At 63.2% G+C, this 54,212-nt stretch carries 61 protein-coding genes, 1 tRNA gene and 1 pseudogene (2 of these 63 only partly in view); 42 read left to right on the forward strand and 21 right to left on the reverse strand.

Features of this window, described 5'->3' with window-relative positions; translation table 11 throughout:
- A protein-coding gene (gene fabI / locus NKJ80_RS24065) for an enoyl-ACP reductase FabI (protein WP_023727494.1) crosses the window boundary here: on the forward strand, window positions 1-492 show its 3' portion. 330 nt of this gene lie to the left of the window's left edge; the window shows 492 of its 822 coding nt (coding positions 331-822); its start codon lies beyond the left edge, outside the window; the stop codon is at window positions 490-492.
- Between the two features lie 46 nt (window positions 493-538).
- Entirely contained in the window at window positions 539-1,126 is a 588-nt protein-coding gene (locus NKJ80_RS24070) for a histidine phosphatase family protein (RefSeq protein ID WP_023685404.1), read from the forward strand.
- Window positions 1,127-1,210: 84 nt separating this feature from the next.
- On the opposite strand, the gene NKJ80_RS24075 is transcribed toward NKJ80_RS24070, so the two are convergent.
- Window positions 1,211-1,465, reverse strand: a complete 255-nt coding sequence (locus tag NKJ80_RS24075) for a DUF1344 domain-containing protein (RefSeq protein WP_023685405.1) — start codon at window positions 1,463-1,465, stop codon at window positions 1,211-1,213.
- 183 nt (window positions 1,466-1,648) lie between these two features.
- Between NKJ80_RS24075 and aroC the strand changes: the two genes are divergently transcribed.
- The 3 genes from aroC to NKJ80_RS24090 all read left to right on the forward strand — a co-directional run bounded on the left by aroC (window position 1,649) and on the right by NKJ80_RS24090 (window position 4,380).
- The gene (gene aroC, locus NKJ80_RS24080; protein ID WP_352498424.1) at window positions 1,649-2,764 is read left to right on the forward strand and encodes a chorismate synthase; all 1,116 of its coding nucleotides are present in this window, start codon (window positions 1,649-1,651) and stop codon (window positions 2,762-2,764) included.
- Window positions 2,765-2,838: 74 nt separating this feature from the next.
- Entirely contained in the window at window positions 2,839-3,939 is a 1,101-nt protein-coding gene (gene ribB / locus NKJ80_RS24085) for a 3,4-dihydroxy-2-butanone-4-phosphate synthase (RefSeq protein WP_023685407.1), read from the forward strand.
- 18 nt (window positions 3,940-3,957) lie between these two features.
- Window positions 3,958-4,380 (forward strand): hypothetical protein, encoded by a 423-nt coding sequence (locus NKJ80_RS24090; protein ID WP_023685408.1) that lies wholly within the window; start codon window positions 3,958-3,960, stop codon window positions 4,378-4,380.
- Window positions 4,381-4,442: 62 nt separating this feature from the next.
- On the opposite strand, the gene NKJ80_RS24095 is transcribed toward NKJ80_RS24090, so the two are convergent.
- Window positions 4,443-5,666, reverse strand: a complete 1,224-nt coding sequence (locus tag NKJ80_RS24095; protein WP_352498425.1) for an MFS transporter — start codon at window positions 5,664-5,666, stop codon at window positions 4,443-4,445.
- 118 nt (window positions 5,667-5,784) lie between these two features.
- Here NKJ80_RS24095 and NKJ80_RS24100 point away from each other — a divergent pair, with 118 nt between their 5' ends.
- From NKJ80_RS24100 to NKJ80_RS24135, 8 genes are all read left to right on the forward strand, one after another.
- Window positions 5,785-6,393 (forward strand): TetR/AcrR family transcriptional regulator, encoded by a 609-nt coding sequence (locus NKJ80_RS24100; RefSeq protein ID WP_023747550.1) that lies wholly within the window; start codon window positions 5,785-5,787, stop codon window positions 6,391-6,393.
- A 93-nt stretch (window positions 6,394-6,486) separates the two neighbouring features.
- Entirely contained in the window at window positions 6,487-7,470 is a 984-nt protein-coding gene (locus tag NKJ80_RS24105) for a hypothetical protein (RefSeq protein ID WP_352498426.1), read from the forward strand.
- 71 nt (window positions 7,471-7,541) lie between these two features.
- A complete protein-coding gene (locus tag NKJ80_RS24110) occupies window positions 7,542-8,468 on the forward strand; it encodes a histone deacetylase family protein (RefSeq protein WP_023747548.1) in 927 nt (308 codons plus the stop codon).
- 3 nt (window positions 8,469-8,471) lie between these two features.
- Window positions 8,472-8,723, forward strand: a complete 252-nt coding sequence (locus NKJ80_RS24115; protein WP_023668433.1) for an exodeoxyribonuclease VII small subunit — start codon at window positions 8,472-8,474, stop codon at window positions 8,721-8,723.
- 38 nt (window positions 8,724-8,761) lie between these two features.
- Window positions 8,762-9,028 (forward strand): DUF2277 domain-containing protein, encoded by a 267-nt coding sequence (locus NKJ80_RS24120; RefSeq protein ID WP_023668432.1) that lies wholly within the window; start codon window positions 8,762-8,764, stop codon window positions 9,026-9,028.
- Window positions 9,029-9,038: 10 nt separating this feature from the next.
- Window positions 9,039-9,959, forward strand: a complete 921-nt coding sequence (locus NKJ80_RS24125) for a pirin family protein (protein WP_023685413.1) — start codon at window positions 9,039-9,041, stop codon at window positions 9,957-9,959.
- 100 nt (window positions 9,960-10,059) lie between these two features.
- Window positions 10,060-11,973: a 1-deoxy-D-xylulose-5-phosphate synthase gene (gene dxs / locus NKJ80_RS24130; RefSeq protein ID WP_023685414.1), complete on the forward strand. Its 1,914-nt coding sequence runs from the start codon at window positions 10,060-10,062 to the stop codon at window positions 11,971-11,973.
- A gap of 145 nt (window positions 11,974-12,118) precedes the next feature.
- Window positions 12,119-12,343, forward strand: coding sequence for a hypothetical protein (locus NKJ80_RS24135; protein ID WP_352498427.1), 225 nt, complete (start codon window positions 12,119-12,121; stop codon window positions 12,341-12,343).
- Between the two features lie 54 nt (window positions 12,344-12,397).
- On the opposite strand, the gene NKJ80_RS24140 is transcribed toward NKJ80_RS24135, so the two are convergent.
- Window positions 12,398-12,799: a GFA family protein gene (locus NKJ80_RS24140; RefSeq protein ID WP_352498428.1), complete on the reverse strand. Its 402-nt coding sequence runs from the start codon at window positions 12,797-12,799 to the stop codon at window positions 12,398-12,400.
- A 146-nt stretch (window positions 12,800-12,945) separates the two neighbouring features.
- Here NKJ80_RS24140 and NKJ80_RS24145 point away from each other — a divergent pair, with 146 nt between their 5' ends.
- Together NKJ80_RS24145 and NKJ80_RS24150 are read left to right on the forward strand one after the other, a co-directional pair.
- Entirely contained in the window at window positions 12,946-13,740 is a 795-nt protein-coding gene (locus NKJ80_RS24145; protein WP_023668427.1) for a TlyA family RNA methyltransferase, read from the forward strand.
- Window positions 13,737-14,972: a class I SAM-dependent RNA methyltransferase gene (locus NKJ80_RS24150; protein ID WP_352498429.1), complete on the forward strand. Its 1,236-nt coding sequence runs from the start codon at window positions 13,737-13,739 to the stop codon at window positions 14,970-14,972. Before NKJ80_RS24145 ends, NKJ80_RS24150 begins: the two co-directional genes overlap by 4 nt.
- 64 nt (window positions 14,973-15,036) lie before the next feature.
- Here NKJ80_RS24150 and NKJ80_RS24155 read toward each other — a convergent pair whose 3' ends face one another.
- The 6 genes from NKJ80_RS24155 to NKJ80_RS24180 all read right to left on the reverse strand — a co-directional run bounded on the left by NKJ80_RS24155 (window position 15,037) and on the right by NKJ80_RS24180 (window position 18,315).
- The gene (locus NKJ80_RS24155) at window positions 15,037-15,426 is read right to left on the reverse strand and encodes a type II toxin-antitoxin system VapC family toxin (protein WP_023692077.1); all 390 of its coding nucleotides are present in this window, start codon (window positions 15,424-15,426) and stop codon (window positions 15,037-15,039) included.
- Window positions 15,413-15,688: an AbrB/MazE/SpoVT family DNA-binding domain-containing protein gene (locus NKJ80_RS24160; RefSeq protein WP_081725433.1), complete on the reverse strand. Its 276-nt coding sequence runs from the start codon at window positions 15,686-15,688 to the stop codon at window positions 15,413-15,415. The genes NKJ80_RS24155 and NKJ80_RS24160 overlap by 14 nt, the downstream gene beginning before the upstream one ends.
- Before the next feature lie 79 nt (window positions 15,689-15,767).
- Window positions 15,768-17,180, reverse strand: a complete 1,413-nt coding sequence (gene tldD, locus NKJ80_RS24165; RefSeq protein ID WP_352498430.1) for a metalloprotease TldD — start codon at window positions 17,178-17,180, stop codon at window positions 15,768-15,770.
- 158 nt (window positions 17,181-17,338) lie between these two features.
- A complete protein-coding gene (locus tag NKJ80_RS24170) occupies window positions 17,339-17,467 on the reverse strand; it encodes a hypothetical protein (protein WP_352498431.1) in 129 nt (42 codons plus the stop codon).
- Window positions 17,464-17,661 (reverse strand): hypothetical protein, encoded by a 198-nt coding sequence (locus NKJ80_RS24175; RefSeq protein ID WP_155923284.1) that lies wholly within the window; start codon window positions 17,659-17,661, stop codon window positions 17,464-17,466. Before NKJ80_RS24175 ends, NKJ80_RS24170 begins: the two co-directional genes overlap by 4 nt.
- A 69-nt stretch (window positions 17,662-17,730) precedes the next feature.
- Window positions 17,731-18,315 carry an invasion associated locus B family protein gene (locus tag NKJ80_RS24180; protein ID WP_352498432.1) on the reverse strand — a complete coding sequence of 195 codons (585 nt, stop codon included), beginning with the start codon at window positions 18,313-18,315 and terminating at the stop codon, window positions 17,731-17,733.
- A gap of 363 nt (window positions 18,316-18,678) precedes the next feature.
- Between NKJ80_RS24180 and coxB the strand changes: the two genes are divergently transcribed.
- From coxB to NKJ80_RS24245, 13 genes and pseudogenes are all read left to right on the forward strand, one after another.
- Window positions 18,679-19,575 carry a cytochrome c oxidase subunit II gene (coxB, locus tag NKJ80_RS24185; protein WP_050485823.1) on the forward strand — a complete coding sequence of 299 codons (897 nt, stop codon included), beginning with the start codon at window positions 18,679-18,681 and terminating at the stop codon, window positions 19,573-19,575.
- Between the two features lie 38 nt (window positions 19,576-19,613).
- Window positions 19,614-21,266, forward strand: coding sequence for a cytochrome c oxidase subunit I (gene ctaD / locus NKJ80_RS24190; protein WP_023668420.1), 1,653 nt, complete (start codon window positions 19,614-19,616; stop codon window positions 21,264-21,266).
- A gap of 70 nt (window positions 21,267-21,336) precedes the next feature.
- Window positions 21,337-22,281 (forward strand): heme o synthase, encoded by a 945-nt coding sequence (locus tag NKJ80_RS24195; RefSeq protein WP_023668419.1) that lies wholly within the window; start codon window positions 21,337-21,339, stop codon window positions 22,279-22,281.
- The gene (locus NKJ80_RS24200) at window positions 22,278-22,433 is read left to right on the forward strand and encodes a cytochrome c oxidase system small membrane protein (RefSeq protein ID WP_023668418.1); all 156 of its coding nucleotides are present in this window, start codon (window positions 22,278-22,280) and stop codon (window positions 22,431-22,433) included. The genes NKJ80_RS24195 and NKJ80_RS24200 overlap by 4 nt, the downstream gene beginning before the upstream one ends.
- 8 nt (window positions 22,434-22,441) lie before the next feature.
- Window positions 22,442-23,068, forward strand: coding sequence for a cytochrome c oxidase assembly protein (locus tag NKJ80_RS24205; RefSeq protein WP_023740706.1), 627 nt, complete (start codon window positions 22,442-22,444; stop codon window positions 23,066-23,068).
- 1 nt (window position 23,069) lies between these two features.
- Complete coding sequence (locus tag NKJ80_RS24210) at window positions 23,070-23,951, forward strand: cytochrome c oxidase subunit 3 (RefSeq protein ID WP_023668416.1); 882 nt, start codon at window positions 23,070-23,072, stop codon at window positions 23,949-23,951.
- A gap of 82 nt (window positions 23,952-24,033) precedes the next feature.
- Window positions 24,034-24,168: pseudogene (locus NKJ80_RS24215) on the forward strand (L,D-transpeptidase family protein); the annotation flags it as partial.
- 13 nt (window positions 24,169-24,181) lie between these two features.
- Complete coding sequence (locus tag NKJ80_RS24220) at window positions 24,182-24,568, forward strand: DUF983 domain-containing protein (RefSeq protein ID WP_023740707.1); 387 nt, start codon at window positions 24,182-24,184, stop codon at window positions 24,566-24,568.
- Complete coding sequence (locus NKJ80_RS24225; protein ID WP_023740708.1) at window positions 24,565-25,320, forward strand: SURF1 family protein; 756 nt, start codon at window positions 24,565-24,567, stop codon at window positions 25,318-25,320. The genes NKJ80_RS24220 and NKJ80_RS24225 overlap by 4 nt, the downstream gene beginning before the upstream one ends.
- 164 nt (window positions 25,321-25,484) lie before the next feature.
- Window positions 25,485-26,495: a 4-hydroxy-3-methylbut-2-enyl diphosphate reductase gene (gene ispH, locus NKJ80_RS24230; protein WP_023685425.1), complete on the forward strand. Its 1,011-nt coding sequence runs from the start codon at window positions 25,485-25,487 to the stop codon at window positions 26,493-26,495.
- Window positions 26,496-26,502: 7 nt separating this feature from the next.
- Complete coding sequence (locus tag NKJ80_RS24235; protein ID WP_023818962.1) at window positions 26,503-27,465, forward strand: homoserine kinase; 963 nt, start codon at window positions 26,503-26,505, stop codon at window positions 27,463-27,465.
- Complete coding sequence (rnhA, locus tag NKJ80_RS24240) at window positions 27,462-27,998, forward strand: ribonuclease HI (protein WP_023692070.1); 537 nt, start codon at window positions 27,462-27,464, stop codon at window positions 27,996-27,998. Before NKJ80_RS24235 ends, rnhA begins: the two co-directional genes overlap by 4 nt.
- Before the next feature lie 30 nt (window positions 27,999-28,028).
- Entirely contained in the window at window positions 28,029-28,613 is a 585-nt protein-coding gene (locus NKJ80_RS24245) for a histidine phosphatase family protein (protein ID WP_352498433.1), read from the forward strand.
- 72 nt (window positions 28,614-28,685) lie between these two features.
- On the opposite strand, the gene NKJ80_RS24250 is transcribed toward NKJ80_RS24245, so the two are convergent.
- From NKJ80_RS24250 to NKJ80_RS24260, 3 genes are all read right to left on the reverse strand, one after another.
- Window positions 28,686-29,165, reverse strand: coding sequence for a DUF2938 domain-containing protein (locus NKJ80_RS24250; protein WP_352498434.1), 480 nt, complete (start codon window positions 29,163-29,165; stop codon window positions 28,686-28,688).
- Window positions 29,166-29,252: 87 nt separating this feature from the next.
- On the reverse strand, window positions 29,253-29,735 hold the full coding sequence (locus tag NKJ80_RS24255; protein ID WP_023698522.1) for a peroxiredoxin: 483 nt from the start codon (window positions 29,733-29,735) through the stop codon (window positions 29,253-29,255).
- Between the two features lie 111 nt (window positions 29,736-29,846).
- On the reverse strand, window positions 29,847-30,653 hold the full coding sequence (locus tag NKJ80_RS24260; protein WP_023687156.1) for a protein-disulfide reductase DsbD domain-containing protein: 807 nt from the start codon (window positions 30,651-30,653) through the stop codon (window positions 29,847-29,849).
- A gap of 215 nt (window positions 30,654-30,868) precedes the next feature.
- On the opposite strand from NKJ80_RS24260, the gene NKJ80_RS24265 reads away from it, so the two are divergent.
- Window positions 30,869-31,477 carry a YqgE/AlgH family protein gene (locus tag NKJ80_RS24265; protein WP_023668405.1) on the forward strand — a complete coding sequence of 203 codons (609 nt, stop codon included), beginning with the start codon at window positions 30,869-30,871 and terminating at the stop codon, window positions 31,475-31,477.
- A 195-nt stretch (window positions 31,478-31,672) separates the two neighbouring features.
- Here the strand turns inward: NKJ80_RS24265 and NKJ80_RS24270 are convergent, their stop codons facing one another.
- Genes NKJ80_RS24270 through thrC form a run of 4 tightly spaced genes read right to left on the reverse strand, consistent with a single transcriptional unit; the run spans window position 31,673 to window position 37,880 of the window.
- Complete coding sequence (locus NKJ80_RS24270; protein WP_023706671.1) at window positions 31,673-34,561, reverse strand: EAL domain-containing protein; 2,889 nt, start codon at window positions 34,559-34,561, stop codon at window positions 31,673-31,675.
- Window positions 34,562-34,564: 3 nt separating this feature from the next.
- A complete protein-coding gene (locus tag NKJ80_RS24275) occupies window positions 34,565-35,161 on the reverse strand; it encodes a GNAT family N-acetyltransferase (RefSeq protein WP_023668403.1) in 597 nt (198 codons plus the stop codon).
- Window positions 35,162-35,175: 14 nt separating this feature from the next.
- Entirely contained in the window at window positions 35,176-36,468 is a 1,293-nt protein-coding gene (locus NKJ80_RS24280) for a M16 family metallopeptidase (protein WP_352498435.1), read from the reverse strand.
- A 14-nt stretch (window positions 36,469-36,482) separates the two neighbouring features.
- Window positions 36,483-37,880 (reverse strand): threonine synthase, encoded by a 1,398-nt coding sequence (gene thrC, locus NKJ80_RS24285; RefSeq protein ID WP_023709864.1) that lies wholly within the window; start codon window positions 37,878-37,880, stop codon window positions 36,483-36,485.
- A 128-nt stretch (window positions 37,881-38,008) separates the two neighbouring features.
- On the opposite strand from thrC, the gene NKJ80_RS24290 reads away from it, so the two are divergent.
- From NKJ80_RS24290 to NKJ80_RS24320, 7 genes are all read left to right on the forward strand, one after another.
- Entirely contained in the window at window positions 38,009-38,740 is a 732-nt protein-coding gene (locus NKJ80_RS24290; RefSeq protein WP_023692064.1) for a hypothetical protein, read from the forward strand.
- 199 nt (window positions 38,741-38,939) lie between these two features.
- The gene (locus NKJ80_RS24295) at window positions 38,940-39,263 is read left to right on the forward strand and encodes an ArsR/SmtB family transcription factor (RefSeq protein ID WP_023738492.1); all 324 of its coding nucleotides are present in this window, start codon (window positions 38,940-38,942) and stop codon (window positions 39,261-39,263) included.
- Window positions 39,260-39,685, forward strand: coding sequence for an SRPBCC family protein (locus NKJ80_RS24300; protein WP_352498436.1), 426 nt, complete (start codon window positions 39,260-39,262; stop codon window positions 39,683-39,685). The genes NKJ80_RS24295 and NKJ80_RS24300 overlap by 4 nt, the downstream gene beginning before the upstream one ends.
- Before the next feature lie 57 nt (window positions 39,686-39,742).
- Window positions 39,743-40,135, forward strand: coding sequence for a VOC family protein (locus NKJ80_RS24305; protein ID WP_023668397.1), 393 nt, complete (start codon window positions 39,743-39,745; stop codon window positions 40,133-40,135).
- 25 nt (window positions 40,136-40,160) lie between these two features.
- Window positions 40,161-40,382: a hypothetical protein gene (locus NKJ80_RS24310; RefSeq protein WP_352498437.1), complete on the forward strand. Its 222-nt coding sequence runs from the start codon at window positions 40,161-40,163 to the stop codon at window positions 40,380-40,382.
- A 3-nt stretch (window positions 40,383-40,385) separates the two neighbouring features.
- The gene (locus tag NKJ80_RS24315) at window positions 40,386-40,844 is read left to right on the forward strand and encodes a DUF1801 domain-containing protein (protein ID WP_352498438.1); all 459 of its coding nucleotides are present in this window, start codon (window positions 40,386-40,388) and stop codon (window positions 40,842-40,844) included.
- A gap of 13 nt (window positions 40,845-40,857) precedes the next feature.
- Window positions 40,858-41,289 carry a DUF1801 domain-containing protein gene (locus tag NKJ80_RS24320; RefSeq protein ID WP_352498439.1) on the forward strand — a complete coding sequence of 144 codons (432 nt, stop codon included), beginning with the start codon at window positions 40,858-40,860 and terminating at the stop codon, window positions 41,287-41,289.
- Window positions 41,290-41,294: 5 nt separating this feature from the next.
- Here the strand turns inward: NKJ80_RS24320 and NKJ80_RS24325 are convergent, their stop codons facing one another.
- Window positions 41,295-41,981: an HAD family hydrolase gene (locus NKJ80_RS24325; RefSeq protein WP_352498440.1), complete on the reverse strand. Its 687-nt coding sequence runs from the start codon at window positions 41,979-41,981 to the stop codon at window positions 41,295-41,297.
- A gap of 189 nt (window positions 41,982-42,170) precedes the next feature.
- Between NKJ80_RS24325 and NKJ80_RS24330 the strand changes: the two genes are divergently transcribed.
- Window positions 42,171-43,304: a site-specific DNA-methyltransferase gene (locus tag NKJ80_RS24330; RefSeq protein WP_023716124.1), complete on the forward strand. Its 1,134-nt coding sequence runs from the start codon at window positions 42,171-42,173 to the stop codon at window positions 43,302-43,304.
- A gap of 48 nt (window positions 43,305-43,352) precedes the next feature.
- Here NKJ80_RS24330 and NKJ80_RS24335 read toward each other — a convergent pair whose 3' ends face one another.
- Together NKJ80_RS24335 and mutY are read right to left on the reverse strand one after the other, a co-directional pair.
- A complete protein-coding gene (locus tag NKJ80_RS24335) occupies window positions 43,353-43,964 on the reverse strand; it encodes an HAD family hydrolase (protein WP_023806722.1) in 612 nt (203 codons plus the stop codon).
- 22 nt (window positions 43,965-43,986) lie between these two features.
- Window positions 43,987-45,108, reverse strand: a complete 1,122-nt coding sequence (gene mutY, locus NKJ80_RS24340) for an A/G-specific adenine glycosylase (RefSeq protein ID WP_352498441.1) — start codon at window positions 45,106-45,108, stop codon at window positions 43,987-43,989.
- Window positions 45,109-45,158: 50 nt separating this feature from the next.
- Between mutY and NKJ80_RS24345 the strand changes: the two genes are divergently transcribed.
- From NKJ80_RS24345 to NKJ80_RS24360, 4 genes are all read left to right on the forward strand, one after another.
- On the forward strand, window positions 45,159-45,665 hold the full coding sequence (locus NKJ80_RS24345) for a DUF721 domain-containing protein (protein WP_023687168.1): 507 nt from the start codon (window positions 45,159-45,161) through the stop codon (window positions 45,663-45,665).
- A 167-nt stretch (window positions 45,666-45,832) separates the two neighbouring features.
- Entirely contained in the window at window positions 45,833-46,561 is a 729-nt protein-coding gene (locus NKJ80_RS24350) for a DsbA family protein (RefSeq protein ID WP_023692056.1), read from the forward strand.
- A 69-nt stretch (window positions 46,562-46,630) separates the two neighbouring features.
- Window positions 46,631-50,089 carry a chromosome segregation protein SMC gene (gene smc / locus NKJ80_RS24355; RefSeq protein ID WP_352498442.1) on the forward strand — a complete coding sequence of 1,153 codons (3,459 nt, stop codon included), beginning with the start codon at window positions 46,631-46,633 and terminating at the stop codon, window positions 50,087-50,089.
- 1,230 nt (window positions 50,090-51,319) lie between these two features.
- Complete coding sequence (locus NKJ80_RS24360; protein WP_023670691.1) at window positions 51,320-51,628, forward strand: hypothetical protein; 309 nt, start codon at window positions 51,320-51,322, stop codon at window positions 51,626-51,628.
- A gap of 117 nt (window positions 51,629-51,745) precedes the next feature.
- On the opposite strand, the gene NKJ80_RS24365 is transcribed toward NKJ80_RS24360, so the two are convergent.
- A tRNA-Gln gene (locus NKJ80_RS24365) sits at window positions 51,746-51,820 on the reverse strand.
- A 110-nt stretch (window positions 51,821-51,930) separates the two neighbouring features.
- The gene (locus NKJ80_RS24370; protein WP_023687172.1) at window positions 51,931-52,275 is read right to left on the reverse strand and encodes a VOC family protein; all 345 of its coding nucleotides are present in this window, start codon (window positions 52,273-52,275) and stop codon (window positions 51,931-51,933) included.
- 217 nt (window positions 52,276-52,492) lie between these two features.
- Here NKJ80_RS24370 and ppdK point away from each other — a divergent pair, with 217 nt between their 5' ends.
- On the forward strand, window positions 52,493-54,212 hold the 5' portion of the coding sequence (gene ppdK, locus NKJ80_RS24375; protein ID WP_023749717.1) for a pyruvate, phosphate dikinase. Its footprint extends 986 nt past the window's final position; 1,720 of the gene's 2,706 nt are visible here — the first part of the coding sequence; the start codon lies at window positions 52,493-52,495; the stop codon falls past the right edge of the window.

Here is a 54,212-nt window from a genome sequence, read left to right on the forward strand (position 1 = left end):
GAGACGACGCGCGACAATTTCCTGCGCACCATGGACATTTCGGTCTATTCCTTCACCACCATCGCCAAGCGCGCCGAAGCGTTGATGACCGATGGCGGCTCGCTGCTGACGCTGACCTATTACGGCGCCGAAAAGGTCATGCCGCATTACAACGTCATGGGTGTCGCCAAGGCCGCGCTCGAAGCCAGCGTGCGCTATCTCGCCGTCGACCTCGGCGGCAAGAAGATCCGCGTCAACGCCATCTCGGCCGGGCCGATCAAGACCTTGGCTGCTTCGGGCATCGGCGACTTCCGCTACATCCTCAAGTGGAACGAATACAATTCGCCGCTGAAGCAGACCGTCACCCAGGAAGAAGTCGGCGATTCCGCCGTGTATTTCCTGTCGGACCTGTCGCGTGGCGTCACCGGCGAGGTGCACCATGTCGATTCCGGCTATCACGTCGTCGGCATGAAGGCGGTCGACGCGCCGGATATTTCGACCGTCAAGGAATAGTTCTGCCGCGGTTTCCGCCTGCCTGTCCTGATTTCCGGAAGACCCGATGGTTCCGCTCGTCTACATCGTGCGCCATGGCCAGACGCAGTGGAATGCCGAGTCGCGGCTGCAGGGCCAGGCCGACACCGATCTCAACGCGCTCGGCCGCGAGCAGGCGACCCGCAATGGACGGCGGCTGGCCGAACTGATCCAGAACCCTGAGGATTTCGACTTTGTCGCCAGCCCGATGAAGCGGACGCGCGAGACGATGCAGCGGCTACGCTTGGCGATGCAACTCGATCCCGATGCCTACCGCACCGACCCGCGTCTGGTCGAGGTGCACTTTGGCGACTGGCAGGGCTTTACCTATGCCGAACTCGATGCGCGAATGCCGGGCTCGGCGAAGGCGCGACGACGCAACAAATGGAATTTCCAGCCGCCGGGCGAGGGCGCCGAAAGCTACCAGATGCTGCTCGAACGGGTGAAGCCGTGGTTCGAGGCGCTCGACCGCCAGACGGTCTGCGTCACGCATGGTGGCGTCGTGCGGACTCTGTTTCGGATGGTCGAAGGTGTTTCCGAACATGAAGCGGCAAACCTGGAAGTGCGGCAGGACCGGGTGCTCAGGCTGCAGGACGGGCGTCTGGATTGGCTTTAGGTTCGAGCAGATAAAAACAGGACGACCGTCCTGTTTATCCGGGCAGGGCTCCGCCGAGCGGCAAGACCCTGTTCGGCGTCGGTGTTACTCGGTGTCGGGCAGTTCCATGTCGGTGACGACGTTCTCGCCATTCGTCACGTCATAGGCAATGACGATATCCATGCCGGGCTTCAGCGAATCGAGATCGGTCTCGGCGTTGAGCTTGAAGGACTTGCCGTCCTCCAGCGTCAGCGTCAGCGCGTCCTTGTCGACCTTCTTGATCAGGCCTTCGGTCTGGCCGGCATAGGCGGCGGTGGAAATCAGCAACATGGCGGCAGCAGCGCCAATCAGGGTACGCATCGTCGTCCTCTTTGTCATTGCGCCTGCACGGATGGCGGCGAGCTTTCAACGGGCGGATGGAAGAGAGCAGAAACCAACCGAATGTGTCAAAACTAAAACCGCCGGATCACAGTTTGACCGCTGTGGAAAACGCCAATAGAACGCACCTTTGATCCGGTCCGCTGCCGGGCAGGGCTAAAATTCATGTCTCACAACACGTTCGGCCATCTGTTCCGCGTCACCACCTGGGGCGAAAGCCATGGCCCGTCGCTCGGCTGTGTCGTCGACGGCTGCCCGCCCGGGATCCGCTTCACACGGGCCGAAATCCAGGCCGAACTCGACAAGCGCCGTCCCGGCCAGTCACGTTTTGTGACCCAGCGCCGCGAGCCGGACGAGGTGAAGGTGCTGTCCGGCTTCATCCTCGACGAGGACGGCGAGACGATGATCACCACCGGCACGCCGGTCTCGATGCTGATCGAGAATGTCGACCAGCGCTCCAAGGACTATGGCGAGATTGCCCGCCAGTACCGTCCCGGCCACGCCGACTACACCTATGAAGTCAAATACGGCCTGCGCGACCATCGCGGCGGCGGTCGTTCCTCGGCGCGCGAGACGGCCGCGCGTGTGGCCGCCGGCGCGCTCGCCCGTAAGGTGGTGCCCGGAATGGTGGTGCGCGGCGCGCTGGTGTCTATGGGCGAGAAATCGATCGACCGCGCCAACTGGAACTGGAATTTCATCGGTGACGCCGAAAACCCGTTCTTCACCCCCGATCCGGCCTCCGTTCCGGTCTTCACCAGCTATCTCGACGGCATCCGCAAATCCGGCTCCTCCGTGGGCGCGGTTATTGAAATCATCGCCGACGGCGTGCCAGCCGGCCTTGGCGCGCCGATCTACGCCAAGCTCGACCAGGACATCGCGTCCGGCCTGATGTCGATCAACGCCGTCAAGGGCGTCGAGATCGGCAACGGTTTTGAAGCCGCCCGCATTACCGGCGAACAGAATGCCGACGAGATGCGCATCGGCAATGACGGCAAGCCGGTCTTCCTGTCCAACAATGCCGGCGGCATTCTGGGCGGCATCTCGACCGGCCAGGCGATCGTCGCCCGGTTCGCCGTCAAGCCGACCTCGTCGATCCTGACGCCGCGCAAATCCATCGACAAGGACGGCAACGACGTCGACGTCATGACCAAGGGCCGCCACGATCCCTGCGTCGGCATCCGTGCCGTGCCGATCGGCGAAGCCATGGTTGCCTGCGCCATCGCCGACCATTATCTGCGGCACCGGGGACAGACAGGCCGGGGATTAGGCAGTAGGGATTAGGCAGTAGGCCAGCCCGTCCTTCCTTCCCTAACTCCTACTGCCCAACCCCTATTCCCTGCGAGCGAAGCGAGCCAATGCCATACGATCAGAAGAAAATCGTCGAAGCCATCCGCGCCTTCGAGCGCGGCGAGATCGTCGTCGTCATGGACGATGACGGGCGTGAGAACGAGGGCGACCTGATCGTTGCCGCCGTGCATTGCAGCCCGGAGAAAATGGCCTTCATCATCCGTCACACCTCCGGCATCGTTTGCACGCCGATGCCGCGCGAGGAGGCCAAGCGGCTCAATCTGCAGCCGATGGTCGCCGACAATGATTCCGCCCACACCACGGCCTTTACCGTCAGCGTCGATTTCAAGCATGGCACCACCACCGGCATTTCGGCCGAGGACCGCACGCTGACCGTGCGCAACCTGGCCAACGGCAATGTCGGCGGTTCGGATTTCGTTCGCCCCGGCCACATCTTCCCGCTGATCGCTAGGGAAGGCGGCGTGCTGATGCGTTCGGGCCATACCGAAGCCGCGGTCGATCTCTGCAAGCTTGCCGGCCTGCCGCCGGTTGGCGTGATCTCGGAGTTGGTCAATGACGACGGCACCGTCAAGCGCGGCCCGCAGGTGGCGAGCTTTGCCGAGGAACATGGCCTCAAGCAGGTTTCGGTCGCCGACCTCATCGCCTACCGGCAGCGCAAGGAAACGCTGGTCGAACGCGTCGCCTGCTCCGAAATCGACACACTCGGCGGCAAGGCACAGGTCTTCACCTACACGCTGCCCTGGGATTCCATGCACCATGTCGCGGTCGTTTTCGGCGACATCCGTGACGGCGAGGACGTGCCGGTGCGGCTGCATTCGGAGGATGTGGTGACCGACGTGTTCGGCACCAGCCACCGGCTCGACGCCATTATGAAGGCGATGGGCGAACGCAAGCGCGGCGTCATCGTTTACCTCCGAGAGGGTTCGGTCGGCGTCGCCCATCAGGAGCGCAACCGGCCGATGAGTGCCGACCGTGAGGACCACGAAGAGGCCCGCCGCCGTGAGAACGAGTGGCGAGAAATCGGCCTCGGCGCCCAGATCCTGAAGGACCTCGGCATTTCCTCGATCAACCTGATCGCCTCGCGCGAGCGCCACTATGTCGGGCTTGAGGGCTTTGGCATTCATATCGCCAAGACCGAGATTTTCTAGGGGACAGGGGGCGGTCGGATGAGCTTCGAGGCCTATCTCAATTGCTTTGAAGATGGCGAAGAGAGCTACTTCCCCACATCGATCGTCGAGGATGCCTTCGCGCCGTTCGTCACCAGGCGTGAACCTGAATTCACCTGCTGGGTCGTCGCCTATGACGATGCGTCGTCGGCCGACCTCTATCTCAATTTCGACCCCGGCGATGCCTCGCGATGTTCAGGCTTCACCGTCGCGCGGCCGCCCGACGATCCGCGCCTCTACGAAGCGCTGTGGAAAATCCTGCGTGTCACCAGCTCGGTCGTGTATTGCGCCGGAGAATGTCCGCCGATGGTCGGGCGCGCTGAAACCATACCCCATCTGAACCCGGATATGGTTGAGACACTGGGAAGTCCTGTTGTCGTTCTCGATGGAAACGAGATCCGCAAGAGGCTTGAACAGTCGTAGGGAGCCGCGCTCCTTTGGAGAAGCTGCGTCCGATCCGCGTTCCCGACCGGACGCTTGTGCGTTTACTCCGCGGGAACGGCGGCCGCGTCGCATCCGTCCAGCTCGCATGTGTGGGTGGCCAGGCTGCGCTGGCCCAGCAACACCGTGACCAATGCGATGACGCCGGCCGCCACCGAGACCCAGAACCCGTTGCGGGCGCCGAATTCATCCACCACCGCACCGGCGGCAAACGAACCGAGCGCCATGCCGATGCCGATGCCTGTCATCACCCAGGTGATGCCTTCGGTCAGCATCGCTTCCGGCACGTGGCGTTCGATCAGGCCGAAGGCGGTGATGAAGGTTGGCGAGATCGCCACGCCGCTGATGAAAACGGTCAGCGCCAGCAGCGGCACCGTGTCGGCGGTGAGCGGCAGCAATGTGCCGAGCGCAACGAGGGCGACCGCGAGGGACAACTGGCGCTGCAGCGGCGCTTTCAGGTTGAGCGCACCGACGACGAGGCCGAGCACGAACGATCCCAGCGCATAGACGCCGATGACGAGGCTGGCGGCGCCCGGCTGGCCGAGTTCCTTGGTGATCGCCACCGTGCTCACTTCCGTCGTCGCGAAGGTGGCGCCGACGAAGATCAGGGCGAAGGTGATGATCTGCACCGGCCTGAGCCGGATTGCCGAGCCGCCCGAGACATGATTCACCGGCCGCACTTGTGGTTCGGTCGAACGCTGCAGGATGAAGGCTGCCGAGCCAAGGGCGAGGAATAGCGTGCTGACCAGGACACCGGCTTCCGGGAACAGAGCGGCACTCAAGCCCACCGACAGCGATGCGCCTGCAATGTAGACGAGTTCGTCCGCCGCCGATTCGAAGGCGAATGCGGTGTTCATCTGCGGCCGGCCGCGAAAAATCTCGGTCCAGCGCGCGCGCACCATCGCCGGCATGCTGGGCATGGCGGCGGCCGCCAGTGCCGACACAAACAGCGTCCACACCGGCCAGTCCTGATTGGCTGCGGCAATCAGCACCGCGAAGGCGAGCACGGTGAGGATGGTGGTCGGAATCACGATCCGCGTCTGGCCGAGGCGATCGACCAGCCGTGATATCTGCGGCGCCACGAAAGCGTTGCTCAGCGCGAACGTCGCCGAGACAGCTCCCGCCAGCCAGTATTCGCCACGTGTCTGCGACAGCATGGCCACGATGCCGATCGGCGCCATGGCGATCGGCAGTCGCGCGAGGAAACCCGCGGCGGCAAACCCCTTGGCTCCAGGGGCACGAAAGATTTCCGAGTATGGGTTTTGCATGGCTGGTTCCTCGACAAAGGCCAATTCGACAATTACATACGATGCGTATGAATATAGCTAGTCGATACGCCGCGTATGTCAATTGGCATACGAAGCGTATGTGAATAAGGCCAGAACCATGCACAGACCCCGCAAGGAGATGATTGCCGAAACGCGCGCCAAGCTGATCACGGCGGCCCGCCACGCTTTCGGCACGATCGGCTATGCCGACGCGTCGATGGACGACTTCACCGCCTCGGCCGGGCTGACGCGCGGTGCGCTCTATCATCATTTCGGCGACAAGAAGGGCCTGCTGCAGGCCGTCATCGCCGAAATCGATGGCGAGATGGCCGTCCGCATCCATGAGATTGCGTCGCGGGCGCCAAGCCGCTGGCAGCGTTTCGTCGACGAATGCACGACCTATATCGAGATGGCGCTGGAGCCGGAAATCCAGCGCATCATGTTTCGCGACGGTCCGGCTGTGCTCGGCGATCCGGCGCAATGGCCGAATGCCAATGCCTGCGTCGGTTCAATGACCGATCATCTGACCAGGCTGCAGCAGGAGGGGGTGGTCGTCCCCGGCGTCGACCCGGAAACCGCCGCAAGACTAATCAACGGCGCCAGCAGCCAGGCGGCACAGCGCATCGCCAATTCGAACGACCCCGAAGCCACGTCGAAGACCGTGGTGGCGGCCTTCCAGCAGTTGCTTGAAGGCTTGCTTAAAAAGCAGGACTCGCAGCCGGTCTGAAATCTCGCCAGCCGATCCCCGGCATTGCCGAGATTGACAATTCCCGGCCCGGGTTCATCCTCGCCGTCCATCTCTGAGGGGAGATTCGGGCGCATGTGGGATTTCGAAATCGGCAGGTCGGTGTCCATCATGATCAGGACATGGCCTTTCATTGCCCTTCGCATGATCATCTATTTCGGCATCACGCTCGCCTATATCGTGGCGACCGGCAGCGGCGCCTCCGTCGGCTATGGCGTCGGCCATGTCTCCACCGATCCCGACGGGCCGCTGTCCTTTGCGCTCTGGGGCGGCATCGTCGGCATCGGCGTCGTTTCGATCGCGCTGTACTGGATCCGCGAATACATCCTCTATGTCGTCAAGGCCGGCCATATCGCCGTCATGGTCCATCTGATCGATGGCCGCGAGATTCCCAATGGCCAGGACCAGATCGCCTACGCCAAGGGTGTGGTGAAGGAACGTTTCGCCGAGGCCAACATCCTTTTCGTGGTCGACCAGCTGGTCAAGGGCGCCATCCGCGCCATCACCGGCCTGATCGGCGGCATCGCCGCCTTCCTGCCCATTCCGGGCCTCGGCGGCCTGGTCGCTTTCATCAATACGGTCATCCGCCTGTCGCTGACCTATGTTGACGAGATCATCCTCGGCTACAACATCCGTATCAACTCGTCGTCGCCCTTCGAAACCGCCCGGCAAGGCGTCGTGCTCTATGCCCAGAACGGCAAGACCATGGTCAAGAACGCCGTCTGGCTGGCGGTCATCATGTGGGGTGTGTCCTTCGTCATCTTCCTTTTGATGCTGGCGCCGGCCGCCGCCATCATGTGGTTCATTCCGGGGCAGCTCGGCGGCTGGGCCTTCGTGCTCGCCATCCTCCTTGCCTGGGCCTTCAAGGCGGCCTTCATCGAACCCTTCGCCATAGCCTGCCTGATGCAGGTCTATTTCAAGACCATCGAAGGCCAGGTGCCGAACGCCGAATGGGACCAGCGGCTGGCCGAGGGGTCGTCCAAGTTCAGGGAACTCAGGGATAAGGCGCTGGCCTCCTTCGGCGGCTCGCGCTGGACGCAGCCCGCGCCCGGGGTGTAATCCCTGTTGAACGTCGGGGCGGTGAGGCGTCAAACCATGGTCAAAGCGGCCGGGCGCGCCTATATCGGGTCATGGTCACCAGGCTCTACACCCATCCGATCTTCCTCGAACATCTGACGCCCCCCGGTCATCCGGAGCGGCCGGACCGCTTGCGCGCTATCGAGCGCGTGCTCGACGACGAGGCCTTCACCGCACTCGATCGGGTAACGGCGCCGCAAGGCGACGAGGCCACAATCCTCTACGCCCACCCCGAGGATTTCGTCGCCCGCGTCCGCGCCGCGATCCCTGAAAGCGGCATTGCCTCGATCGACGCCGACACCAGCGCCAGCCCGAAAAGCTGGCAGGCGGTGGTGACCGCCATCGGTGCCGCCAACGCCGCTGTCGACGACGTCTTCGAGGGCCGCGTCGCCAATGCCTTCGTCGCCTCACGTCCGCCCGGCCACCACGCCGAAAAGACCACGGCGATGGGCTTTTGCCTGTTCAACACCGCGGCGATTGCCGCGCGTTATGCGCAAAAGAAACACGGCGCCGAGCGCGTCGCTATCGTCGATTGGGATGTCCATCACGGCAACGGCACGCAGGACATCTTCTGGGACGATCCCTCGGTGCTCTATTGTTCGACGCACCAGATGCCGCTCTATCCCGGCACCGGCGCCAAGAGCGAAACCGGCGCCGGCAACATCGTCAACGCCCCGCTGGCGCCGCAGACCGGCTCGGACATGTTTCGCGATGCCTTGCTGTCGCGCGTCCTGCCGGCGCTCGACAATTTCGCGCCCGATCTGATCATCATTTCCGCAGGCTTCGACGCTCACCATCGCGACCCGCTGGCCGAGATCAACCTCAGCGAGGACGATTTCGACTGGGCGACAGGCCAGTTGCTGGAACGCGCCGGGCGCCACAGCGGCAACCGGCTCGTCAGCCTGCTTGAGGGCGGCTACGATCTGCAGGGACTGGCATTTTCGGTCGCCGCCCATGTCGGGCGGCTGATGAAGGGGTAAAGTATGGCTGGCGAAGCAAATGAAGACGTGAAGGCGATGAGCTTCGAGCAGGCACTCGACGCGCTGGAAAAGATCGTCGATGATCTGGAACGCGGCGACGTGCCGCTCGACCAATCGATCAAGATCTATGAGCGCGGCGAGGCGCTGAAGGCCCATTGCGACCGGCTGCTGAAGGCGGCCGAAGACAAGGTCGAGAAGATCAGGCTGTCGCGTGATGGCAAACCGGTGGGAACGGAGCCGCTCGACGCGGAGTAGTGGAATGGGGCGGGCATAAAGCAGATAGGAGTTCAAGCATGTGCAGAAACATCAAGACCCTGTTCAATTTCGAGCCGCCGGCGACCCATGACGAGATCCGCGACGCCGCCCTTCAATTCGTGCGCAAACTGAGCGGAACGACGCGCCCCTCGCAGCGCAACCAGGCAGCCTTCGACCGTGCCGTCGAGGCGATCGCCGAATCGGCGCATGAATTGCTGCATTCGCTGGAAACCACGCATCATCCGCGCAATCGTGAAGAGGTGGCGGCCAAGGCAAAAGCCAAATCGGCGCTCCGCTTCGCCTGAGGACATCCAGATGAGTTTCTTCCCCGGCAAGGACCCTGAGCCTGGCGATGCCTTCGCCAGCGACCAGATCGAGCTCATGGTCATTCCAAACGCCAAGGACATTGGCGGCTTCCAGGTTCGTCGCGCTCTGCCCACGGCAAAGCGGCGGCTGGTCGGTCCCTTCATCTTCTTCGACCGCATGGGGCCGGCGATCTTGCGCGCCGGCCAGGCGATGGATGTGCGCCCGCACCCGCATATCGGGCTTTCCACCGTCACCTATCTGTTCGACGGCAATATCAGGCACCGCGATTCGCTCGGCACCGAGATGGTCATCCAGCCCGGCGACGTGAATTTGATGACCGCCGGCCGCGGCATTGTCCATTCCGAGCGCACGCCCGAAGAACTGCGCGGCGCGCCGATGTCGGTCTCCGGCCTGCAGACATGGCTGGCTTTGCCCGACGGCAAGGAGGAAGTGGCGCCGGTGTTCGAGAACACGGCCGCGCTCCTTCTGCCCGAGATCGACGCCGAAGGTGTTTCCGGCCGCGTGGTGATCGGCGATTTCCAGGGACTGCGCTCGCCGGTAAGAGCCGACACCGAGACGCTCTACGCCGATCTGAGGCTGGCGCCCGGCGCCAGCGTCAAAATTCCCGCCGACGCCGAGGAACGCGCCATCTACACGCTGGACGGCGATGTCTCAATCTCGGGCGACCGTTTTCCGGCCGAACGGCTGCTGGTGTTCCGGCCTGGCGACGAGATCGTCGTGTCGTCCGAGCGCGGCGCCCATTTCATGCTCTTCGGCGGCGCTTCGCTCGGCTCTCCGCGCCACATCTGGTGGAACTTCGTCTCGTCGTCGAAGGAACGCATCGAACAGGCCAAGCAGGAATGGAAGACGGGCCGCTTCGATATCGTTCCTGGAGATGAGGAAGAGTTCATTCCGTTACCGGACAATTAACGTCAGCATCACCCGCGTCACTGACACGCATTTACATTCGGGCGACGCAGGCATATTTCGCCATGATCGACGCGCATCATAGCTGAGCAGGCCCTTAACAGTGAACGCAACGCTGCATACGCCGCTTCTCGACAAGGTCCGCATTCCAGCCGACCTGAAGAAGCTTGACGAAAGCGAGCTGCCGCAGCTGGCCTCGGAGCTGCGCGCCGAGCTGATCGATGCCGTCTCGCATACGGGCGGGCATCTCGGCGCTGGCCTCGGTGTCGTCGAACTGACGGTGGCGCTGCACTATGTCTTCAACACGCCGGAAGACCGCGTGATCTGGGATGTCGGCCACCAGGCCTATCCACACAAGATCCTGACCGGCCGCCGCGACCGCATCCGAACGCTCAGGCAAGAAGGCGGCCTGTCTGGCTTCACCCGTCGCGCCGAGAGCGAATACGACCCGTTCGGCGCCGCGCACTCCTCGACCTCCATTTCCGCTGGCCTCGGCATGGCCATGGCGCGCGACCTCTCCGGCGGCCACAACAATGTCATTGCCGTCATTGGCGACGGCGCCATGTCTGCCGGCATGGCCTATGAAGCCATGAACAATGCCGGCGCGCTCGATGCTCGCCTGATCGTCATTCTCAACGACAACGACATGTCGATCGCGCCGCCGACCGGCGCCATGAGCGCCTATCTGGCGCGGCTTGCCTCTGGCAAGACCTATCTTGGCCTGCGCGACTTCGGCAAGAAACTGACCTCCTATCTGGGCAAGCGTGCCGATCGCGCCATCAAGCGGGCGGTCGAGCATGCGCGCGGCTACGTCACCGGCGGCACGCTGTTCGAGGAGCTTGGCTTCTACCATATCGGCCCGATCGACGGCCACAATCTCGAGCATCTGATCCCGGTGCTGAAGAACGTCCGCGACCATGCCGACGGTCCGGTGCTGATCCATGTCGTGACCCAGAAGGGCAAGGGCTACGCGCCGGCCGAGGCTGCGGCCGACAAATATCATGGCGTGAACAAGTTCGACGTCATCACCGGCGCGCAGACCAAGGCCCCGGCCAATGCGCCGGCCTACACCAAGGTGTTTGCCGAAAGCCTGGTCCAGGAAGCCCGCCTGGACGAACGTATCGTCGCCGTCACCGCCGCCATGCCGAACGGCACCGGCCTCGATTTGTTCGGCGAAGCGTTTCCGACCCGGACCTTCGATGTCGGCATTGCCGAGCAACATGCTGTGACCTTCGCCGCCGGCCTCGCCAGCGAGGGCTACAAGCCCTTCGCCGCCATCTATTCGACCTTCCTGCAGCGCGCCTACGATCAGGTCGTCCATGATGTGGCGATCCAGAAACTGCCGGTGCGTTTCCCGATCGACCGCGCCGGTTTCGTCGGCGCCGACGGCGCCACTCATTGCGGCGCCTTCGACACCACCTTCCTGGCGACGCTGCCGGGCTTCGTGGTGATGGCGGCCGCCGACGAGGCGGAGCTTCGCCACATGGTGCGCACCGCCGCCTATTATGACGAAGGCCCGATCGCCTTCCGCTATCCGCGCGGCAATGGCGTCGGCGTCGACATGCCGGAGCGCGGCTCGGTGCTCGAAATTGGCAAGGGCCGCATCGTCAGGGAAGGCACCAAGGTGGCGCTTCTGTCCTTTGGCACAAGACTGCAGGACTGTCTGCTGGCGGCCGAGGAACTCGGCGCGGCAGGGCTTTCGACGACGGTTGCGGACGCCCGTTTCGCCAAGCCGCTGGACGAGGATTTGATCCGCCGTCTCGCCCGCTCGCACGAAGTGCTGGTGACGGTGGAAGAGGGCGCTGTCGGCGGTTTCGCCAGCCACGTGCTGCAGTTCCTCGCCCATGAAGGCTTGCTGGAAAGCGGTCTGAAAGTTCGGCCGCTTGTGCTGCCGGACGAGTTCACCGACCACGCCAAGCCGGAAAAAATGTATGCCGATGCCGGGCTTGACGCGGCCGGCATCGTGCGCACCGTGTTCGTCGCGCTCGGCCATTCCGCGCGCGCGCAGCGCGCCTGAATCAAACCTCACGCAGCTGAAGCAGGTGCCTGTGCAAGCCTGACACTTTGTTAACGCTTCTCTTTGGCGTTTCGCTCACCGTCTCTTTTGGCCGTTTTTCAACGCCGCCCTGCTAGAACTGCCTCCAGGCAGGGAGTTAAAAACAATGCGAACGCTTCTGTGCGGCGCGGCCCTTTTGGCCGTCATCGCCGCGCCGGCCATGGCCGAGACGCGCTATGACCGCAAGCTCGAACAGGCGGTGGCAGGCATCGTCGCCCGCAAGATGGGTTATCAGGGGCGCTTTTTCCTACAAGCAGGTTCCGCAGCTTGTCGTCGTGCCGGACGCACCAGTCGTTGCTGTCGAGCGCCCGCGCAAGCAGGCTTCAGATGACGGAAGCGACGGCCTGATGCCGGCCGTTGAACGGCAGGTCTCACGCACGATCTTCTAAAACCACATATCGCGCACGCAGCGCCCATCGCGCGGCAGGTCGTCATAAGTGTCCAGCCCGTCGAAATGGTCGATCGGCAGGTCGGCGACCGCCTCCGGAGGTGCCAGCCTGACATTGACGGCGATCCGCGTGCGGCCGCTGTCGCTGCGGCGCAAACCGCGCCAGGCAAGCACACAGGCACATGTCGGGCAAAACAGTATTTCCAGCGACGGCGCCTCCTTGCCAGCGCGGGTGTAGGACTGCACAGGCCCCACAAGCCGGATACGCTCGTCGACAAAGTCATAGGCCCAGAGTGTGCCATAGCGGCGGCAAAGCGTGCAATTGCAGGCCGTGATCGGGCCGGGATCGCCTTCCAGGGTCCAGTGGGCGGCGCCGCAATGGCAGGTTCCCGTCAGCATTCGTCTTCCTCCGCATTGCCTGAGCCTCTACATCTTGCCGGACTGGCTGCGCTATTCAACCGGGCGGACTGGCTTGCGGCCCGGGTCTCGACGTCCTCCTATGCCAATGTCCTTGCCTTCGCGGCCGGCTTTCGCCATGAAGGCCGATGAACTCCCCTCTGCCAGCCAGCACACGCCAGCGGCTCGACGAATTGCTCGTCCAGCGCGGCCTGTTTGCGAGCCGCTCGCGCGCCCGCGACGCGGTCGAGCGCGGCACCGTGACGGTCGACGGCGTGGTCGCCCGCAAGCCCGGCCGGACGGTTCTGCCGCACTGTCTCATCGTCATCGACGACCCGGCGCAGGGTTATGTCTCACGCGCGGCGCTGAAGCTGATCGCCGGGCTCGACCATTTCAGTCTCGATCCCGCGGGCAGTGAAGCCCTCGATATCGGCGCCTCGACAGGCGGCTTCACCCAGGTGCTGCTCGAACGCGGCGCGGCCCATGTCACTGCCATCGATGTCGGCCACGGCCAGATGCATCCCGGTGTCTCGTCCGACCCGCGCGTCACCGTGATCGAGGGCCTCAACGCTCGCGAGCTCGCGGCTGCCGATCTCGGCGGCCGTATCCCCGATTTCATCGTCTCCGACGTCAGCTTCATCTCGTTGAAACTGGCGATGCCACCGGCGTTGGCATTGGCACGGGACGGCGCTCGTGCGGTGTTTCTGGTCAAGCCGCAATTCGAGGCCGGCCGCGAGGCGATCGGCAAGGGCGGTCTTTTGAAAGACCCTTATGACGCCGCCCGTGTGGCCGGCTTGCTGCAGGAATGGCTCGAAGGCGTCCCTGGCTGGCGTACATTGGGCTTGCACATGTCGCCGATCGAAGGCGGGGACGGCAACCGCGAATTCCTGCTTGCCGGGATCAAGGATGCCGGGACCAAGGATGCCGGGACCAAGGACCGATGAGCACGAGCTTCACCATCAAGAGACTGGGTTCGCAGGGCGACGGCGTCGCCGAGACGGAAACCGGCGAGCTGTTCATTCCCTTCACCCTGCCCGGCGAGACCGTCACCGCCGCGCGCGAGAGGGATCGCGCCATGCTGATGGCGGTATTGGAGACGTCGCCGCTGCGTATCGATCCGGCCTGCCGGCATTTCACCGAATGTGGCGGCTGCGCCGTCCAGCATCTGCAAGCCGACGCTTACCAGCAATGGAAACGCGACAAGGTCGTGCACGCTTTGAAAGGCATTGCCGGCGACATCGGCGCCCTGGTGCCGTGTGCGCCACACACACGCCGCCGCGTCGTGCTTGCCGCCAGGCGCGCCGACACAGGCATGCTGCTTGGCTTCCATCGCCATCTTTCGCCGGAAATCATCCCCATCGAGGAATGTCCGATCTCGCTGCCGGAGATCGTTGCCGCGCTCGATCGCTTGAGGTCGGTCGCCGACCTGGTTTGTGCCACCACCAAATCGTTCCGGATGGCGGTCACTGTGACGGGCTCGGGGCTTGACGTCGCTGTCTATGAGTCGGGCAAGCTGGGCGAGAACCAGCGCCGGGTCGCCTCCAACTTCATCATGGCCAATGGCTTTGCCCGGCTTTCGATCGACGACGAGATCGTCATCGAGCCGAAAAAGCCGGTGGTCATGTTCGGCACCGTCGCTGTCGCCATACCGCCTGGCGCCTTCCTGCAGGCAACGCAAGCCGCCGAGCAGACGATGGCCGATCTCGTTGGCGGACATCTGAAGCGGGCCAGGAAAGTCGCGGATCTTTTCGCCGGCTGCGGCAGCTTTGCGCTTCGGCTGGCGGCCAAATCCGAAGTCCACGCGGTCGAAGGCGACGCGGCAGCCCTTTCGGCGCTCGACCGCGGATCGCGCTTCGCCGCCGGCCTGAAGCGGGTAACCGGCGAACGCCGCGACCTGTTCCGGCGGCCGCTGACGTTCAAGGAGCTGAATGCTTTCGATGGCGTCGTCTTCGACCCGCCGCGCGCCGGCGCCGAGGACCAGTCGAAGCAGATCGCCCGCTCGGATGTGCCGTTCGTCGCCGCCGTCTCCTGCAATCCGGTGACGCTGGCACGCGACCTGCGCATCCTGATCGACGGCGGCTACATCTTGAAGAGCGTCACGCCCATCGACCAGTTCCTGTGGTCGCCGCATGTCGAGGCCGTGGCGCTGCTGGAGAAGCCGAAACGGCGACGTTAATCCGCCGATTTTCACAAGCCGTGCTTGAGTTTGCCGCCCCCGCAAGACGTAGCCGGCTGGCAAACTAGCCTTCGCGAACGCTTTCGTACCCGGCCGCTTGTGCGGCCTTGATGAACTTACGGTCGAAGGACACAAATGCTGAGCAGTGCGAGGACTTGCCCAGATGGAGCGCATCGGCGAAATCCATTCCCGTCTCGGCTAGATCGACCGCGGAAGAGACGATCGCAGCATCCTCTATCTCGACAGTGGGAAGCCCGCCGAACACCCGCAGTGCATTGACGATCGAGGCCTGATCATAACCATAGCCGCTGCGCAGCACCCACTCAGCCTCCAGGATCACCGTGACGGCGACGAAAACGGGCTGACCGTCGATCAGCCGCCGGGCTCGCGGGGACTGCTCGGGATCGTCGTTCGTCAGATACCTGACGACAACGTTGGTATCAATCGCGAGCATGGCGCCGCCGTGCTTCAGCAAGGACGGCCGCGTCCATCTCCTCCAAGGTCTTCGGTCTGCCACTGTGCGGCAGGACACCAAAGACATCTTCTGGTCGTGTCGGGGCAAAGGCAGGCGCCGGTCTCAAAAGTACACCGTCCGGTGTGTCTTCGACCTGCAGGCGCGTGCCCGCGCCCCAGTCCCTCCGTTTGCGGATAGCGCTGGGCAGGATGACTTGTCCCTTGGTCGAGACGGTCGTTATAAGCTTTTCTATTGCACCCATTGCGGTATTACCCTTGTGTAAGACAAAGGTAAGATATCCCTGTGAGGGGAACTATTCAAGCCCGCCGACGTCTCCTCGCTCAAACCCTGGTGCCGCCGACCGTCATCTGGTTCATCCTGAGATGCGGCTGGCCGACGCCGACCGGCACGCCTTGTCCGGCCTTGCCGCACATGCCGATGCCGGTGTCGAGTTTCATGTCGTTGCCGATCATCGACACACGGTGCATGGCGTCCGGTCCGTTGCCGATCAGCATGGCGCCCTTGATCGGCTGCGTCACCTTGCCGTTTTCGATCATGTAGGCCTCGGTGCAGCCGAACACGAACTTGCCTGAGGTGATGTCGACCTGGCCGCCGCCGAAGGATACGGCATAGATGCCGGTCTTGACCGAGGCGATGATCTCATCCGGCTCCATGTCGCCCGCCGTCATATAGGTGTTGGTCATGCGCGGCATCGGCTGGTGCGCATAGCCTTCGCGCCGGCCGTTTCCCGTGGCTTTCATGCCCATCAGCCGGGCGTTCTGGCGGTCCTGCATGTAGCCGACAAGCTTGCCGTCCTCGATCAGCACATTGCGGGCCGAAGGCGTGCCTTCATCGTCGACGGTCAGCGAACCCCGCCGCTCCGGCATGGTGCCGTCATCGACCACGGTAACGCCCTTGGCCGCCACCTGCTGGCCCAGCAGGCCGGCGAAGGCGGACGTCTTCTTGCGGTTGAAGTCGCCTTCCAGCCCGTGGCCGACAGCCTCATGCAGCATGACGCCCGGCCAGCCGCTGGACAAAACGATGTCGAACGTTCCGGCCGGCGCGGGAATGGCTTCGAGATTGACCAGCGCCTGCCTGAGCGCCTCCCTGGCCGCATGCTTCCAGGCGTCCTCGACCAGGAACTCGCCGAACGCCTTGCGCCCGCCCATGCCATAGGAACCGCTTTCCTGGCGGTCGCCGTCGCCGACGACGACGGAAACGTTGATGCGGACCAGCGGGCGGATGTCGCGCACCATCTGGCCGTCGGCGCGCACGATCTCGACATGCTGCCAGGACGCCGCGAGCGAGGCCGTCACCTGGCGCACGCGCGGGTCCTCGGCACGCAGCCATGCGTCGATCTCCTGCAACAGCTTGGCCTTGACCTCGAAGGAAGGCGAGGGGATCGGGTTCTCCTCGCCATAGAGATGGCGGTTGGTGCGCGCGGGCGCCCCGGCAAGCGTGCCGGAATAGCCGCCCTTGACGGTCGAGACGACGTCGGCGGCGCGCAGCAGCGACGCCTCGGAAAGATCGCTGGAATGGGCGTAGCCGCTGGCCTCGCCGGCCACGGCGCGCAGGCCAAAACCCTGGTCGGTGTTGAAATTGGCGGTCTTCAGCCTGCCATTGTCGAACATCAGCGCTTCGCTCTCGCTGTATTCGAGGAACAGTTCGCCGTCGTCGGCGCCGTTCAGTGTGTCGGCGACGATCCGCTTGATGCGATCATCTGAAATGTCGAATTGGCCGGTCAGGCTGTTCATGGCAGGTCCGCTCACAGGAGGAATGGTGTTGCCACGATGTAGGCGCGAAGACGCGCCTGCACAATCCGCAATGACGATCCGCAGCAGGTAGGAGCGGGTAACCCCGCCCCTGAACATGACATCCATCTTGAAGTTCGACCCGTCACCCGAAAAGGCCTTCACCCAGCGATATTTCTTGTTCCATTGGCCTGGTCGGCCGTGAAGGGGTTGGTATAGCCCGAGGAGAACTGGATCGACTTGCACTTCTCATGGTTTTCGCAGCCATAGAAGTAGATGACATATTTCATGCCCTGAAGCCGGCCCGAGACCATCGGATCGCCCCGTCGTCCTTGTCCATCTTGGCCGAGCCATAGCCTTTCGCAAGCTCGAAAATGACGGCCGGATCGGGCGCCGTGATGATTTCGGAATCCTCGGCAAAGGCGACGGAAACGGCGCCGGTCAGGATTAGACCGGTCGACAAAAGCAAAGAACAAGCACGCATGATGACCCCCACAGCCAAAGATCAAACCCGTGGGAATTGTGAGGAAAGACGGTTTCGCAAGCATCAAGCTCAGGGCAGGGCGGCAAAACCGTCGGCGAAGCCCTTGAGGTCGACGGGGATGCCGATGCCTTCTTCCGGCGTCTGGAAGACGATGAAGGTGGCCGACGTCCCGGTCTTCAGCGTATCGAGCAGCGGCTTTTCGAGAATGACCTCGGCATAGCAGCCGTCCTGGAAGCAGCGCACGAAATAGGCGCGGCCAATATCCTTGCCGTCGACATTGAGGCCCAGGCCATTGGGCAGCAGAACGCCGAGCGGGGCCAGCACGCGCAGGATCTCGGCCTTGTTGTCGGCGGTGCGCAGGACGACGACGGACAGTCCCATTTCCGGGCGATCCTCGGCAACGACGTTCTGCATCATCACGCATTGTTCCGAGGTGGCGCCGGCCGGCGTGTCGCAGATGATCGACCACGCGCCATGCGTTGACTTGACCGTGCCGCTGGGCTGCGCTGCATTGGCGACGCCGGTTGCGGACGAGCCGATACCGATCAGGGCGGCGAGAAAAACGACCTTCGCCCCGCTTCTCGAAAGCCAAGCGCTTTTCGAATGCCAGGCGCTCTTCGAATGCCGGGCGTTTCTCGAAAGCCAAGAGGTCATGACGGCTCCATTGCGAATCACGGCACTTTAAGCCGCGCCAAGGCCAAGTAAAGGATAGGGCGACCGCCGGTCAGCCCCGGCAGGCGCAATAATGCGCTTTTCCCTAGCAAATTCGCCCGAATTGCGACCGTCGGGCGCATTCCGGACACAAGCCCGCATAGCCTGTCTGTCGACGACCCGCGCGGGCCACGAGGCCGTCGAAACAGCGCGGCAGCACTTGCGCGCAAAAATGCCGCACGGTTTCGCCCGCTCCTTTCTTGCGGAGGGAAATAGAGTATGGTTTGAACCACCCTTGGGACTGTCCGGGATTCCCATCCCGGCATTGTTCGATATTCTTGCGTCGCGATCGCGAGGAACCGGGAGATGAAGAGGGCGATGAGAAAATTCCCAGCAAGCGCCAAATTGATGGCAACGGCAGGCGCCGCCGCCGCATTTTTCGCCGGTGCCTCCGCCCATGCGGCCCAGCCGCAGCCGTGGGAGATGACTTTTCAGCCGCCGGCGACAGACATGATGCGGCAGATCGAGTGGTTCGGGAACTACACGATGTGGTTCGTCGTCCCGATCACTGCTTTGGTTCTGGCGCTTCTCGCCTGGTGCATCTTCAGGTTCCGCGCCAGCAAAAACCCGGTTCCGTCCAAGACCAGCCACAACACGCTGATCGAGATCATCTGGACAGTCGGGCCGGTCGTCGTCCTGCTGTTCATCGCCATTCCCTCGTTCCAGTTGCTGACGGCGCAGTACACGCCGCCGGAAGAGGCCAAGCTGACCGTCAAGGTAACGGGCAATCAGTGGAACTGGGACTATGAGTACCAGACCGAGAACACGCTCTCCTTCAACTCGGCCATCCTGCAGGACGCCGACCGCGCCGCGATCGGCAAGGAAGACCGCAAGGTCTATCCGCGCCTGCTGGCGGTCGACAACGAGCTGGTCGTGCCGGTCAACACCATGACGCGCGTCCTGGTTACCGCAGCCGACGTGATCCATTCCTTTGCCGTTCCGGCCTTCGGCATCAAGATGGACGCGGTTCCCGGCCGCACCAACGAGACGTGGTTCAAGGCGGAAAAGGAAGGCATCTATTACGGCCAGTGCTCGCAGCTCTGCGGCAAGGACCATGCCTTCATGCCGATCGCCGTCCGCGTCGTGTCCGATGCGCAGTACAAGACCTGGCTGGCAGCAGCCAAGACCGACCTCCCCGGCGCCAACAAGGCGCTGATGGCCGAGGTCGACGGTACCAACAAGGTAGCGGCCGCCGGCAATTGATGCCGCGGGTTAGCAAGAATTAGGGAACGGAGCCGACCATGGCAGAAGCTGCAGCTCACGACGACCACGACCACAAGCCCTATCATGGCTGGGTCCGGTGGGTGTACTCCACCAACCACAAGGACATCGGCACGCTCTACCTGATCTTCGCGATTTTCGCGGGCATCGTCGGCGGCGCGCTTTCGGTCGTCATCCGCATGGAGCTGCAGGAGCCGGGCATCCAGATCTTCACCGGTCTGGCGCAGATGGTCTACGGCATGAACGGCGATGCCGCCATCGACGGCGGCAAGAGCATGTACAACGCCTTCGGCACCGCGCACGCGCTGATCATGATCTTCTTCATGGTCATGCCGGCGCTGATCGGCGGCTTCGCCAACTGGATGGTGCCGATCATGATCGGCGCCCCCGACATGGCCTTCCCGCGCATGAACAACATCTCGTTCTGGCTGCTGCCGCCGGCCTTCCTGCTGCTGATTGCTTCGGCCTTCATGCCGAGCGCGCCCGGCGCCTATGGCGTTGGCGGCGGCTGGACGCTCTATCCGCCGCTGTCGACCTCCGGCCAGCCCGGGCCGGCCATGGATCTGGCGATCCTGTCGATCCACATTGCCGGCGCGTCCTCGATCCTCGGCGCCATCAACTTCATCACCACCATTTTCAACATGCGCGCGCCGGGCATGACGCTGCACAAGATGCCGCTATTTGCCTGGTCGGTTCTGATCACCGCCTTCCTGCTGCTCTTGTCGCTTCCGGTTCTGGCCGGTGGCATCACCATGCTGCTTACCGACCGCAATTTCGGCACCACCTTCTTCGCCCCGGATGGCGGCGGCGATCCGATCCTGTTCCAGCATCTGTTCTGGTTCTTTGGTCACCCCGAAGTGTACATCCTGATCCTGCCGGGCTTCGGCATCATCAGCCACATCGTCTCGACCTTCTCGAAGAAGCCGGTGTTCGGCTATCTCGGCATGGCCTACGCCATGGTCGCGATCGGCGCCGTCGGCTTCATCGTCTGGGCGCACCACATGTACACGACCGGCCTGTCGCTCGACACGCAGCGCTACTTCGTCTTCGCCACCATGGTCATCGCCGTACCGACAGGCGTGAAGATCTTCTCTTGGATCGCGACGATGTGGGGCGGCTCGATCTCGTTCAAGACGCCGATGCTGTGGGCGCTGGGCTTCATCTTCCTGTTCACGGTCGGCGGCGTCACCGGCGTCCAGCTCGCCAACGCCGGCCTCGACCGCTCGCTGCATGACACCTATTTCGTCATTGCCCACTTCCACTATGTGCTGTCGCTGGGTGCGGTCTTCGCCATCTTCGCCGGCTGGTACTACTGGTTCCCCAAGATGACCGGCTACATGTACTCGCCGGTGATCGCCAACACCCACTTCTGGGTCACCTTCGTCGGCGTCAATTTGATCTTCTTCCCGCAGCATTTCCTCGGCCTGGCCGGCATGCCGCGCCGCACCATCGACTATCCCGACGCGTTCGCCGGCTGGAACATGGTGTCGTCCTACGGCTCCTATATATCGGCCGTCGGCGTGGTGATCTTCCTCTATGGCGTGTTCGAGGCCTTCCAGAAGAAGCGCGTCGCCGGCGCCAATCCGTGGGGCGAGGGTGCAACGACGCTCGAATGGCAGCTGCCTTCGCCGCCGCCCTTCCACCAGTGGGAACAGCTGCCGAAGATCAAGTAAGGCAGCCCGAATACGAAACCGCCGGCCCGCCGGCGGTTTCGGCCAACGGAATGATTGGACTTATGTACGCATGGCCCTTGTCGACGACCCAATGATTGACGAAGCGGGCTTTCGCATGTCGGAAGCCACGTCGGGCGATTTCTTCGCCCTGCTGAAGCCGCGCGTCATGTCGCTGGTGGTGTTCACGGCCTTTGTCGGCATGGTCGCTGCGCCCGTGACCATCAACCCGCTGCTGGCGGTGATCGCCATCCTGGCCATTGCCATCGGCGCCGGCGCCTCGGGTGCGCTCAACATGTGGTACGACGCCGACATCGACGCGGTGATGAGCCGGACCGCCGGCCGCCCGGTACCGTCCGGCCGTATCCTGCCCGGCGAAGCCCTGAGCTTCGGCCTTGTGCTTTCGGTGCTGTCGGTGATGACGCTGGGCGTGCTGGTCAACTGGCTGTCGGCGGCGCTGCTTGCCTTCACCATCTTCTTCTACGCCGTCGTCTATACGATGTGGCTGAAGCGCTCGACGCCGCAGAACATCGTCATCGGCGGTGCCGCCGGCGCCATCCCGCCGGTCATCGGCTGGGCCGCGGTGACCGGAACAGTGAGCCTGGAAAGCCTCGTCCTGTTCCTGATCATCTTCCTGTGGACGCCGCCGCACTTCTGGGCGCTGGCGCTGTTCAAGTCCGACGACTACGCCAAGGCTGGCATCCCGATGATGCCGAACGTTGCCGGCCAGGCCTCGACCCGCCGCCAGATCTTTGCCTACGCCCTGATCCTGGCGCCGATCGGTGTGCTGCCCTGGGTGCTCGGTTTCACCACCGCCTTCTATGGCGTCGCATCAGTGGCTCTCGGCGCCGGCTTCGTCTGGTATGCCTGGAAAGTGCTGTGCATGACCGATAGCGACCGCGTCATGAAGCCGGCCAAGGCTCTGTTCGCCTATTCGCTGCTCTACCTCTTCGCCATCTTCGCCATCTATCTTGCCGACTGTGTCGTCGGTCGCGCTTTGGCCATCGGTGGAGCATGACCATGATCGACAAGAAGCTTGAACTGGTCACGCTGACCGAAAGCCAGAAGAAGGCGCGGCGCAACCGTTCGGCGGCGATCGGCGTCGCGCTGGCGATTCTGGTCGTCATCTTCTACGTCGCGACCATCGTGAAATTCGGCCATACCGGATGAGGCCGATGATGACCCGCCAGACCGTGACCGATCCCAGGAAGAAGAACACCAACCGCGTCGTCGCCGCCGTCTGCGTCGCCTTCTTCGGCGGCATGATCGGCATGGCCTACGCCGCGGTGCCGCTCTACAAGATGTTCTGCCAGGCCACCGGCTATGGCGGCACCACGCAGCGCGCCGAAAAGCAATATGCCGGCCGCATCCTCGACCGTGACATCACCGTGCGCTTCGACGCCAACACCAACGGCATTCCGTGGCAGTTCCAGCCGGTCGCCCGTTCGGTCACCATCAAGATCGGCGAGACCACGCAGGCGCATTACAGCGCCACCAACAAGTTCGACCGCGCCGTTACCGGCCGCGCCACCTTCAACGTGCAGCCGGAACTGGCGGGCCCCTACTTCAACAAGGTCGAGTGTTTCTGCTTCACCGACACGACGCTGAAGCCCGGCGAGACGCTGGACATGCCGGTCGTGTTCTATGTGGATCCCGATATCGTCAACGTGCCGGAACTGAAGGACTTGAACACGATCACCCTGTCCTACACCATGTTCCCGGTCCAAAAGAACAAGCCGGTGGCGTCATCGACGCCGAACAGCAGCAGCAAAGTTTCAGATACCGAAGCAAATCTCGGGGGTTGATATGGCAGACGCGCACGCAAAACCACAACACGACTACCATCTCGTCAACCCGAGCCCGTGGCCCTTCCTGGGGTCGATCGGCGCGCTGGTGACTGCAGTCGGCGGCGTCGCCCTGATGCAGTATCTCAAGAACGGCGATTTTCCGATTTTCGGCCACAACATCGCCAATCCATGGCTGTTCTTCATCGGCCTGGTCATCGTCCTCTACACGATGTTTGCCTGGTGGTCGGACACCATCAAGGAAGCGCATGAGGGCCACCACACGCGCGTCGTGTCGCTGCATCTGCGCTACGGCATGATCATGTTCATCGCTTCGGAAGTGATGTTCTTCGTTGCCTGGTTCTGGGCCTATTTCGATGCCAGCCTGTTTCCGAGCGAAGTGCAGAATTACGCCCGCACCGCTTTCACTGGCGGCGTCTGGCCGCCGAAGGGTCTCGAAGTCCTCGATCCGTTCCATCTGCCGCTCTACAACACCATCATCCTGCTTCTGTCGGGCACCACGGTGACATGGGCGCACCATTCGCTCATCCATGGCGACCGCAAGGGCCTGATCAACGGCCTGGTGCTGACCGTCGGCCTCGGCATGCTGTTCACCATGGTGCAGGCCTACGAGTACATGCACGCTCCGTTCGGCTTCAAGGATTCCATCTACGGCGCCACCTTCTTCATGGCGACCGGCTTCCATGGCTTCCACGTCATCATCGGCACCATCTTCCTGCTGGTCTGCCTGATCCGCGCCTGGAAAGGCGACTTCACGCCCAAGCAGCATTTCGGCTTCGAGGCGGCTGCCTGGTACTGGCACTTCGTCGACGTGGTCTGGCTGTTCCTGTTCGCATCGATCTACGTCTGGGGATCGGTCGGCGCGGTGATCGAAGGCCACTGACGGCTTTCACCGAACCGACAAATCAGAAGGGCGGTCGCGGCAACGCGGTCGCCTTTCTTCTTTTCGGCGCCCATCAATGGCCAACGGATTCGGCTGGTCGGGCTGGCTGCTTCAATTGGTCGACTGGACCGATGGCTGCATTGGGGTTACCGACTGCGACATGGACGAAATCTGGACTATGGTGCCGGATGGAACGCTGATCGAAATCGAGCCATAAAGCATGACTATCCATGAGTGAAGACAGGGCGATCTGGCCACCCATCGAGCCGATCTCGGCCGGCCTGCACGGACGCTGCCCGCGCTGCGGCGAAGGACGGCTGTTTTCCGGCTTCCTCACCGTCGGCAAGCGCTGCAACAATTGCGGCCTCGACTATTCCTACGCCGATGCCGGCGACGGCCCGGCGGTGTTCGTCATCCTGATCATCGGCTTCATCGTCGTTGGGCTGGCGCTGTGGGTGGAGGTGAAGCTGAGCCCGCCGCTGTGGCTGCATTTCATCATCTGGATACCGCTGGCCGTGGCGCTGTGCCTGACGGCGCTGAGGCTGATCAAGGGGGTGCTGCTGACGCTTCAATACGCCAACAAGGCGGCCGAAGGCCGCCTGGACCAGGGGCAATGAACGAGGCGCTGACGAAGCCCGCCGGCCGCTCGCGGCCGAAGACGGCATTGCTGCTCGGCCTCGGCCTGGTGGTGTTCGTCATCCTGCTCGGGCTTGGCACATGGCAGGTGCAGCGCCTGTACTGGAAGGAAGCCCTTCTGCAGACCATCGACCAGCGCACCCATTCAGCGCCGCAGCCGCTGGCGGACGTCGAGAAGGAATTCGCTGCCACCGGTGATGTCGACTACACGCCGGTCACCGTCAGCGGGACGTTCCTGCACTCCGGCGAGCGGCATTTCTACGCCACATGGGAGGGCGACGCCGGCTTCAACGTCTATACCCCGCTGGCCCTCGACGATGGCCGCTATGTCCTGATCAACCGCGGCTTCGTTCCCTATGATCTCAAGGATGCCGCCAAGCGCCCGCAAGGGCAGGTGACCGGCAAGGTCACGGTCACCGGCCTGGCGCGCAACCCGCTGCCGGCCAAGCCGTCGATGATGCTGCCCGACAATGACGTGGCCAAGAACATCTTCTATTGGAAGGACCGCGATGCCATGGCGGCGAGTGCCGGCCTGCCGGCGCGTGCCGTGCTGGTGCCGATCTTCATCGACGCCGACAAGACGCCGAACCCGGGCGGGCTGCCGGTCGGCGGCGTCACCATCATCGACCTGCCGAACTCTCATCTGCAATATGCCTTCACCTGGTTTGGCCTGGCGGCGGCTCTTGCCGCGGTTCTGATCGTCAGGCTGCGCCGTCCGGCAAAGACTGAATGATCCAGAGCATGATCCCGAAAACTGGGAACCGGTTTTTCGGACAAGATCATGCTCCAACAAAGAGTTGGATCAGGTTGACCATTCAACCTGATCTCAACTGCCCTTGACAGGGCAGGGGTGCACACCTCATTTCGCGTCACGATACGATCAACCGATCTGGAATCATGCTGCAGACCGCCACAAAACCACCGCTGACGATCCGGCTCTGCCAGCCGCGCGGCTTTTGCGCCGGTGTCGACCGCGCGATCCAGATCGTCGTGCTGGCGTTGAAGAAATACGGCGCGCCGGTCTATGTCCGCCACGAGATCGTGCACAACCGCTATGTCGTCGAGGGCCTGCAAAGCCTTGGCGCGGTTTTCATCGAGGAACTCTCGGAAATCCCGGCCGAGCACCGCAAGTCGCCGGTTGTCTTCTCAGCCCACGGCGTGCCGAAATCGGTGCCGGCCGACGCCAAGGCACGCGAGCTCTTCTATCTCGACGCCACCTGCCCGCTGGTGTCCAAGGTGCACAAGCAGGCGATGCGCCATCAGCGGCTCGGCCGCCATGTGCTTCTGATCGGCCATGCCGGCCATCCCGAAGTGATCGGCACCATGGGCCAACTGGCTGAAGGCGCCGTCACGCTGATCGAGACCGAAGCCGACGCTGGGACCTTTGCCCCCGCCGACCCGGAAGCGCTCGGCTTCGTAAGCCAGACAACGTTGTCGGTCGAAGACACTGCCGGCATATTGCGGGTGCTGCAGGAGCGCTTCCCGCAACTGCATGCACCGGCCGCCGAATCGATCTGCTACGCCACCACCAACCGCCAGGAAGCGGTCAAGGAAACCGCCGCCGGCGCCGATCTCTATCTGATCGTCGGTGCGCCCAATTCCTCCAATTCGCGCCGTCTTGTCGAAGTGGCGGAGCGCGCCGGCGCCACCATGTCGCTTCTCGTACAGCGCGCCGCCGAAATTCCGTGGAATGACATCACAAACATCTCGACGCTCGGCCTGTCTGCCGGCGCGTCGGCGCCGGAGATCATCGTCGACGAGATCATCGATGCCTTCCGCCAGCGCTTCGAGGTGACCATCGACCTGGCGATCACCGCCACCGAAACGGAGGATTTTCCAGTCATGCGGGTTCTGCGCGATGTCGAACTGACGCGGGCCGACATGGCCTTCGTCAACGGAGCCGCGTGAACAGCCCATGGCGGTCTACACCGACGTCAATGAGGGCGAACTCGGCGCGTTCCTGAGGGCATATCCGGTCGGCGAACTCTTGTCCTACAAGGGGATCGCCGAAGGCACCGAGAATTCGAACTTTTTGCTGCACACCTCAAGCGGCTCTTACATACTGACGCTTTACGAGAAGCGCGTCGACAAGGCCGACCTGCCGTTCTTCCTCGGCCTGATGGGCCATCTCGCCCGCAAAGGCATTTCCTGCCCGTTGCCGGTGACCGCGCATGACGGCACCGTCATCGGCACGCTGGCCGGCCGCCCCGCGGTCATCATCACCTTCCTCGAAGGCCTGTCGCTGCGGCGGCCGACAGCGGCGCATTGCGCGGAGGTCGGCAAGGCGCTCGCCGCACTGCATTTGGCCGGGCAGGATTTTGCGATGACGCGTGACAACGCACTGGCCATCGAGGGCTGGCGCAAATTGTGGAACGCCTCGCGCGACCGCGCCGACGAGGTGGAGCCGGGACTGGCGGCCGAGGTCGACGCTGATTTCGCCGACTTCGGACGCCATTGGCCGCAAGGCCTGCCGACAGGCATCATCCATGCCGATCTGTTTCCCGACAATGTCTTCTTCCTCGGCGAAAGACTGTCCGGCCTCATCGACTTCTATTTCGCCTGCAACGACCTCTACGCCTATGACGTCGCCACCTGCCTCAATGCTTGGTGTTTCGAGAAGGATTTCTCCTTCAACCTGACCAAAGGCACGGCGCTGCTGGCCGGCTATCAGAGCGTGCGGCCTTTGAGCGATGGCGAGAAAGCAGCGCTGCCGATGCTTTCGCGCGGCTCGGCGCTGCGCTTTATGCTGACTCGGCTCTATGACTGGCTGACCGTTCCCGACGGCGGGCTGGTCATGAAGCGCGATCCGACCGAATATATCCGCCGCATGCGCTTCCACCGCGCGATCAGGTCGCCTTCGGAATACGGACTGACATGACCAAGCAGGTTGAAATCTTCACCGACGGCGCCTGCTCGGGCAATCCCGGTCCCGGCGGCTGGGGCGCCATCCTGCGCTTCAACGGCAAGACCAGGGAATTGTCGGGCGGCGAGGCCGAGACGACCAATAACCGTATGGAGCTGCTGGCCGCCATCTCGGCGCTGAATGCGCTGAAGGAGCCGTGCGCCGTCGAACTTCACACCGACAGCAAATATGTCATGGACGGTATCTCCAAATGGATCCACGGCTGGAAGAAAAACGGCTGGAAGACCGCCGACAAGAAGCCGGTCAAGAACGGTGAACTGTGGCAGGCGCTGGATGAGGCCAATCGGCGCCACAAGGTGACCTGGAACTGGGTCAAGGGCCATGCCGGCCACACCGAGAACGAACGCGCCGACGAACTCGCAAGGGAAGGCATGGCGCCGTTCAAGAGGGGCTCAGCCAAGCCTGCGGCGCCGAAAGTGGCGCTGAAGCCGGCGGCATCCGAGAAGCAGCCGGCGCCACGGGCACGGCGCTCGACCCAAAGCTATTGAGCTCAAGCTATCGGCAAGGGGATCTCACTCATGCCGATCGTATACTACATCACCCATCCCCAGGTTCAGATCGATGCCAACGTTCCCGTGCCGCACTGGGGGCTGTCCGAGATCGGACGAGCGCGAGCATCAGCCATGCTCGATCAGCCATGGGTCGGATCGATCCGCCGTGTCGTCTCGTCGGCCGAGCGCAAGGCGATCGAAACCGCCGAGATTCTTTGCAAACACCTCGGCCTCGCGGTCGAGGTGAGGGAGCGCATGCATGAGAACGATCGGTCGGCAACCGGCTTCCTGCCGCCGCCGGAGTTCGAGGTGGTCGCCGACCAGTTCTTCGCCAACCCGCACAAAAGCATCCGCGGCTGGGAGCGGGCCATCGATGCCCAGCAACGCATTGTCAGCGAGGTCGAAACGGTGCTGGGTGCTGCCGATGGCGGCGACATTGCCTTCGTCGGCCATGGCGGCGTCGGAACGCTCTTGCTGCTCTCGCTCAGCGGCCGCGCAATCAGCCGCGCGGCGGATCAGCCGGCCGGCGGCGGCAACTACTTCGCCTATGATGTCGGCACGCGCCGCGTCGTCCACGGATGGCGGTCGATAGACAGTCTGGCGCCGCGCTAAAGCGGATGTCAGGATATCATCGATACCGTAGCCGCGATGAAGCCGCGCGCGACCAACGGATAGAACCCGTCCTCAGCGGATCAGCAGGGCCGTGCCGTAGAGGCCGAGCGCGAACACCGTGTGCGAGATCACGTTGAAGGCGCGGATCTGCATCGGGTTGGGGCGCTTTGAGGCAGCCCAGCCGGCGCCCATGCCGGGCGCCAGCAGGAACCAGCCGGCGCCGATGGTGACCATGCCGAGGATGAAGGCCGGCAGGAAGGTCGGCGCGTCCAGCCATGCCGTGCCCGCCAGCGCCACCAGGATGAAGCCGTAGACGATGCCGGTGACATAGTGGAAAGCCCAGCCCAGCGCCTGCTCATGCGCATAGGGTGCGGCATGGGCGATATCGTCGTGGAAAACCTTGCCTTCCCTAAGGTGCCAGACCCAGCGGCCGGGCCGCCCCCAGTTCGGCCGCGGCTGGCTGAGCGCCAGATGCAGGAACAGCGCCCAAAGATCCATCAGCACCGTGGCGCCGATGCCGATCGCAACGCTGCGCCAGATGATGTCAAACATCGTCGATGTCCCCCAAAGCAGGCAATCCGGCTGGAAGCGCGTCGTCGTCAGGCCATGGCGCTCATGAGCCGACGCGGCCGCCGCGGTTTAGAGCTGGCTCAGAATGTGAGCGGCACCCGATGTGTCGACTCCTGGCTTGGTCTCGACATTGAGCGCCGTGACCTTGCCGTTGTCGACGATCATCGAGAAGCGCTTCGAGCGCAATCCCATGCCGCCGCTGGAATAGTCGGAGTCGAGGCCGATCGACCTGGCGAAGTCGCCATTGCCGTCGGCGAGATAGAGGATCTTGCCTTGACCGCCGGTGAAATTGGCCCAGGCGCCCATGACATGGACATCGTTGACGGAGACGACGGCGATGGTGTCGACGCCGCGGGCCAGGATGGCATCGTGGTTCTCGAGATAGCCCGGCAGATGATTGTTGCTGCAGGTCGGCGTGAAGGCGCCTGGAACGCCGAACAGCACGACCTTCTTGCCCGCGAAAATCTCGGCCGAGGTGATCACCTTGGCGCCGTCGGCGGTCATTTCCTTGAAGGTCGCATCGGGCAGTTTGTCGCCAACGGCAATCGTCATGATGGTCCTCGTGTGAAAAGCAGGGAAGGTTTCTTGCGATAGCGAAATCGGGCATCTCCCGCAACCGCCGATAAGGCCTGGATCAAGGGAAAGCCCGGATCGGGTTCGGTATCAGGGGAACGGCAGAACGCCCTCGACCGCGCCTTCGGCACTTGTCAGGGTGTAATACAACCCGCCATCGGTCGGTGTCGTCGACGGCCGGTCGAGGATCGGAATGGTAAATACCAGCCGGCCGTCCTTTTCGCTGCGTGCAGGCGCCCCGAACATATAGTCGCGTCCCCCGGCGACGAAGAAATCCGCCGCCTCCGGATCTCCGGGAAAAGTCGCCTCGACGATCAGCGTCTCATGGTCGCCCGGCAGCACCTTGATCCCGAAATCGGGCTTGGCAGGCGCGGGCAAGGTGGCGAGTGCAGCCTTCACCAGCGCCGCATCCTCGGCATTGTCGGGATCGGCGGCGGGATCGACGCTCAGCCGCGTCTGCACCGGAATACAGATCGTCTCGCAAATGCCAAGAAAGATGTCGGCATCGATGACGGCCGCATCCCCAGGCGACGACAAAGTGAACGTCACCGGCAGCGAGACCGGATGGTTGTAGCCGGCCCATTTGCCGTAGCCGTCGTCATGGCGCTGCGGCGGCGGGAAGGAAAACGCCGCATCGGTGATGTTGGTGCTGGCCGAAACGTCGATCTGCGGCGGCACGCCGGCGTCGCCCGGATCACGCCAATAGGTCTTCCAGCCGGGCTTGAGCGCGATGTCGAGCACGCCATGGATGCGACCGGCCTCGTCGGCCTTGCCTGATGTCACCAGCCGCACCTTACCGCCTTCGCTGTTGTACCAGTCGGAAGACGAGGCGGCGGCGGGAATAGCTGCTCCGCATCCGATGGCGGCGCCGAGCAGCAGGATTTTCAAGCTTTGCATGGCGTTGATTTGATCGTCAGTTCATGGCCGCGCAATGTTTTCATGGCGCTCTGCGTATCATATTTGCGTGACCTTCGGGCAAGGAACAGTTGGCTTCAAGCAATCGGCCGAGTGAAGTTCGCAGTCAAGATTCCGTTGTTTCAACCGTTGGGCTTTGGCCGAATCGCACGCGGCGCATCTTTTCGGCGTCCCGGAAACGCGTTACGCTCCAGTGCATGGACTTGTTGCGCCACAAAAAGACAGCCGGTGGACGCGGCTTTCTTGACGACCAGTTCCTGATTGCCATGCCCGGCATGAAGGACGATCGCTTCACGCGCTCGGTCATCTACATCTGCGCGCACAGCGATGAAGGCGCCATGGGCCTGATCATCAACCAGACGCAACAGATGCTGTTTCCCGATCTTCTGGTGCAGCTCGGCATCATGAACGAGCAGGAGGCGATCAGGCTGCCGGCGCAGGCTCGCGACTTCGTCGTGCGCAATGGCGGCCCCGTCGACCGTAGCCGCGGCTTCGTCCTGCACTCGGGCGACTACCGGGTGGAATCCTCGCTCACCGTCTCCGACGATATCTGCCTGACCGCGACGGTCGACATATTGCGCGCCATCTCGTCCGGCCGCGGCCCGCGGCGCGCGTTGATGGCGCTCGGCTATTCCGGCTGGGGCGCCGGCCAGCTGGAAACCGAGATCGCCGAGAATGGCTGGCTGACCTGTCCGGCCACGCCGGAGCTTCTGTTCGACGCCGACATCGAGCGCAAATACGACCGCATCCTGGCATCGATCGGGATTGATCTGGCGCATTTGAGCCTGGCCGCGGGGCACGCCTGAGGCCTCGCCTCGCCGACGTTCCGCCGAACCTTCGCGACTAGCCGAAGCCGCCCGCCACTTTCGTCATCCTAGGGTCTGCGCCGCGTCGCTGCGCTCCTTGCTTCGCCCTAGGATGACGAAGGCGCGGTCGCTTCAGCTAATTTTCGGGGTTCATTCCAATGTAACCACGCGCCTGCACGACGCATGCCTCACCCGTCACGCCTGCGTCATCGGGTACTGCTCTTTCAACGCCTTCAGCACCTGGTCGCCTGGCATCGGCGCGCCGAACATGAAGCTTTGCACATATTCGCAGCCCATCTGGCGCAGTTCCAGCGCATCGCTTTCGTCGGAAATGCCCTCGGCCACCACCGACAGGCCGAGTTCATGCGCCATGTTGACCATGGATTTGAGCAGCACCGCCCGCTTCGGCGTCGCGTCGTCGACGAAGCTCTTGTCGATCTTGATGGTGTCGAAGGGGAAGCGGGTCAGATAGGCGAGCGAGGAATAGCCGGTGCCGAAATCGTCCAGCGACAGGCCGATGCCGAGCTGCTTGAGCTTGGTCAGCACATGCGAGGTTTGCTCTGGATTGTCCATCACCAGCGATTCGGTAAGTTCGAGCCGGAAGCAGCGCGGCTTCAGATTGGCGCGCGCGATGACCGAGCGGACATCGCTGACCAGGTCGCGGCGGATCAGCTGGCGACTGGACAGATTGACCGACACCGACAGCGGCGTGTCGCCGATCTGCTTTTGCCAACCGGCGAGGTCTTCGGCCGCCTGCTGCATGGCAAACAGCCCAAGCTGCACGATCAGGCCACAGCTTTCGGCGACCGGGATGAAATCGCCCGGCGGGATCATGCCGCGGCGCGGATGGTCCCACCTCAGCAGCGCCTCGAAGCCGGCAATGCTGCCGTCCTCCAGCCGTACGATCGGCTGGTAGGCAAGGGTGAACTCACGCCGCTCGATGGCGCGGCGCAGATCGGATTCGAATTGCAGCCGGTCGGTGCCGACGGTGCGGAAGGCCGGCCGGAACGGCTCGATCCTGTCACCGCCGAAGCGCTTGGCCTGGTGCATGGCAAGCTCGGCGTCCTTGACCATGTCTTCTGCCGAAGTCTGCGCCGAGGTCCAGGTGATCAGGCCGATCGAGGCAGTCAGCACGATCTCGCGCTTGGCGAAGGTGATCGGGTTGTTGATGGCGTGCTTGATGGCGTCTGCCACCGCCGCGATGCGGGAGGGTTCCTGTTCGGAGAGCAGCATCAGGGCGAACTGGTCACCGGCAAAGCGCGACAGCGAATCCTTCGGTTTCAACAGCCGGTGCAAACGGCGCGCAATGGTGAGCAGGATGGTGTCGCCGGCCGAGATGCCAAGCCCGTCATTGACCTGCTTGAAACGGTCGATGTCGATGACGAAGACGGTCGGGCGCACCTTCTCTTCGGTGCGCGCGATCGAGATGATGGCTTCCAGCCGGTTCATCAGAAGTTCGCGGTTGGGCAGGCCGGTCAGATTGTCGTGAACGGCATCGTGCAGCAGCCTTTCCTCGGACTTTTTCTGCTCGGTGACGTCGACCATGGTGCCGACGCAGCGAATCACTTCGCCGTCCGAGCCGATCACCGGCCGCGCCCGAAGCAAGAACCAGTGGTAGTGCCCGTCGGCGCCGCGCAGGCGGAAATTCTGCGAGACCCGGCCGCGCCGATGTTCGAGCACCACGTCGAGGGTGGTGCGGAACGTGTCGCGGTCGTCGGCATGCAGCACCGGCAGCCAGTTGCGGGCCGCACCCCCCAGGCTGTTGGGCGCCAGGCCAAGCTGGATGCTGACGTCGGGCTTGGTGACGACGCGGTCGCGCAGCACGTCCCAGTCCCACACCGTGTCGCCGGAGCCGGCCACGGCCAGCGCCTGGCGCTCGAGATCGGAGAACAGGCCCTGATGCAGCGCGCCGCCGGCAAAGGCATGCTGCATGACGGTGAAGCCGATCAAAAGGATGATCAGGATCAGCCCGCCGCCCAATGCCGGCTGGGCGATGTCGTTGTCGAGCATGCCGGTGATCGCCATCCACGACCCGCACAGCCATAGCAGCACCATCACCCAACTGGGCACCAGCATGATCGCACGGTCGTAACCACGAAGACCCAGCAGGATGATCAGGCCGAGCCCGGTCAGCGCGGTGGCGGCGAAGGACAGCCGGGCAATACCGGCGGCGACGGCCGGATCGATGATGGCCACACCCGCAATCAGCACCAGGCCGAGGATCCAGACCAGCGCGCCATAGCTGAAATGGCCGTGCCACCGGTTGAGGTTGAGATAGGCGAACAGGAACACCACGAAGGTCGCCGCAAGCGCCACCTCGGTTCCCGCTCGCCACATCTGCTCGTTGCCGGGCGATATCTCTATGATCTTGTTTAGAAAGCCGAAATCTACGCAGATATAGGCCAGAACCGCCCAGGCCAGCGCTGCGGTCGCCGGAAACATCGAGGTTCCCTTGACCACGAACAGAATTGTCAGGAACAGCGCCAGAAGGCCGGCAATGCCGATGACGATGCCGCGGAACAGCGTATAGGAATTGACCGAGTCCTTGTAGGCTTCCGGCTCCCATAGGTAGACCTGCGGCAGCTTCGGCGAGGCGAGTTCGGCGATGAAGGTGATCACCGTTCCCGGGTTCAGCGTCACCCGGAACACGTCGGCGTCGGAGCTTGACTGGCGGTCGAGCGCGAAGCCCTCGCTGGGTGTGATCGCGGCGATGCGGGTGGCGCCGAGATCGGGCCAGAAGATGCCGGAATTCACCAGCCGGAAATGCGGCGCCACGATCAGCCGGTCGAGCTGCTGGTCGGTGGTGTTGGCGAGCGCGAACACCGCCCAGTCGCCGCTCGAGCGCGCGTCATTGGCCTCGACCTCGATGCGCCGCACGATGCCGTCGGGACCGGGCGCGGTCGACACCTGGAAGTTTTCGCCCTGATTGACGTAGATCTGGACGGCGCGCGACAGGTCGAGCGCGACATCGTCGCGGGCAATCTTGATCGGTTCGACGGCGAAGGCCGGGAGCGCCGCGCAAAGCGTGACGACAACCGCCAGAACAAAGGCCAACAGCGACCCGTTTCGCAGGAAATTCGTCAAAAATCAGTCCTTCGTTCCAGCGCCCGGCGGATCGTCCGCGATCCGGGCGTAGAGGTAGTGGTCCTGCCAGATGCCGTTGATCCTGAGGTAGGATCGCAGAAGTCCTTCGCGCCGGAATCCGGCTTTTTCAAGCACGCGGATCGACCGGACATTGTCGGGAATACAGGCAGCTTCGATCCGGTGCAACCTCAGCGTATCGAAGGCGAAGCGGCAGACCACCTTGACCGCGTCGGTCATCAGGCCGCGGCCGCCAAACCGCTCCCCGATCCAGTACCCGACATGGCCGCTTTGCGAGACGCCGTGGCGGATATTGCCGAGCGTAATGCCGCCGGCAAGCTTGCCGCTCGCCTTCTCGAAGATGAAGAAGGCGATGGCTGTCCCCTGCGCATAGTCTTCGCGGTAGCGGCCGATGCGCAGCCGCCAGGCGGTGCGGTCGAGTTCATCGGGCGTCCAGCGCGGCTCCCACGGTTCGAGGAAGGCACGGCTTTCGCCGCGCACCGCTGACCATTCGCGATAGTCGTTGGTGTAGGGCACGCGCAGCATGACCCGGTCGCCTTTCAGTGCCGGCAGGTCACGGCGAAAGAAAGGGAGCGCGAACACCGGCGCTTGAAGGCTTAGACGGCGAGCTTGCGGGCCGTGGTGTGCGTGCCCGCAAGCGAATCGAGAATCGCCTCATAGGGCGCGAGCGTACCCACCGGTCCAACCGCGGTCAGCGTCGGCTTGGTCGAAAACAGCCGGGACGAAAGGTCGGTCAGCCGCTCGACGGTCAGCGCCGACAGCCGTTCCATCAATTCCTCCTTGGCGATCGGCCGACCGAACAGAAGCAGCTGCCTGGCGATCTGCGAGGCGCGGCTGGCCGGGCTTTCAGCCGACATGATCAGGCCGGCGCGATATTGCGCGCGGGCGCGGTCGAGCTCTTCCTGAAGGATATTCTCGCCGGCCTTCTGCAGCTCGTCGATAATGACCGGCACCAGTTCGGCAATGTCGCTCTGCCCGGTCGCGGCATGGACGCCGAAGATGCCGGTATCGGAAAAACCCCAGTGGAAGGCATAGACCGAATAGCACAGGCCACGCTTTTCGCGGACCTCCTGGAACAGCCGGGACGACATGCCGCCGCCGAGGATCATCGACAGCACCTGCGAAGCGTAGAAATCGCGCACATGATAGGCTCGGCCTTCGAAGCCGAGCACGATCTGCGCGTCCATCAGGTCGCGATCCTCGCGGAAATCGCCGCCGACATACTGCGCATATTGCGGCATCGTGCCGTCGGACTTGCTGCGGAAACCGCCGAGCTGCTTTTCGACCTCGCGCACGAAATTGTCGTGCTTGATGTCGCCGGCCGCCACGATCACCATCTTCTCGGCGCCATATTGGCGCTCGATGAAATCATGCAGCTGTTTGGAGGTGAAGGATTTGACGGTTTCCGGCGTGCCGAGGATCGAGCGGCCGATCGTCTGGTGGCGGAAGGCGGTCTCGGTGAAACGGTCGAAGACGATGTCGTCGGGTGTGTCGTGCGCGGCGCCGATCTCCTGCAGGATCACATGCTGCTCGCGCTCCAGTTCCTCTGGGTCGAATTCGGACTCCTGCAGGATATCGGCAAGGATATCCACCGCCAGCGGCACATCGTCGGACAGCACCCTGGCGTAATAGGACGTCGTCTCGACTGATGTGGCGGCATTGATCTCGCCGCCGACATCCTCGATTTCCGAGGCGATCTCGAAGGCCGTCCGCCTTTTCGTACCCTTGAAGGCCATATGCTCGAGCAGATGGGCCATTCCGTGCTCGTCGTCACGCTCATTGCGGGCGCCGGACTTGACCCAGGCGCCAAGGGCAACGGATTCGAGGCTTGGAAGGGTTTCGGTGGCGACTGTCAGGCCGTTCGACAGACGGCTTACCTCAACACCCATATGGCAAGTACTCCCTAACGCGCTGCCCTTGAGTGGCGGCTCACGTAATCTTCCACCATTTTCAGGTCGGATGGAAGTACCGTGTACTTTTCGTCGGCTGACATCAAGGACCCCAGCCATGCGGGCAGGGCCGGCGACACGCCGCAGGCGGCTTCGACCGCGGCCGGGAACTTGGCCGGGTGCGCCGTGCCCAGCACCACCATCGGCACTGCACCGTCAGCCTTGCCGGCGGCGACATGCACGGCCGCGGCCGTGTGCGGATCGAGCAGATAATTGCTGGATTCGAGCGTTGAACGGATGGTGGCGGCAACCTCGTCCATATCAGCGCGTCCGGCGTCGAATTCGGACCGCATCCGGTCGATTTCTGCGGTTTCGATGGTGAAGGCGCCGGATTGCTTGAGGCCGGCCATGTAACGCCGCACCGTCTCTGCGTTACGGTCGCAGGCCTCGAACAGCAGTCGCTCGAAGTTCGACGATACCTGGATGTCCATCGATGGCGACGTCGTCGCAAACACACCCTTGGTGCGGTATTCACCGGTCGCGAAAGTGCGCGCCAATATGTCGTTGTTGTTGGTGGCGACGATCAGCCGCTCGATCGGCAGGCCCATCTTCTTGGCGGCGTAACCGGCGAAAATATCGCCGAAATTGCCGGTCGGCACGGTAAAGGAGACCGGCCTGTCCGGCGCGCCGAGCGAAAGCGCCGAGGAAAAATAATAGACGATCTGGGCCATGATGCGGGCCCAGTTGATCGAATTGACGCCCGACAGCGACACGCGATCACGAAAACGATGATCGTTGAACATATCCTTCAGCAGGCCCTGGCAATCGTCGAAATTGCCTTCGATCGCCAGCGCCTGGACGTTGGCGGCAGTCGATGTCGTCATCTGCCGCTGCTGCACCGGCGAGACGCGGCCATGCGGGAACATCACGAAAATGTCAGTTCGGTCGCGGCCGGCGAAGGCATCGATGGCGGCGCCGCCAGTGTCACCCGAGGTCGCGCCGACGATGGTGGCGCGCTGGCCACGCTCAGTCAGTACATGGTCCATCAGCCGGGCAAGCAGCTGCATGGCAACGTCCTTGAAGGCCAGCGTCGGACCGTGGAAGAGCTCGAGGATGAACGTGTTGGCGCCGGTCTGCACCAGCGGGCAGACGGCCCGGTGGCGGAAGGTGGCATAGGCTTCTCGCACCAGGCGCTCGAAGACGGGTGCGGCGATCTCGCCGCCGAGGAAGGGCGTCAGCACGCGGATGGCGAGGTCCGCATAGGGCAGGCCGCGCATGGCGCGGATCTCGGCTGCCGAAAACTGCGGCCATGTCTGCGGCACATAAAGCCCGCCGTCGCGGGCCAGCCCCGCCAGCACCGCATCGGCAAATCCAAGCACGGGCGCATCCCCGCGGGTACTCACATAGCGCATCGTCAAAGGTCCATTGCTGCCGCCGGTTTCATCCACGGCAATTGGTTAATTTTCCGAGCCGCCTCAGTCGCATTTTTGCCGTGGCGTTGCTATACGTCACCAACTTTGCGAGAGGGAAGTGCAGTTTCATGGCGTTTCATAAGTTCAACCGTCGCTTTGTCGCGGGTCTGGCGCTAACCGGCTTTATGCTTGCCGCCGCCGGTTGCCAATCGAGCGACAATGGCATCCTCAATCTCGGTTTCGGCAAGAAGACCGACCCGAATGCGCCAATACCGCCTCAGGATCCCAAGGTTCTCGCCAGCCAGTTGCAGGCCTACTGTCCGAAAGTGACGGTGCGTGACGGCACCGCATACTTCAATACCTACGCCAAGGGCGCGCCGCAGCCGAAAAAGAAAAAGGCTGATGCAACACAGGATGCCGAGGCCGCTGCCGCCGCGCAGACGGCGCCTGACGGCTCCATCGTCGATCCGAACAAGGATCCGGCCAAGATCATCTACCAGGCCTCGATCAGCGATGTGAGCCGCGATTGCAGCCGTGCCAACGGCCAGTTGACGATGAAGGTTGGCGTTGCCGGCAAGATCGTGCCGGGACCGCTGTTCGCCCCCGGCACCATCACCATGCCGATCCGCATTGCCGTCATGCACGGCCCCGACGTACTTTATTCGCAGATCCACCCCTATCAGATCCAGGTCAGCGATCCCTCGACCGCCACCCAGTTCGTGTTCACCGATCCCAACGTCGTCGTGCCCGAACCCTCCGCCCGGGATTACACTGTCTATGCCGGCTATGACGACACCGCGCCGGCGGCGGCGGACAAGAAGTCCGGCAAGAAAAAGAAGCGCGCTCCCGCGACGAACTAAGCGCCTGGGCGCCGTCGCTGCTGCGACGGTGCCGGTCAACTCTTTGAAAGATCCAAACGATCCGATCGCAATCCTGCAGGCGTGCGCCTGCGGCAGGTCGCGTCTGCGCTTTAATCTCGATCCATTCCGCCAGCGCACTTGACTCATTCATATCCCGGCGGTTATACGTCGATCAATAGCTCGCAGGTTATTGATCCCGATGCCAGACGCCCACGATACTTTGTTCAGAACGCTTGCCGACCCGACCCGGCGGGCCATCTTCGAGCGCCTTTGCCGCCAGGGTGAGCAGACCGTGGGGGCGCTCACGGCGGAGTCCGGGGTTTCGCAACCGGCGGTGTCGAAGCATCTCGGCGTCCTGAAGCTGGCCGGGCTGGTGCGTGACCGCCACGCCGGACGCCAGACCCACTACAGCGCCCAGCCCGCGGCACTTGGTCCGCTGACCGACTGGACAGTTCAAATGACAGGATTCTGGGAGGGCCGCTTCGATGACCTCGAGAACCTGCTGAAAAGGATGGACCAGTGAGCAATCCCGAACTGCGCACCGTCGTCGTCGAACGTGAAATATCCTGGCCGGCGGAGAAGATCTGGCGCGCGTTGACGCAGCCGCATCTGATGGAGGAATGGCTCATGAAGAACGATTTCAAGCCTGTCGTCGGCCACAGCTTCAATCTTCGCGGCGACTGGGGCGGCGTGCTCGACTGCGAGGTGCTGGCCATCGAGCAAAACAGGACGCTGTCCTACAGCTGGGATTTTGCGCATGAGGATGCCGCCTACAATCTGACGAGCGTGGTGACGTTCACGCTCACACCCACGAGCTCGGGAACCCATCTGCGCGTCGAGCAGTCGGGCTTCCATCCGAGCCAGAAGCAGGCCTATGGCGGCGCCAGGGCCGGGTGGCAGCAATTCCTCACCAAGCTGGAGCAGGTCCTGGCGAAGCCGGATTGAAGCTTGCCGGTACCATACCCTGATCGCGGGGCACCGAATGCAAAAAGGAGTAAATCGATGAAGATCAAGCTGACCAGCGTCTATGTGGACAACCAGGACAACGCACTGCGCTTCTACACCGACGTGCTGGGCTTTGCCGTGAAGGCCGACTTCAGCAATGGGCCTTTTCGTTGGCTGACCGTCATCTCACCCGATGAGCCCGAGGGAGCCGAGCTACAGCTGGCGCTCAACGACAACCCGGCCGCCAAGGCCTACCAGCAGGCCATCTTCAAGCAGGGGCAGCCCGCGCTCATGCTGTTCACCGACGACGTCAAGGGTGATTACGAGCGCATCAAGGGACGCGGCGGTGCGTTCGCCATGGCGCCGACAGAAGTGACCGGCTCGACCATCGCCCAGCTCAACGACAGCTGCGGCAATCTCATCCAGATCACCCAACTGGCGCGTTGGTAGGCGCTGGGTTCAAGAGGAAGTTGCAATGAACTTGAGCAAATGGATACGTCAAACCCATCGTTGGCTGTCGATCATCTTCACGCTGACCGTGGCAGCCAATTTCATCACCATGGCGTTCGGGCAACCTCCGGCCTGGGTGATCTATTCGCCGCTGCTGCCGCTATTCCTGCTGCTGTTCAGCGGCCTCTATATGTTCGTGCTGCCTTACGTCGCGAGATCGCGTGGCGAGCAGGGCGCGCAAGGGTAGGACATGGCCAAGGCGCCGGGAAAATCGAAGGTCGCAAAACCGGCCCCAGACAAGCCGGAAAAGCCGGTCCTGCTTTCGGGCGGCAACCCGCAGATCCCGAAGGCCTATGGGGACGCTCCGGTGCAGGCGTATATTGCTGCCATGCCGGGCTGGAAAAGCGATGTCGGGCGCCGGATCGACGCACTTATCGTCAGCGCCGTCCCCGGCGTCTGCAAGGCGGTGAAGTGGAACTCACCGTTCTATGGCATCGAAGGCGAGGGTTGGTTCCTCAGCCTGCATTGCTTCACCAGATACGTCAAAGTCGCCTTCTTTCGCGGCACGTCGCTCGATCCTGTGCCTCCCGGCGGTTCCAGGCAAAAGGAAGTGCGCTATCTCGACATCCATGAAAGCGAAGAGATCGACGAAGCCCGCTTCGCCTCCTGGGTGAAGCAGGCCAGCCGATTGCCCGGCGATAAGATGTGAACGGAGGCAGACCATGAAGATCAGCATGTCGAGCAAGGACGAGGGAGGCGCCTCTGCCTCCGAGCGGATAGATGCCCGAATCCGGGAGCTGGACGATTGGCGGGGCAAGACGTTGGCCAGCCTGCGCAAGACCATCCTCGACGCCGACCCGGAAATCATCGAGGAGTGGAAGTGGATGGGCAGCCCGGTATGGTCACGCGACGGCATGATCGCCGTCGGCAACGCTCACAAGGACAAGGTGAAGCTGACCTTTTCTCACGGTGCCAGCCTGCCGGATCCCGACAGGCTGTTCAACAACGGGCTCAACGGCAAGGTGTGGCGCGCCATCGATGTGTCGGAGGGCGACGAGATCGATGCGGATGCGCTGAAAGCGCTCGTCCGCGCCGCGATTGCCTACAACAGGGCTAAGAAGAAACCGGCTAAGTCGGCCAAAGCCAAGGACTGATCGGTTCAGGCGTCCGACCACTCCGACAGAGCGGCAATCACACTTTTCAGTTCGGCCCAGCGGCGGATGACGGTTTCGGCGCCGGCTTCGGTCAGCACATCGGCATGGCCGGGATAGCTGTGCGCGGCGCCGGTGAAGCCGATCACGCGCATGCCAGCGGCCCTGGCGCCGGTGACGCCGTGCACCGAATCCTCGATGACGAAGGTGTTTGCCGGATTGGCGTTGAGTTGCTGCGCCGCGATCAGGAACACATCCGGCGCGGGCTTGGTTTTCTTGCTTGGTATTTCCAGCGCTGAAAAAATCCGGCCGGCGAAGAACGGCAGCAGGCCCACTTTCTCGAGCATGAACTCGATCCGCTCCAAGCGTGAGTTCGAGCAGACGCAGCGCGGCGCGGTGACCGCAGCGACCGCCTCGCGCACGCCGTCGATGGCGCGCACGTCGCTGCGCAGTTTGCGGTCGACCAGCTCTTCGGCCCGGTCGATCATCGAGGCATGGAACGGGATCGCGGACTTTGCCTCGACCCGCATCATGATGTCCTTGAAGGTCAGTCCGGCATAGGTTTCGGCGTATTCCTCGGCCGAGATTTCATATCCGGCCAAGGTCAGCAATTCGGCCTCAACGCGGGCTGCGATGATTTCGGAATCGACGAGCACGCCGTCGCAATCGAAGATGACAAGGTCTGGCTGGGGCATGGCAATCCGAACGAGGGAGGGTGATGAGAGGCCCGGCAAGGCTCAAGCGGCGCGACATACACCAACGGGCCGGGCTGCGCAAATTGACGACGTCAGGGCTGCCTGGACCGTTGCGTCCTTCACCGAATATTTACGCTGATCGGTAACCATAACGGGGAGTAAACAGTAACGCGTGCCTTGGGTGTAAAAATGTCTGCCGTGCGTCTTCTCGCCGACCTCTCCCACGCCCCCCAGCAATCCGAGTGGCTGGACACGATCCTCAAGGGCGATTGTGTCGCCGCGCTCGACCGGCTGCCGGAAAAATCCATCGACGTCATCTTCGCCGATCCGCCTTACAATCTGCAGCTCGACGGCGATTTGCACCGGCCCGACCAGTCCAAGGTTGACGCCGTCGACGATGATTGGGACCAGTTCGAGAGTTTCGAGGCCTATGACGCCTTCACCCGCGCCTGGCTCCTGGCGGCACGCCGCGTGCTGAAGCCCAATGGCACCATCTGGGTCATCGGCTCCTACCACAACATCTTCCGCGTCGGCGCCAAGATGCAGGATCTCGGCTTCTGGATCCTCAACGATGTCGTCTGGCGCAAGACCAACCCCATGCCGAACTTCCGCGGCCGCCGCTTCCAGAACGCGCATGAGACCATGATCTGGGCCTCGCGCGACCAGAAGGGCAAGGGCTATACCTTCAATTACGAAGCCATGAAGGCGTCGAACGACGACATCCAGATGCGCTCCGACTGGCTGTTCCCGATCTGCACTGGCGGCGAGCGGCTGAAGAACGACAATGGCGACAAGCTGCATCCGACGCAGAAGCCGGAAGCGCTGCTCGCCCGCATCATGATGGCTTCGACCAAGCCGGGCGACATCGTGCTCGACCCATTCTTCGGCTCCGGCACCACCGGCGCCGTGGCCAAGCGGCTCGGCCGTCACTTCGTCGGCATCGAGCGCGAACAGGTCTATATCGACGCCGCCAACGAGCGCATCGATGCCGTGCGGCCGCTGGAAAGCGCCGATCTCACCGTGCTCACCGGCAAGCGCGCCGAGCCGCGCGTCGCCTTCGTCAGCCTGATCGATACCGGTCTGATGCAGCCCGGCGCCACGCTCTATGACGCCAAGAAGCGCTGGTCGGCCAAGGTACGCGCCGACGGCACGGTGGCGATCGGCGACAGCGCCGGCTCGATCCACAAGATCGGCGCCGAAGTGCAGGGCCTGGACGCCTGCAACGGCTGGACCTTCTGGCACTATGAGCGCTCGGGCGGCCTGACCCCGATCGACGAACTGCGCCGCATCGCCAGGCTCGGCATGGAGCGGGCAGGGGCTTGATCTCAGGGTGTAAAGTCGTAGAGCGCTACCTTCCGGCCTCTGCGCGGCTCATACCGCGATGCCATACCGCTCAAGGTCCGCCTTGAGCGTTTTTGCATCTGTGAACAGCACAGCATTCCAGCCGGCCACCCTGGCGCCATCGACATTTCTGGGGCTGTCGTCGATGAACAGCGTGGCTGACGGTTCGAGACCGAACGCGGCGACGTGATGGTCGTAGATGGCGCGGTCGGGCTTGATCTCACGGATATCGGCCGACACGGTCACGCCGCGCGGGCGGCTAAGGAAATCGAAGCGCAGTCGTGCCTCGGCAAGTGTGTCGGCGGCGAAGTTCGTCAGCATGGTCACGTCGTGGCCGCTCTCGATCAGGCCGAGCATGATGGCGACGCTGTCCTCATAGGCATGCGGCACCATGTCGTTCCAATAGCGTCGGAAATTGCGAATGTTTTCAGCATGATCCGGGTAATCCGCGATCAGCAGCGCTTCCGCCTCTTCCCACGTCCGGCCACGGTCCTGCTCGATGTTCCAGTCATGCGTGCAGACATTGTCGAAGAACCACTTGCGCTCTTCGGCATCGGGAATGAGGCGGCTGAACGGAATGTTCGGATCGTAGTGGAGCAAGACGCGGCCGATGTCGAACACGATATGGCGGATTTCAGTCATTTCTGGCCTTTCAAAGCGAATGCTAGTCAATCGGGCGGTGTTTTTTGGTTGCGCCCGGTATCGCTGCTTCGATGACCTTTTTCATGACCGTCGGCAGCGCTTCTCCGGAAATGTCATGGGCCAGCGACCAGAAATGCCCTTCCGGCGCATCACTTTTCACTTGAGCGTGAAAGACTTCGAGCTCGAGCGCGAAATGGGTGAAGACATGCGCGATCTCTCCAGCGCGCCGCCAGTCGGCAGGGAAGGGCGCTGCCTCCGAAGTGGTTGCACCGTCGATCCGCGCTGTCCAACCTGTGGTCGGCACCTCGGTCATGCCGCCGAGCAGGCCCTTGTCAGGCCGCTTGCGCAACAGGATGGCGCCGTCGCCGCGCTCGGCGACGAAGGCGGCACCCCGCCTGAGTGGTTTGTCGACCTTGGGCAGGCGGACCGGAAAGCGCTCGGGGTCGCCGGACAGGATGGCGCTGCAATCCTCGCGCACCGGGCACATCATGCAGCGCGGCCGTCTTGGCGTGCAGATCGTGGCGCCAAGGTCCATCATTGCCTGGGCGAAGTCGCCCGGCCTTGTCTGCGGAACCAGTCTTTCGACGAGCGCGCGGATTTCAGGCTTTGCCTCGCTGAGCGGCGTTGCGATCGAATAGAGCCGCGAGATGACACGTTCGACATTGCCGTCGACGACCGCCGCCGGACGGTCGAAGGCGATCGCCGCGATCGCCGCCGCCGTATAGGCGCCGATCCCCGGCAATTCCCTCAATCCCGTTTCGTTGTCGGGAAAACGGCCGCCCTGGCTCGCAACCAGATCGGCGCAGGCCTTGAGGTTGCGCGCCCGTGAATAATAGCCGAGCCCGGCCCAGGCCTTCATCACATCCTCGGCCGGCGCAGCCGCCAGCGCCTTCACATCAGGCCATTTCTCGACAAAGGCGCGAAAATAGGATTTTACCGCTTCGACCGTGGTCTGCTGCAGCATCACTTCCGAAAGCCAGATGCGATAGGGGTCCGGCCGTGCACCGCCGGCCGCGGCGTGCGGCGTGATCCGCCACGGCAGTTCGCGATGGTGCGCGTCGTACCAGGCAAGCAGACGCGCGGCGATCTCTCCCGATAGAGTTGGTCCGGATGCGGCCTTGCGGGTCTGTTCGTGCAGTGCCATTGATCGCGGGCTGGCTCTAGGCTGGTGAGGAGCGTGGCTGGAGAACGTACATGGCAGGGAGAACGCCTTACGGCAATCCCGTTCCGGTGAGCGATCTCGCGACCGCGATCCTCGACCCCGTGCTGCGCAAGCGGGCCGGCATTTCGATCGGGCTGGTGCAGTCATGGGAAGAGATCGCCGGCCCCAGGCTCGCCGGCCATTCGCGCCCCGAAAAAATCCAGTGGCCGCGCCGCATGCATGAGGACGATCCGTTCGAGCCGGCGGTGCTGGTCATCGCCTGCGAGGGCATGGCCGCGCTGCACCTACAGCACGAGACCGGCGAGATCATCAACCGCGTCAATGCCTTTCTCGGCTTCAACGCGATCGGCAGGATCCGGATCGTGCAAAAGCCGGTGCTGAGGGACAAAGCCCGGCCGAAACCGACGCCGAGAGCACTGACTTCTGTCGAAAAGGCCAAATTGTCGGATACCGTCGGCAAGATCGAGGATGAAGGCTTGCGCGCCTCGCTGGAGCGTCTTGGCGCCACAATTCTTGGCCAAAGGAAGCGGCCAAGGTAATCAACCGGTAATCAGTCGGTCATGAACGCGTCATCTATCTCGCGCATTCGTGATCCTGCATGTAGAGTTTGGCGATTGGAAAGGGGACGGCGATGCCTTAATTCCCGCCAACTCTCGCCTTTTCTAGCCTTTGCGTTGCAAAATCAAACCACAGTCAGGTGATTCGCATGAACCGTAGCTTGTCCCGCAGAAACCTCCTGTCTTCGCTGGCCGTCATTCCGGCAGTGGCTATGCTCGCCGCATGCAGCGATTCAGGCGAGGATGCCAAAGCAGCGGATGTGAAGCCTGCGGCTCCCGCGCCTGCTTCGACGCCTGCCACTCCGGCCGCCGTCAAGGTCCCGGAGTCTTCCGGCAATGTCGACATGGCCGAACTGCTGAAGCCCGGCGCTTTGCCCGACAAGCAGCTCGGCAAGGATGACGCCAAGGTCACCATCGTCGAATATGCCTCGATGACCTGCCCGCATTGTGCGCATTTCGCCGCGACCACCTTCCCTGAGTTGAAGACCAAGTACATCGACACCGGCAAGGCGCGTTACATCCTGCGCGAATTCCCGTTCGATCCGAGCGCCGAGGCCGGTTTCATGCTGGCGCGCTGTTCGAAGGACAATTATTTCCCGATGGTCGACGTGCTGTTCAAGCAGCAGGCCAACTGGGTCGGCGTCAACAATACCAAGGATGCGCTGCTGCAGATCTCCAAGCTCGCCGGTTTTACACAGGAGTCCTTCGAGGCCTGCTTGACGGACCAGAAACTTCTGGACGATGTGAGATCGGTCCAGAAGCGCGGCGCCGATGAATTCAAGGTCGACTCGACGCCGACCTTCTTCATCAACGGGAAAACCTACAAAGGTGCGATGTCGATTGAGGAAATATCGGCCATCATCGACCCTCTGCTCTGACGTCCAGGCGGCGCCGGAGCGACTGCGCTTCGGCGTCAGCGCACCTTTGTGCCTTCCAGGCAGGCGCGAATGAAGTTTTCGCGCCTTCGCCTCCTCGGCTTCAAGTCCTTCGTCGAACCCGGCGAGTTCGTCATCGAACGTGGCCTGACCGGCATTGTCGGGCCGAATGGCTGCGGCAAGTCGAACCTTGTCGAGGCGATGCGCTGGGTGATGGGCGAAAGCTCATACAAGAACATGCGCGCGTCCGGCATGGACGACGTGATCTTTTCCGGCTCGGGAACGCGCCCGGCCCGCAACACCGCCGAAGTCACGCTGTTCCTCGACAATAGCGACCGGACCGCGCCCGCCGCCTTCAACGACGCCGATGAATTGCAGGTGTCGCGCCGCATCGAGCGCGAAGCCGGCTCGCTCTACCGCATCAACGGCAAGGAAGCCCGCGCCAAGGACGTGCAGCTTCTGTTCGCCGACCAGTCGACCGGCGCGCGCTCGCCTTCCATGGTCGGACAGGGCCGTATCGGCGAACTGATCCAGGCCAAGCCGCAGGCGCGCCGCGCGCTGCTCGAAGAGGCCGCCGGCATTTCCGGCCTGCACACGCGCCGTCACGAGGCCGAGCTTCGGCTGAAGGCGGCCGAACAAAATCTGGAACGGCTGGACGATGTCGTCGGCGAACTGGAGAGCCAGATCGAAAGCCTTAAGCGCCAGGCGCGCCAGGCATCGCGCTTCAAGAACCTGTCGGCCGATATCCGCAAGGCGGAAGCCACGCTCTTGCATCTGCGCTGGACTTTGGCCAAAACCCAGGAGGGCGATGCGCGTTCGGCATTGGCGGTTGCCACAGCTCTGGTCGGCGACCGCGCCGCCGCCCAGATGGCTGCCGCCCGTGAGCAAGGCATCGGCGCCCACCGGCTGCCCGATCTGCGCGATGCCGAGGCCGCCGCGGCTGCCGCCTTCCAGCGCCTGTCGATCGCCAAGGCTCAGATCGAGGAGGAGGCTGGCCGCATCCGCGCCCGCCAGGCCGAACTCGAGCGCCGGCTGCAGCAGCTCGACGGCGACATCGCCCGCGAAGAGCGCATGGTGCGCGACAATGCCGACATCCTCGAGCGCCTGCGCGAGGAAGAAGCCACGCTCAACTCAGACAATGCCGGCGCCGCCGAGCGCGAAGCCACGACGCGGGCCGCTTTCGAGCAGGCCGGCGCAACGCTTATAACAAGCGAAGCAAAGCTCGCTGCGCTGACCGCCGAACGCGCCGAGGCCGCCGCCGCGCGCAATCAGATCGAACGAACGCTGCGCGAAAACGCCGAACGCCGCGATCGCTTTGCCCGCCAGCTGGCCGATGTCGACCGCGAATTGTCCGAGATTGTGTCGAAGGTTGCGGGCTTGCCCGATCCCGCCGAGAAGCGCGCTCTGGTCGAGGACGCGCTCGCCCGGTTGGAGGAGGCCGAGGCCGGCGCCATTGCTGCCGAACAGGCGGTCGCCGAGGCGCGCGCCACCGAGAGTGCCGCCCGTCCGCCGCTGCAGGATGCCAGGGCCGAACTCGCCGGCATCGAGACCGAAGCCCGCACGCTGGCCAAGATCCTCAATGCCGCCAGCGGCGATCTTTTCCCGTCGGTGCTGGAGCAACTCAGCGTCGAACGCGGCTATGAGACGGCCCTTGGTGCTGCGCTTGGCGAGGATCTCGACGTGCCGCTCGACCGCAGCGCGCCGGTGCACTGGGGCGAAAGCCAGGTTCAATCAGGCGATGCGGCCTTGCCGGAAGGCCTCAAGAGCCTCGCCAGCGTGGTGCGCGCGCCTTCGCAGCTTGCCCGACGGTTGGCGCAGATCGGCATTGTCGACACCTCTGACGGCCGCCGGCTGCAGGCTCTGCTCGCTCCCGGCCAGCGGCTGGTCAGCCGCGACGGCGCGCTGTGGCGCTGGGACGGGCTGACCGCCAGCGCCGATGCACCGACCGCGGCCGCGCAAAGGCTGGCGCAGAAGAACCGGCTGGCCGAGCTCGATGCCGAGGCGGTACAGGCGACGCAGATCGTGCGCGAGGCCGAAGCCGCCCTTGCCCAGGCCGAACAGGCACTCCGCCAGGCGAGTGAGGCCGAACGCAATGCCCGCCAGGCCGGGCGCGATGCCCAGCACGGCCTGGACGCCGCCCGCAGCGCACTGGCCGAGGCCGAAAAGGCCGGCGGCGAATTGGCAAGCCGCCGCGCCGCGCTCGACGAGGCGCGCGCGCGCATCGTCGACAGCCATGAAGAGACGGCCGCCGCCTTCGCCGAGGCCGAAATGCTGCTGCAGGACGCCCCCGATCTCGGCGACCTGCAACTTCAGCTCGAACAGACCGCCGCCAATGTCAGCCGCGATCGCGCAACCTTGGCCGACGCGCGCGCCGTCCATGAAGGCCTGCGCCGCGAAGCCGAGGCGCGCACGCGCCGGCTCGATGCCATCGGCGCCGAGCGCAGCAACTGGCTGCAGCGGGCCGAAAACGCCTCGACGCAGATCGCCTCGCTCGGCGAGCGCAGGGCCGAGGCCGAGGCCGAGCGCGAAACGCTGGCCGACGCCCCCGACGAGATCGACGCCAGGCGCCGCGCGCTGCTGTCGCAGCTGACCGAGGCAGAGACCTTGCGCAAGTCGGCCGCCGACCGCTTGCAGGAGGCCGAGAACAAGCAGGCCGAGCTGGACAAGGCCGCCACCGCGGCGATCCAGTCGCTGGCCGATTCCCGCGAAACCCGCGTCCGCGCCGAAGAGCGTTTGACCGCCGCCGATGAGCGCCGGCTCGAGGTCGAGGCGCGCATCCAGGAAACGCTGAACACGCCGCCGCATCTGGTCATTCGCCATACTGGCCTGGAAGCCGACAGCCCGATGCCCGAAATGGGCGACATCGAGCGCCAGCTCGACCGGCTGAAGGTTGAGCGCGAGCGGCTCGGCGCCGTCAATCTGCGCGCCGAGGAAGAGCAGAAGGAATTGTCGGACCGGCTGGAGGCCATCGTTTCCGAGCGCGAGGACATCATCGAGGCGATCCGCAAGCTCAGGCAAGCGATCCAGAGCCTGAACCGCGAAGGCCGCGAACGGCTGCTTGCCGCTTTCGAGGTGGTCAACGGCCATTTCCAGCGGCTGTTCTCGCATCTGTTCGGTGGCGGCACGGCCGAACTGCAGCTGATCGAATCCGACGACCCGCTGGAAGCCGGTCTCGAAATCCTTGCCCGTCCGCCCGGCAAGAAGCCGCAGACCATGACGCTGCTGTCCGGCGGCGAGCAGGCACTGACGGCGATGTCGCTGATCTTTGCCGTGTTCCTGACCAATCCGGCGCCGATCTGCGTGCTCGACGAAGTCGACGCGCCGCTCGACGATCACAATGTCGAACGCTTCTGCAACCTTATGGACGAAATGGCCGCGACCACCGAGACGCGCTTCGTCATCATCACCCACAACCCGATCACGATGGCGCGCATGAACCGCCTGTTCGGCGTTACCATGGCCGAGCAGGGCGTCAGCCAGCTGGTGTCGGTCGATCTGCAGGCTGCCGAGGCGATGCGCGAGGCGAGCTGACGCAGCATGCTTTGTTGATTTCGTCGGCGATGGCGTCGATCCGACTGTTGCAACAGGACCGTCGCCCTTGCGACCTGCTTGCGACGCGCATTCTGTAAGGTTCGAAGAGAAGGAATTTAAGCGCCACCTGAGAGCGAACGCCAAAGCCCACATGCAAAGCGCCCGGCCAACGCGAAAGCGATGCCTACAAGGCGCAGATGGCAATAGGCTCCGACCGCAATTCAGCTGCCACGTTTATCGGAAGCCCAGGAAGCTCAGTATCGCAATCACGATAACGACTGCTCCGATGAGCCAGATTATGTTGTTCACCGTATCTCTCCCGAACTAGTTGCTGGGAGTGAACTCGTAAGAGCCTACTAATGTTCCCGCATTTTCGGCGTCGAAACAAAATGGCGGCCATCGCTTCGTCGATTGCCAGACCAAGGTCCGAACAGGGTATGACTGAAGTCCTGACGTCGGAGCCATAGGCCTGAAGGCGGGCAACCTATGCCCTCCCGATACATTGGAACCGGGCTGCCGAGCATGAGTCCCTTCATCGGTGGTCAATCGGGTGCCCGCCATTCCTGAGAGGTTAGCGGGCACCCGATTGTCGTGACACCGCCACGGCGTGCGTTTCAATAGCGAGGCTAACAGTGACCTTTGTCCAAAGATCTGTGCGTGACGGCGCAACCCGACCCGCAAACGACAACGACAGTCCTGCGGAAGTTTCTTCCGTTCTTGACCTCATACCATCGGCTGACGACGACAAGGTCGCTGAGCTTGTCAGGCGAACAGAGCGCCTGGCAATCGCAGTGGTTATCGGAATCGCGGTTCTGCTGATCTTGGCGCCGGTGGTTTACCTTGCACTTTCTTACGGGATCTGAGACGGCCCGACCTATGGGATCTGAAATGGCCTGATTGGTCTCGTAAATCTCACAAATTGTGCCGATGGTCTTCCTCGCAAGACAAGTGTTTCCCGTCACAGATCAGGAGATCGAACGCGACGACATAGAAGGGTCCTGTGCAGCGCTGCTTTGTCGAGTGGCGTAACCCTGGTGGTCGGCTTGAAAGAGCGCCTTTGCCAGAAGTTGCCAACAGGAGCTGCTGTCGTAACTTCTTCTTTCGATACGCCGTGTTGCACGGGAGCAGCCGTCACTGATCGCGCCCGGGGACCGACGACGCTACTCGGAACCAAAGGGATGGGACGCGGTTATCCCCGCGAAGGGATAATTAGCAGGTGGAGATATTACAATGAAAACAATGATCGTGAGCGCCTTGGCGCTGTTCATTGCCATGCCGACGATAGCTCCGGCAGCCGAAGCTGACGTGGTCATCACGACCCACCATCGACATCATCACAGGAGCGTAAAGGTCATCAATGACCAGGGTCAACGCCTTCATCACCGCAGACACGGCACGGTTGCCTTCTACGACCACGGCCGCAGACATCATCGCCGGGATACGGTCATCGTGACCGGCTCGATCGAGCGCAGCCATCATCGCTATTATCGACATCATCGGCATCATCCCGTCGTCATCCAGGACGACAACGATTACTGATCCTCTCCGCACGGCCCCGGCTCTGTCAACGGAGTCGGGGTCGCGTGGGAGTCAGATAGCTCCTGACGGCAGCCATCGATAAGTTCGGTAAATCATTGATTCCAAAGGCATGTGATTTGGCTGGGGCGCCAGGATTCGAACCTGGGAATGTCGGTACCAAAAACCGATGCCTTACCACTTGGCGACGCCCCAGCAAGCGAGCTTTGCCCGTTGCGCGCGGCCTTATAAGACGAGCGGCACGAAAGCTCAATGCCGAGTTGGCCACTGTGCAAAACTGATCCACCGCTTCGCGCGGGGAAGCGCTATTCGCCCCAGACCGCCAACTCGTTGCCGGCGGGATCGGTGAAATGGAACCGCCTGCCGCCCGGGAACGAGAATATCGGCTTGACGATCGTGCCGCCGGCGCTTTCGACAACGTCGAGGGTTGCTTCCAGATCCTGCGAATAGAGCACCGGCAATGGTTTCGCCGGAGCCTCGCCTGCATCGGCCTGGAAGCCGCCATCGAGCCCTTCGCCGAAGGCTGAATAGGTCGGCCCGTAATCGGTGAACGACCACGAGAAGGCGGCGCTGTAGAAAGCCTTGACGCTGTCCAGCGTCGCGCCGGTCGCGGGCAGTTCGAGATAGTCGAGTTTTCCGTTGAGTTTCATCACGCTGCTCCCAACTTGTTCCCTATATGTTCTATATCTTGGGCAGCGATACGGCAAGTCTTTTTGATGCGGCTTTCCTTAATCGATTGTAGTTGGCGCGCCTGGCCGGCCACGCCTTGCCTTTCGCACTGCAGCATAATAACGCTCGGGTCGGAGCGCGGGGGGAACCGGGTCTTGGCCCCGGGGTTCTAATCTTCCGAGAACTTGGAGGGCGAGCATGACCAAATGGGTCTACACCTTCGGCGATGGCGCCGCGGAAGGACGTGCGGGCGACCGCAACCTTCTCGGTGGCAAGGGCGCCAATCTGGCGGAGATGTGCAGTCTTGGCCTGCCCGTGCCGCCGGGCTTTACGCTCACCACCGAAGTCTGCAACGCCTATTACGCCAACGGCAACAGCTATCCGGCCGCGTTGCAGGCCGATGTCGTCAAGGCGCTGGAACATATCGGGCAACTGACCGGGCGCCGTTTCGGCGATCCGTCGAAGCTGCTTCTGGTCTCGGTCCGCTCCGGGGCCAGGGCCTCGATGCCGGGCATGATGGACACCGTGCTCAATCTCGGCCTCAATGACGAGACGGTCGAGGCGCTGGCAGCCGATTCCGGCGATGCCCGCTTTGCCTATGACAGCTACCGCCGCTTCATCCAGATGTATTCCGATGTCGTCATGGGTCTCGACCACGAAGTGTTCGAGGAAATCCTCGAGGACCAGAAGGCGAGCCTCGGCCACGAGCTCGACACCGAACTGACAGCGCAGGAATGGCAGAGCGTCATTGCCCTCTACAAGGCCAAGGTCGAGGAGGAGCTCGACAGGCCGTTTCCACAGGACCCGCACGAGCAGCTGTGGGGGGCGATCGGCGCGGTGTTTTCCAGCTGGATGAACAACCGCGCCATCACCTACCGGCGCCTGCACGACATCCCGGAAAGCTGGGGCACGGCGGTCAATGTCCAGGCCATGGTGTTCGGCAATATGGGCGAGACGTCGGCCACTGGCGTCGCCTTCACCCGCAATCCCTCGACCGGCGAAAAGATGCTCTATGGCGAGTTCCTGGTGAACGCGCAGGGCGAGGATGTCGTAGCCGGCATCCGCACGCCGCAGAACATCACCGAGGCGGCGCGCATTGCCGCCGGCTCGGACAAGCCGTCGCTGCAGAAACTGATGCCGGACGCGTTTCGCTCCTTCGTCGACATCTCCGACCGCCTGGAACAGCACTACCGCGATATGCAGGACCTCGAATTCACCATCGAGCGCGGCAAATTGTGGATGCTGCAGACGCGTTCCGGCAAACGCACCGCCAAGGCGGCGCTGAAGATCGCCGTCGAGATGGCGCGCGACAAGCTGATCACGACGGAGGAGGCGGTCGCCCGCATCGATCCGGCCTCGCTCGATCAGCTGTTGCATCCGACCATCGACCCCAAGGCCGCGCGCGATGTCATCGGCGTCGGCCTGCCGGCTTCTCCGGGCGCGGCGACCGGCGAGATTGTTTTCTCCTCGGGCGATGCCGAGGATCTGAAGACGCAAGGTCGCAAGGCAATCCTGGTGCGCATCGAAACCAGCCCCGAAGACATTCATGGGATGCATGCTTCGGAAGGCATCCTGACCACGCGCGGCGGCATGACCAGCCACGCCGCCGTGGTCGCGCGCGGCATGGGCAAGCCTTGCGTTTCGGGCGCCGGCTCGCTGCGTGTCGACTACAAGGCCGGCACGCTGATGTCGATGGGCCAGACCTTCCGCAAGGGCGACATCATCACCATCGATGGCAGCAACGGCCAGGTGCTGAAGGGCGCCGTGTCGATGCTGCAGCCGGAACTGTCGGGCGATTTCGCCGCCATCATGGAATGGGCCGATGCGGTGCGCCGCATGAAGGTGCGCACCAATGCCGAGACGCCGCTCGATGCGCGCATGGCGCGCTCCTTCGGCGCCGAAGGCATCGGCCTCTGCC

It is taken from the genome of Mesorhizobium sp. M0030 (genome assembly GCF_040323695.1).
In the GTDB taxonomy this organism is placed as follows: Bacteria; Pseudomonadota; Alphaproteobacteria; order Rhizobiales; family Rhizobiaceae; genus Mesorhizobium.

Excerpts from the sequence above, each read along its gene's own strand:
- ctaD (WP_023668420.1), top strand. The coding sequence starts at position 19,614 with ATGGCAGAAGCTGCAGCTCACGACGACCACGACCACAAGCCCTATCAT.
- NKJ80_RS24320 (WP_352498439.1), top strand. The coding sequence starts at position 40,858 with ATGAAGATCAGCATGTCGAGCAAGGACGAGGGAGGCGCCTCTGCCTCC.
- NKJ80_RS24290 (WP_023692064.1), top strand. The coding sequence starts at position 38,009 with ATGGCGTTTCATAAGTTCAACCGTCGCTTTGTCGCGGGTCTGGCGCTA.
- NKJ80_RS24175 (WP_155923284.1), bottom strand. The coding sequence starts at position 17,661 with ATGCGTGCTTGTTCTTTGCTTTTGTCGACCGGTCTAATCCTGACCGGC.
- NKJ80_RS24235 (WP_023818962.1), top strand. The coding sequence starts at position 26,503 with ATGGCGGTCTACACCGACGTCAATGAGGGCGAACTCGGCGCGTTCCTG.
- tldD (WP_352498430.1), bottom strand. The coding sequence starts at position 17,180 with ATGAACAGCCTGACCGGCCAATTCGACATTTCAGATGATCGCATCAAG.
- NKJ80_RS24310 (WP_352498437.1), top strand. The coding sequence starts at position 40,161 with ATGAACTTGAGCAAATGGATACGTCAAACCCATCGTTGGCTGTCGATC.
- NKJ80_RS24140 (WP_352498428.1), bottom strand. The coding sequence starts at position 12,799 with ATGCTGACGGGAACCTGCCATTGCGGCGCCGCCCACTGGACCCTGGAA.
- NKJ80_RS24265 (WP_023668405.1), top strand. The coding sequence starts at position 30,869 with ATGGACTTGTTGCGCCACAAAAAGACAGCCGGTGGACGCGGCTTTCTT.
- NKJ80_RS24335 (WP_023806722.1), bottom strand. The coding sequence starts at position 43,964 with ATGACTGAAATCCGCCATATCGTGTTCGACATCGGCCGCGTCTTGCTC.
- NKJ80_RS24110 (WP_023747548.1), top strand. The coding sequence starts at position 7,542 with ATGGTCACCAGGCTCTACACCCATCCGATCTTCCTCGAACATCTGACG.
- NKJ80_RS24105 (WP_352498426.1), top strand. The coding sequence starts at position 6,487 with ATGTGGGATTTCGAAATCGGCAGGTCGGTGTCCATCATGATCAGGACA.
- NKJ80_RS24070 (WP_023685404.1), top strand. The coding sequence starts at position 539 with ATGGTTCCGCTCGTCTACATCGTGCGCCATGGCCAGACGCAGTGGAAT.
- NKJ80_RS24280 (WP_352498435.1), bottom strand. The coding sequence starts at position 36,468 with ATGGGTGTTGAGGTAAGCCGTCTGTCGAACGGCCTGACAGTCGCCACC.
- mutY (WP_352498441.1), bottom strand. The coding sequence starts at position 45,108 with ATGGCACTGCACGAACAGACCCGCAAGGCCGCATCCGGACCAACTCTA.
- NKJ80_RS24095 (WP_352498425.1), bottom strand. The coding sequence starts at position 5,666 with ATGCAAAACCCATACTCGGAAATCTTTCGTGCCCCTGGAGCCAAGGGG.
- NKJ80_RS24135 (WP_352498427.1), top strand. The coding sequence starts at position 12,119 with ATGCGAACGCTTCTGTGCGGCGCGGCCCTTTTGGCCGTCATCGCCGCG.
- thrC (WP_023709864.1), bottom strand. The coding sequence starts at position 37,880 with ATGCGCTATGTGAGTACCCGCGGGGATGCGCCCGTGCTTGGATTTGCC.
- NKJ80_RS24115 (WP_023668433.1), top strand. The coding sequence starts at position 8,472 with ATGGCTGGCGAAGCAAATGAAGACGTGAAGGCGATGAGCTTCGAGCAG.
- ispH (WP_023685425.1), top strand. The coding sequence starts at position 25,485 with ATGCTGCAGACCGCCACAAAACCACCGCTGACGATCCGGCTCTGCCAG.
- NKJ80_RS24170 (WP_352498431.1), bottom strand. The coding sequence starts at position 17,467 with ATGAAATATGTCATCTACTTCTATGGCTGCGAAAACCATGAGAAGTGC.
- NKJ80_RS24090 (WP_023685408.1), top strand. The coding sequence starts at position 3,958 with ATGAGCTTCGAGGCCTATCTCAATTGCTTTGAAGATGGCGAAGAGAGC.
- NKJ80_RS24075 (WP_023685405.1), bottom strand. The coding sequence starts at position 1,465 with ATGCGTACCCTGATTGGCGCTGCTGCCGCCATGTTGCTGATTTCCACC.
- NKJ80_RS24370 (WP_023687172.1), bottom strand. The coding sequence starts at position 52,275 with ATGAAACTCAACGGAAAACTCGACTATCTCGAACTGCCCGCGACCGGC.
- NKJ80_RS24225 (WP_023740708.1), top strand. The coding sequence starts at position 24,565 with ATGAACGAGGCGCTGACGAAGCCCGCCGGCCGCTCGCGGCCGAAGACG.
- NKJ80_RS24350 (WP_023692056.1), top strand. The coding sequence starts at position 45,833 with ATGAACCGTAGCTTGTCCCGCAGAAACCTCCTGTCTTCGCTGGCCGTC.
- coxB (WP_050485823.1), top strand. The coding sequence starts at position 18,679 with ATGAAGAGGGCGATGAGAAAATTCCCAGCAAGCGCCAAATTGATGGCA.
- NKJ80_RS24305 (WP_023668397.1), top strand. The coding sequence starts at position 39,743 with ATGAAGATCAAGCTGACCAGCGTCTATGTGGACAACCAGGACAACGCA.
- NKJ80_RS24220 (WP_023740707.1), top strand. The coding sequence starts at position 24,182 with ATGAGTGAAGACAGGGCGATCTGGCCACCCATCGAGCCGATCTCGGCC.
- NKJ80_RS24180 (WP_352498432.1), bottom strand. The coding sequence starts at position 18,315 with ATGACCTCTTGGCTTTCGAGAAACGCCCGGCATTCGAAGAGCGCCTGG.
- NKJ80_RS24160 (WP_081725433.1), bottom strand. The coding sequence starts at position 15,688 with ATGGGTGCAATAGAAAAGCTTATAACGACCGTCTCGACCAAGGGACAA.
- NKJ80_RS24125 (WP_023685413.1), top strand. The coding sequence starts at position 9,039 with ATGAGTTTCTTCCCCGGCAAGGACCCTGAGCCTGGCGATGCCTTCGCC.
- NKJ80_RS24120 (WP_023668432.1), top strand. The coding sequence starts at position 8,762 with ATGTGCAGAAACATCAAGACCCTGTTCAATTTCGAGCCGCCGGCGACC.
- NKJ80_RS24330 (WP_023716124.1), top strand. The coding sequence starts at position 42,171 with ATGTCTGCCGTGCGTCTTCTCGCCGACCTCTCCCACGCCCCCCAGCAA.
- NKJ80_RS24245 (WP_352498433.1), top strand. The coding sequence starts at position 28,029 with ATGCCGATCGTATACTACATCACCCATCCCCAGGTTCAGATCGATGCC.
- NKJ80_RS24145 (WP_023668427.1), top strand. The coding sequence starts at position 12,946 with ATGAACTCCCCTCTGCCAGCCAGCACACGCCAGCGGCTCGACGAATTG.
- NKJ80_RS24100 (WP_023747550.1), top strand. The coding sequence starts at position 5,785 with ATGCACAGACCCCGCAAGGAGATGATTGCCGAAACGCGCGCCAAGCTG.
- NKJ80_RS24205 (WP_023740706.1), top strand. The coding sequence starts at position 22,442 with ATGACCCGCCAGACCGTGACCGATCCCAGGAAGAAGAACACCAACCGC.
- aroC (WP_352498424.1), top strand. The coding sequence starts at position 1,649 with ATGTCTCACAACACGTTCGGCCATCTGTTCCGCGTCACCACCTGGGGC.
- NKJ80_RS24260 (WP_023687156.1), bottom strand. The coding sequence starts at position 30,653 with ATGCAAAGCTTGAAAATCCTGCTGCTCGGCGCCGCCATCGGATGCGGA.
- smc (WP_352498442.1), top strand. The coding sequence starts at position 46,631 with ATGAAGTTTTCGCGCCTTCGCCTCCTCGGCTTCAAGTCCTTCGTCGAA.
- NKJ80_RS24195 (WP_023668419.1), top strand. The coding sequence starts at position 21,337 with ATGGCCCTTGTCGACGACCCAATGATTGACGAAGCGGGCTTTCGCATG.
- NKJ80_RS24210 (WP_023668416.1), top strand. The coding sequence starts at position 23,070 with ATGGCAGACGCGCACGCAAAACCACAACACGACTACCATCTCGTCAAC.
- NKJ80_RS24325 (WP_352498440.1), bottom strand. The coding sequence starts at position 41,981 with ATGCCCCAGCCAGACCTTGTCATCTTCGATTGCGACGGCGTGCTCGTC.
- NKJ80_RS24315 (WP_352498438.1), top strand. The coding sequence starts at position 40,386 with ATGGCCAAGGCGCCGGGAAAATCGAAGGTCGCAAAACCGGCCCCAGAC.
- NKJ80_RS24360 (WP_023670691.1), top strand. The coding sequence starts at position 51,320 with ATGAAAACAATGATCGTGAGCGCCTTGGCGCTGTTCATTGCCATGCCG.
- rnhA (WP_023692070.1), top strand. The coding sequence starts at position 27,462 with ATGACCAAGCAGGTTGAAATCTTCACCGACGGCGCCTGCTCGGGCAAT.
- NKJ80_RS24155 (WP_023692077.1), bottom strand. The coding sequence starts at position 15,426 with ATGCTCGCGATTGATACCAACGTTGTCGTCAGGTATCTGACGAACGAC.
- NKJ80_RS24295 (WP_023738492.1), top strand. The coding sequence starts at position 38,940 with ATGCCAGACGCCCACGATACTTTGTTCAGAACGCTTGCCGACCCGACC.
- NKJ80_RS24250 (WP_352498434.1), bottom strand. The coding sequence starts at position 29,165 with ATGTTTGACATCATCTGGCGCAGCGTTGCGATCGGCATCGGCGCCACG.
- NKJ80_RS24200 (WP_023668418.1), top strand. The coding sequence starts at position 22,278 with ATGACCATGATCGACAAGAAGCTTGAACTGGTCACGCTGACCGAAAGC.
- NKJ80_RS24345 (WP_023687168.1), top strand. The coding sequence starts at position 45,159 with ATGGCAGGGAGAACGCCTTACGGCAATCCCGTTCCGGTGAGCGATCTC.
- ribB (WP_023685407.1), top strand. The coding sequence starts at position 2,839 with ATGCCATACGATCAGAAGAAAATCGTCGAAGCCATCCGCGCCTTCGAG.
- NKJ80_RS24150 (WP_352498429.1), top strand. The coding sequence starts at position 13,737 with ATGAGCACGAGCTTCACCATCAAGAGACTGGGTTCGCAGGGCGACGGC.
- NKJ80_RS24255 (WP_023698522.1), bottom strand. The coding sequence starts at position 29,735 with ATGACGATTGCCGTTGGCGACAAACTGCCCGATGCGACCTTCAAGGAA.